Genomic DNA, 42,486 nt, shown 5'->3' with positions numbered 1-42,486 from the left:
CTCTTAAGTGAACGGCATTAACCCAATGGGTGCCTTTTTCTTTAGCATTCGTTAACTCGAAAAGCGGATGCTTACCAGAAGGTAATGAACAAGCCCGCTGTCACTGCCATTCCAACATAGTTGTTGTTTAGAAAGGCTTGGAAACAAAGGTCTCGATCACGGTGGCGCATCAGGTGTTGTTGATACACAAATAAGCTTCCCGCTACCAACAGTGCCCAATAGAAGGTATCTCCTAGTTGGTAATGCATGCCTAACGCAATCAGCATCGCTAGGGTGACGAGTTGCAAAGAGCCAACAATCAGTTTATCGAAGCGACCAAATAAAATAGCCGTCGATTTAATACCAATCTTCAAGTCATCATCTCGGTCAACCATCGCATATTGCGTGTCGTAAGCAATCGTCCACAACGCGTTAATCACGAAGACAAACCACACAATGCTTGGCAGTTCATTGGTTTGTGCCGCCCAAGCCATTGGTATCGCCCAACTAAACGCTAAGCCAAGAAACAACTGTGGAAGATGCGTAAAACGCTTCATGAAAGGGTAAATGAACGCCAGACCCACACCAATAAATGAGAGCTTAATGGTCAGTGGATTCATGGTGAGTACCAGCAAGAATGAAACTACGGCTAGCACTAAAAAGAGCAGAATCGCTTCCTTACTGGAAACCAAACCAGACGGCAGTGGACGCTGCTTGGTACGTTTAACATGACCATCTACTTTACGGTCCGCAAAGTCATTGATCACACAGCCAGCTGAACGCATCAACACCACGCCGAGTACAAAAACAACCAAGACATCAAAATCAGGCATACCTTGTGCGGCGATAATCAGTGACCACAAGGTCGGCCAAAGGAGTAATAGGGTACCAATCGGGCGATTCATTCGCGTTAATTGCCAATACGCCTTCGCTTTGGTGGCAAGCATTTACACACTCTCCTTAGAGTAAATGGGTGATGTTGGTAAAAACAGTTCTGCCACAAGCATCGGTTTATGGTTCATCCATAATCGAGAACGACGCGCGAGTAATCGCTCATCGCCTGCGATAACCCAACCAACTTGCAGCGCATCTCGCTCCACGTTCTCAGCACTAAAAACGGTCAATCCAAGCGGGACATTACCTTGTTGAGAAAGGTCTGAGTGCTGATGATCTTCTAATGTGACTCGGGGAATCAAGGTTCGACCTAACACCCACGGTTCGTCATCACCCTTTAAAATCACTTTACGCAGTAAGCAATCAAACGATGATAAAAGATGTTCCTCGTCTTGTTGCAGCATTGAGCGTTCTACAACTTGATTATGAAGCAACTCAACAGACAGGTGCTGACAGCACTTCCCCAACTTGCGGGAAAGAGAACCTTGCTCCATCAGCCACTCTTTGGTGGTTTCATTAGGAAAATCAAATGTTTCTGTACTTTGCCAATCTACATTCATTAACGAATTAAGATACAGCGATATTGGCTGATTCATACTAGTATTCAATAGGTGACTTTACACGTACAATAAAGCTTCAACTTTCGAACAAAATTAAAGCGTTCTTCGAATTGTAAACGTATTTAGATTTAGACCGCTCATTGTAACAAGACTAATGCGTTTCGAATATCGCGAATAAACTAAAGAAAAGTCACAAATATGCACAAACGTTATGTAGCCCAAATATTTCTTGCGATTACCCTACTCTTTTCAGCATCAAGTTTCGCGGAAGAGGAGTCGGCAGCTAAACTCGCCTACTTCACGCTAGAGCCAGACCTGACCACCAATTTTTACACTAAAGGTAAAAAACTGGGCTACATTCAGGTTCGCCTCGACATCATGGTGGCAAATAGTAGCGACTTGGCCGCTATTGAGCATCACCAACCACTGATTCGCGATGCGGTGATTGAATTGCTTGGCAAACAAAACGAAGAAACCATTAAATCTCTATCTGGCCGTGAAGACTTAAGAAAATCCTTAGTTGAACACCTCAACAAGATTTTGCTTCCAGAGACAGGTAAAACCCTGATTGCTGACTTACTGTTTACCAAATACCTTTATCAGTAATGATGTAAAACGAATCCCAATAAAAAAGCGGCTCATCTGGCCGCTTTTTTTGTCTCTATCGTTTGGCTACTCATTAGAAGATATGAATTAGCTTCTTGCCGAGCTTGGTGCTTTCATCGCATCGATAAAGCCAATAATCACACCAGCGGCTAGACCAGCTAAATGCGCCGTATTGGCGATAGCCATAAATGGCTGCATGTACCCAAGCACCAACCACACCAACATAAAGCCGACAATCTGTCTTGGGATACCTAAACCAAGTTGTGGCGCCTTCGCACCAACCACCCATAAGTAACCAACCAAGGCATACACAACACCAGACAAACCACCGAAGTTCGCCCCTTCAACCCAATACTGCCCAGCACCTGAAAGCGCAGAAGAGACAGCAAAGATCTGAAGTAGCTTGAGGCTGCCAAGTTTCTTCTCAATGTCTCCACCTAGCTGCCACCACCACAAAATATTAAATGCGATGTGCATAACAGAGAAATGTAGAACGGCATGACTCAACCAACGCCACAGCTGCCATTGCTGTCCATCCACCGCTGGGAAATGTAGGGCATTGAAAATAGCTTGGCCAAAACCGATCTGTTGCAGCGCAAAAATCACCACACACACCAACATCAGGCTTAGTGTCACTGGGCCTGCTTTGGCTTTGATCATGCCCATGAAGCTTGGCGTGTGGTAATGGAAGTTGCTCTTTCTGGTCTCTGCCATGTCCCAAGATGCAGCTTGATAGCACTTATGATTGGGCTCAGCCAGAAAACGATTCAGCTCAGCTTCGGTTTCAACCTGAAATTGGCCATCAAGAAGCCAAAGAGCAAAACGCCCTTCTCCCTCTGGAGACATCTGAATAGGGATCTGACGAGAGGCCATATAATCAATAAATGCTTGAGCAAGACGTGGATTGTCTAACACCATCAATCTAATCATTGTTACTTCCTATTCATTCTATGAGGGATGCTTGAGGCGGTTCAGGTGATGAAAGTCATTAACCTGCGATCACTGGAAGTTCAGCACGATGCCAAGCTTCGAAACCACCATCAACACTATATACCTCTTCAAAGCCTTGGTTCACTAAATATTGTGCCGCACCTTGGCTACTGATGCCGTGGTAGCACATCACTAAGATAGGTTGTTCGAACTCAACCTCATCCATGAATGACACCATCGTATCGTTAGTCAGGTGGTAGGCTGTTTTTGGGTGGGCAACCGCAAAAGACTGCGGGTCACGTATATCGACAAGTCGAGCTTCGCCTTGTTCGATGAGGGCTTGAGCGCCTTTAACATCGATATGTTTAAACTGGTCCATGACTTTCTCTTTTTATACTGATTTACTTTGCTGCCATTGTAACCTATCCCAAGGCTAACATTCACATCCACTTAATAAGGTTATCCACCAGCGATCACTTTTACACCATTTGTGGATAAATCTGTGAATTGCGTGAATAAAGTGTCTTTTCAAAAATAGATCCACAACATGTAGTAATGATCCTGATCTAACTGTGGGTTAACTGAAACATATCCCCACTCGAAAAACCCCGTCAAAGCCTTACTACACACTGCTTTTAGATAGCTGACGAATAAACTTCTCACAGAGTTATCCACAAAATCATTTTGCAAATTTCGATCGCAAAAGTTGAGAAATCGATCCAAAACAAAAAGGCCGAGATCTCTCGATCTCGGCCTTTTCAAAATTCAGCTATTTGTTAGCTCTACTAGAAAGTAGAAGCTAATAGAAACTAGATGCTATTAGAAATCACCAACGGCTTGTTTCAATTTCTTCATCGCATTCTTTTCTAACTGGCGAACACGCTCAGCTGAGATACTGTAGGTATCCGCTAAGTCTTGCAGGGTTGCCTTGTTGTCGTCTAACCAACGTGAGCGAACAATGTGTTGGCTACGCTCGTCTAAGCTTGCTAGTGCTAGCCCTAGGCGATTATTGGTGTGTGACTCCCAGTTAGCCGCTTCAACCGTCTCAGCAACGTCTGACGCCTTGTCTTCTAGGTAGTAAACTGGAGCAGTGTAAGCAGAACCGCCATCGTCATCGTCCATAGGCGCTTCAAACGTCGCATCTTGTGCTGCTAAGCGAGATTCCATCTCACGAACTTCTGAAGGCTCAACACCCAGTTCACGAGCAACCGTCTCAACTTCACCGTTATTGAACCAACCCAAACGCTTTTTAGACTTACGAAGGTTAAAGAACAGTTTACGCTGTGCCTTAGTGGTCGCAATTTTAACGATACGCCAGTTACGTAGAACGTATTCATGGATTTCAGCTTTGATCCAGTGAACAGCAAACGAGACGAGACGAACACCAACTTCTGGATTGAAGCGCTTAACAGCCTTCATCAAGCCGATGTTACCTTCTTGGACGAGATCAGCCATTGGTAGCCCGTAGCCAGAGTAGCCTCTTGCAACGTGCACCACGAATCTTAGGTGGGAAAGGATCAAGCCTTTCGCAGCGTCGATCTCACCTTTGTAATGTAATCGCTCTGCAAGTCCACGTTCCTCTTCAGGAGTCAGCATAGGGTAGCTGTTCGCTGAGCGGATATAGCTATCTAAACTATCTTGTGTGACTAAAGCCATTTGATACGCTTGGTTTGCCATTCGGTTCCTCATCAATCTCTGATCTGGAGTAATACATCTATTAAAACCCTACAATCTTGAACCTAAAATGAACAGGTTTCAAGGAGGGGGAAGTAATTATGCATAATCAATTCGTCTATACAAGGCAAAAACTGGTTAAGAAGTGCCTATTTTTCGTCTAAATATGACTCTATTCACCTAAACTGGTTCAATTTCTTTTAGGTGACGCTGTGCAGAAAGCTTTGCAGCCACACTACCAAGCAGAGTTCCGACGATCAAAAGCAGTAAAGATTCATCCCAACTCAGGCCAATTAAACGGAAGTGGCTGTCGTATAGCTGAGCCAAGTCATCCACCGCGCTGTTCAGCAATACGGTAATCAATGCCGTCATTACCCAAGCGCTAATCGAACCTAAAACGCCAAACCACATCCCAGCATAAAGGTATGGTCGAAGAATGTAGCTGTCGGTCGCACCAATCAGCTTCATGGTTTGAATCTCTTCTTTATGCGCCAACACATTAAATCGTAGTGTATTGCCGATAATCAGAAATACCGCGCCCAGCATCAATACCGTTAAGGTAATCACGATGACAGCCGCTAATGCTTTGATCGCATCTAATCGCGCTAACCAATCTTCGTCTAGGCGAACATCGGTCACTAATTCTTGTTGTTTAACTGTGCCTGCCAGCTCTTTAATTAAGGTATCGCTGTGCACGCTTGGCGTAATCACCAGCACACCTGGCAGTGAATAATCGTCGAGAATGGTTAGGGCGTCTTCAAAACCAGAATACTGGCTGAGGTCTGCAAGCCCTTGCTGCGGAGAAATGTACTCCACGAGCTCAACTTGATCCCAACTTTCGATTTCATCCTTAAGCACCATTACTCGTGGCTCAGGAATACCATCCTCTACATAAGCACTTATTTGTGACGGGCTAGTGACATCTTGCGCCACTTCCCCTACATTTTTACCTAATAGGTACAAACAAGCTGGCATCGCCAACGCCATAGAGATCACCGCAAGGGTCAGTAAGTTGCCTAACGGGCGCTGCCACATTTGCGAGAACGATGACTTGGCTTGTTTCCAGTGAACAACAAAGAAGCCGTCGCTTGAAGCGCGGTTTGCTGCTCGATTAGATTGAGGTTTCTTGATGCGCTTATTCGCGGCCATAGTCTTCAACCTCACTCAAAAATCCTTGGTTTAATTCAAGATGGCGGTACTGAGGGCGAGTGTTCACTAACCCGATATCGTGCGTCGCTAGGATGATCGTCACACCCGCACGGTTGAACTCTTCAAACAAGCGTAATACACGGTTAGATAATTCAGGGTCTAGGTTACCGGTAGGCTCATCCGCTAAAAGCAGAGTTGGACGGTTAACCACAGCGCGAGCGATACCCACGCGTTGCTGCTCACCACCAGAAAGCTGGCTTGGCAAACAACGGGCTTTGTCTAGTAAGCCGGTTTTATCCAACGCAGCACTGACTCGGCGTTTTATTTCGTTTTCAGAAATAGATTCAATACGCATAGGCAGAGCGACGTTATCGAAAATCGAACGGTCCATCAGCAGGCGATGGTCTTGAAAAACAATCCCAATATTACGGCGTAAGAAAGGAATGTCTTTGGCTGGGATACGAGTGATATCGTGATCGTTGAACCAGACACGTCCATCAGTTGGACGCTCTATCGCGCAGATCAACTTCAGCAAGGTACTTTTACCAGCCCCAGAGTGCCCACCCAAAAAAGCCATCTCTCCACGTTTCAGGTGAAAGTCCACTTTTTGGAGCGCTTGTCTTCCACCTCGGTAGGCTTTACTCACTTGCTGAAATTTGATCACCGAAAATTCCTCTTACGATCACTAATATCAAATTTAAAAACGGTAGCAGATTAAGGATAAACCACTTTGCTACTCGCGTTACTCTTCGCGGCTAAATAGTGCTTCAATGAAGTCTTTAGATTCAAATGGACGCAGGTCATCAATACCTTCACCCACACCAATGTAGCGGATTGGAATCTGGAACTGGTCAGCAATTGAGAAAATTACACCACCTTTCGCCGTACCATCTAGCTTAGTCAGTGTAATACCCGTAACTGGAGCCACTTCACTGAACAACTTCGCTTGGCTGATAGCGTTCTGACCTGTACCTGCATCGAGCGTTAGCATGATTTCGTGTGGCGCAGAGTCATCAATCTTCTTCATTACACGAACGATCTTGCGTAGCTCTTCCATCAGGTTGCTCTTGTTCTGCAAACGGCCGGCTGTATCAGCAATCACAACATCAACACCACGAGCCTTCGCTGCTTCAATCGCATCGTAGATAACAGACGCACTGTCCGCACCAGTGTGTTGAGCGATAACTGGCACATCGTTACGCTGACCCCAAACCTGAAGCTGTTCAACGGCTGCAGCACGGAAGGTATCACCCGCTGCTAGCATCACTTTCTTGCCTTCATTTTGGAATTGTTTCGCCAGCTTACCGATCGTAGTTGTCTTACCTACACCGTTCACACCCACCATTAAGATAACGTAAGGTGTTTTAGTGGTATCAACAACCAGTGGCTGTTCCACTTGGCTTAAGATGTCTGCCATCTCTTCTTTGAGCAGACCATAAAGCGCTTCACCGTCTTTTAGGTCATTGCGAGATGCTTTTTCTGTCAGGTTTTCAATGATCTTAACCGTGGTATTCATACCCACGTCAGCAATCAGAAGTTGCTCTTCTAGCTCTTCAAACAGGTCTTCATCGATTTGCTTGCCTTTGAACAGACCAAAGAAACCAGCACCGATGTTTGCTTTAGTGCGGCTTAGGCTGCGCTTAAGACGAGCAAAGAAGCTTTCTGTCGGCTTCTCTTGTACTTCTTCAACCTTAGCTTGAGGAACTGCCACTTCTTCCTGTTCTGCTTCTGCTTCTGCTTCTGCTTCTGCTTCTGCTGCGACAGGTTGCTGCTCTTGTTGAGCTTCTTCAAGCGCTTGCTCAGGTTCAGTTGGCTTAGATTGTTCAGCTTCAAGCGTGACCTGTTCAGCCTCAACTTGTGATTCAACTTCAGTTTGATCTTCAACGCTTTCTACGTTCGCTTCATTCTGAGTTTTTGGGCTTTGTTCTTCTTCACCAAAACCAAGCCACGATAATAATCCGCGCTTCTTTTTTTCCGTCATCAGAGGAGTTTCCTAGATCTACTAATTAGCTGTATTGACTTAATACACGTCGACTCTTTGCTATTGTTATACAATACAAGCTTGTACAAACGAATAGTAAAGAAAAATGACAAAGCAGTGATAAGTTTGCTTTTAGCTTGATACACTTTGTCATTGCAAATTTATTTAATACACGAACCCACTTAAATTGGGCTCGGTATAGTATCACTTTATTAGCGGTCAAAAAATCTATGGTAAGACGTCGCCAGCAAAACACATCACAAAAAAAGCCATCCGGAGGCTTTGTTCGAATTATTAGTGGCTCATGGAGAGGGAGAAAGCTGCCTGTTCATGATTTAGAAGGATTACGCCCAACCATTGACCGAGTAAAAGAAACACTCTTTAACTGGGTGGCTCAAGATATCCCACATTCAACTTGCTTGGATGTATTTGCCGGTTCTGGCGGTCTAGGTTTTGAAGCAGCTTCTCGCCAAGCCAAAATGGTGACACTGCTCGAAATGAATCAAAAGGCGGCTAAACAGCTTTCTGATAACGCGAAAGAGCTCAAGGCAGACAACATTAATGTCGTGAATACTGATGCTATCTCTTTCCTTAAGAAACCAGGCACGCCTTACGATATGGTTTTCCTTGATCCACCATTTCGCAAAGGCTTACTGGCAGAAACAGTACAACTGCTTGAGAGTAACGGTTGGCTTGCAGACAATGCCATCATTTACGTCGAGACAGAGAAAGAACTGAAACTCGAAGCTATGCCAGAGAACTGGGAATTGCATCGCGACAAGACCACCGGACAGTCAAGCTACCGACTGTTCAATCGAATCACTGAAGAATAGGAGTTATTGAATGAAGTTCTTGCTTCCACTAGCAAAAGCAGCCATCGCCTTTGTTTGGTTTATCTTAATCGTAAATATTTTCTACCCGTTTCCGGGTAATGCTGCGATTGCGCTTTATATCATGACAGCATTCTTGTTCTTCATGCACGGCCTGCAGATGCTGATTTTCATCGGTGCATTCGGCGATAAGATCGAGATGTCACGTTGGGAGAAGTGGTCAATATTGATTTTCGGTGTCTTCGCCTTACTCGATATCCGACGCAAACACATGATGTAATCGAGCTTAAGCCCAGATATAAAACGCTTAGCTACAGAAAACATCATGACAGAAACAGTAGAGACAAAAACGCCGCTCATTTAAGCGGCGTTTTTTTATTCAGCAATGATATTGATGTTAGCCCATGTAGCCTTTCACACCATCGAGGAACATTTGCGTCGACAGCATAACCAACAACAAGCCCATCAAGCGTTCGATGGCTTTAAGACCTCTCTCTCCCAGCACTCGCAGGAAGAAGCCATTAAACATCAGAATGAAGAAGGTAGCGCCCCAAGCCAGCATCACAGCCGCTGAAAGCTCTAACATGTTGTCTGGATGCTGGGTCGACAGCAGAATCAGTGCAGCAATCACTGACGGACCTGCAATCATAGGAATCGCCATCGGCACAATAAACGGCTCTTCACCAGCCGCAAGGCCAGTAATGCTGCCTGCGCTTGGGAAAATCATCTTAATCGCGATGATAAATAGAATGATACCGCCAGAAATACTCAAGGTTTCAGGCTGTACGTGCAGGAAGTTCATGATGCTTTGACCAGCAAACAAGAACAACAGCAGGATAACCAGCGCAAACATCAGTTCACGAACAAGAACAATACGGCGACGCTTCGGATCAATATGCTTAAGGATAGAGAGCACGATTGGCAAGTTGCCAAGCGGGTCCATGATAAGAAACAGCATGGTTGCTGCAGATAAGATTTCCATAAGTTTGTCTCGAAAAGCGTAAGTGCGCGGAGTATAGCAGCCTCAACATTGATTTTCGAACGCAGTGATAAGCGGGTTAACTGATGCTTTTAAAAGGGGATGTTATAAGAAGGCAAATTAGCGAAAGCAGATTGAAAGGTAATGAAAAGAGTGGAGCCGAAACATGCACCCACTCTTTATTCACGAATAAAACAAGCCACTAAGAATTAGTGATTACACACACGTTCGCGGTTAGTGCAAAGCTTATCATCGACAACGACAACCTTTTCCATCTTCAAGAAAAACTTCAACAGGCTATCTAAATCCAGACCATTGAGCTTACAAGTATGGAAGCGAGCTTCTTCGCCATAGGTTTGAGCAAGCGCTAATGTTAGCTCTTCGCGAGTCAGTGGCTTTTCACTAAGCAGGTTTAAAACGTTGTGTGCGTGAATTTCAGTCGTCATAACTCAATCTCATGTTTAATGAATTACACGTAGAGTACCGAGTTTTAGCAACGCCGTTTTGATGTAGCTCAGGCTTGAGAGAGCTCTACCCTAAATAGTAATCGATGCGACGATGAATGCGTGTGCGAGAAAGTAACTGCCCGTTACCCAAAAGTAAGCGCCCTTGATTGGGCTGCGGTAACTGTTTAGCGCATAAGCTAAGGCCGAAAGGAGCAGCACGCTACAGCCAGCAAAACCGACCGCGTGTGATAACTGAGGATCCAGCAGCCAAACCTCACCAGAAGCCCATGCTAACTGAATAAGCACAATGCCCATGATGACCACGGGAAAAACGAGTTTGTCTAAGCGTGGCAGCAGTAAAAAGAAAGCAACAACGCAAGCTGCCAATAACAGCGCGAACAACCACCAAACCATTTCACCTGATAGCTGTAACCAAAAAGCTTTGCTGTAACAGAGTTGAGCCAATAAGAAGCAGACAAAATGCAGAGGGCGTTTTTGAGTGAGAGTATGAAGCACATCTGCGATCGCAGAGATAGCCAACCCCGCAACTATCCAATAGGTAAAGTCAGCCACAACCGACTGAGTTAAAGCAATTGTCGCTAATAATACAAAGGTAAATACCTTATACGATAAGGCCTGACCGATATGTCCATGTTTCGTTCCTGCTATTGCTCCGATACCAGATAAGGAAACCGCTAACCAACTCCACATACCACTTGCCCTATTGCTTTAAATCGTCGCCAGTCTAGGCACACGAGTGTTGATGTAAAGCCTCAGCCCCTCAAAATTGGATCTTGATTACGCTTCCACTAAAAAGAGTCTCTTTAGATTGAAGTCGTAACAATTACCACCATGACAATGGCCATTCGTTTAAAACTAGAACGAATCATCATAAAACCCATTCAAACTGGCATTAGAGTCGCCATACTTGAATTTTGGCCAATTCTAACCTATCGACCCCACCAAAACCGGCCTAATTCCGTAAAATACCACACTTAAAAAATTAAAATAACCACACTTAAAGTAAATAATAACAATAACTTAAATAAACAAACTCAAGATTAATAGGAAAATAAAAACGCCAACCAAGCCTAGACTTGTAAAGTAGCCAGTTTTCTTTTTTAACGCCCAGTTTTGTCAGGTTATTTCAAGCCTCCGGTAAAAATCGCCACAAAAACCAAGCCGAAAACTTAAAAAACCAACCAAAACCAACCTAGCCACCACCAACCTCTATTAATACAGTTTAACAACCTTTAACAATATAAATTACACAAAACAACCATTACAAAACAACAAGTTAAATCAAATTAGAACAAACATAAATCACAACGAACAAATTAAGAACACACCATAAAACACAGTTAAACACTGCCAAACAAGCCAAAAACTCATAGTTTTCTACTACTTTTAAAGCTTTCGAAAGTAATTCTTGATCTAAGGCCATAAGTAGTGCTATTCTTTAAAACATAGCGAGAGACAACCAAATTTAGGAGTAGTGTTATGATTTCATCTTCGCAAAGACAAGGACTTGTAATGATCGCGGTAGTTGTAGGTCTAATGACACTACCGATGATGTACTAAGCAAGTTACAGATAAAAAAAGGGACGCCATGAGCGTCCCTTTTTTTGTTCAATTTTTTCACTTCGAAAACAGATGCAGTGTTAGCACATCCCAGTTCGCATAATAGAAACCTGCGGCAGCTAAAGTCATTGCCATCATCAGTAAGATCGCAACTCGCCAGATAAAACGACCACTACGTGGAGTCAGCTCCTTCTCACAGTCGTTACACATCATGATGAACTTATGTTGGTCTTCCAACTTAGCCTCATGTTCATTGACTACCTTATTACGACACGTTGCGATATAGCGCAGCTTGCTCACCATATCGTGCGGTAGCCTTTCTTCACAGCTTGTTACAAGCTCATGCAATCCTTCGCCTTCGGCATGATATTGAAGCCTCAATAATTTCTCTATATTGCGAGTTCTTGTCACCACTTTTTCAATATCGGTCATCTTAGCCCTCCCACTCCACACTATAATTCTAGTCGAGCATTTCCCTATTCTTATACAAAATCACTGTTATTTACGAGAGAAAGAGACAATAAATAACAATGCTTTATCCCAAACTGACCATTAAATGTGATGTCTGCCGAAAAATAATCAGTTTGGCTTACAACAGTTCACGAATAACGGCTTTAAACACATATCCCTATTGCCTGAAAGACTAGAATAACCATCACGACTACATGGAGGTTATATGCCTAATTCACTCTTTTTTGCCATCTTTGCTCTCGCTGCTCTAGCGGCTTGGGTATTTATTGGTTTCTATCGAAAACACTCGCAAGGTGAAAATGCGCCAGAGAAGAAAGTGAATGTCACGGTGTTAGACAAACAATCGATCGACCTTCCTGACGCAGAACCGGGCCAAGAAGATCAAGAGTACTGGATTTACGTTCAACGTGGTGTGGTTGGTCCGAAGCGAGAATTCCAAGTCGGCATCCACTATTTCCACGCCCTTAACCCTGGCGACAAAGGAACCTTAACCTACCAAGGCGATAAGTTCTTACACTTTGCGTTGAAGCGCTAAACGTCAGCCGCTTCAACTGTCGTCCCTAAGCAATCCATCAGAAAGCCTTAGCAATCACCGCTAAGGCAATAACCAACGCGTTTTCTCTGACTTAGACACCAACCAGCTCATCCATAATGCGCCAGCTCCGCTGATCACAATCCATAATGGAATAACCCATGCCGGATGTCCTTGGTACCAACCAAACTCTTTCATCGGCCACAAGAAAATCGGGTGCAGCAGGTAAATACCTAAGCTGTGCTTACTGATAAAGCCAACCACTTGGTTACTCTTCTCAGACAGGCCTTCACCATAGTAACGGCATACCATGAACACCATGCTCGCGGCTAATACGGTATTCAACGTTTTGTAAGATAGCCAGCGCCCTACCGTGTACTCTTCTGCTACCAAGCTTGCATCAACCACCATGTAAACCGTGGTTAGTAACGCTAGCCCACCCAGTAACACACTCACGCCAACGGTCATCTTGTTAAGTGGCACAATCTTATACAGCAAGTAACCCAATGGTAAGTAACCGGTGTACAACCACAATTCGTGACTCCAAGGGCCATCGATTTTCAGTAAGAACAGCAATGTTGTGAACAACCATACCGCCGTAAAGGCATAGACCGATCTATCACCGTACTTTCTAACCATGATCTGCAAGAACGGAATCACAAAATAGAGTGGGATGAAGTAATAGAAGAAACCAAGGTGGTAATAGGTGTAATGATGGTAGCTATTAAGCAACACGTCCCAACTGACGTCGGCATCAAAGCCCATTGCCGACCAGCCCGACAGATAGGTATAGAAAAGCGACCAGACAATGAAAGGTATCAGTACCTTGCCCAAACGACGCTTGAGGTAGTATTTGGCGTCAAACGGGCGCTGATCACTGAGCATCAGTGCGCCAGTAATCAAAATGAACACAGGTACTGCCCAGCGGCTGAAACCGTTTACCGTAATGGCAGTAAGCCATTCACCGAAAGGAATAGTGCCCAACTCATTGCGATAAGGCGCCAAAACATGAATCGCGATAACCGCTACGGCCGCGACACATCGTGCTAAATCAAAAAAGAGAATTCGCTGCTTCATGTAAATGCCTGATTAATATTCAATCATTCTACTATAGCAATAAAAAAGCTGACCGGAATAAATACCAAGTCAGCTTAGTGTTAAAGGAGATACTTATCGCGAATTTAGCTCATACGACTCTAGCTTCTGCGACTTGAGCTCTCACAAATGAGGCTCATGTGGCTGAAGCTTATGCCGCTGAAATTTGCGGCACTTTCGGTAAACGCAGAGAGATCACCGTCGTTATCGCCAAGAATGCGAAGGAAACCCACAGACACGCAGACAAACCGGCCATTTGGAATACCAAGCCCGACAATATCGTGCCAATCAAACGGCCCATCGCGTTTGCCATGTAGTAGAAACCGACATCAAGAGAAACGCCATCACCTTTCGCATAACTCACAATAAGGTATGAGTGCAGTGATGAGTTCACCGCAAAGATGACACCAAACACCATCAAGCCACCGATAATAACTAACTCGGGTTGCCAGCCAATCTGTACCGCATAAGCGATAGCAGCGGTCACTATAGCCAGCGCACCAGCCCATAACAGCGCGGCATGGCCATCTGGCACCTTACCTTGAGCTTTACCAGTAATCTTCGGCGCTATGCCCTGTACAAAGCCATAAGCGATAGTCCAAGCAGCTAAGAAACCGCCAACCCATGAGTGATCCCAACCAAACACACTGCCTAGGTAAATCGGCAAAGCAATCACAAACCACACATCACGAGCGCCAAACAGGAACATACGTGCTGCGGATAGGATGTTGATGGATTCAGACTTAGAGAAGATCTGTTTGAACTTAGGCTTGGTTTTCGCTTTGCCCATGTCCGCTTCTAAGCTCAACACACTGCCAACGAAGACCAATGCCAACACGGCTGCCATCGCGAGCACGGCGTATTGGAAGCCAATCGTTGAAAGCAGTAAACCACCAATAAAGAAGCCTGCCCCTTTAAGCGCATTCTTAGATCCGGTCAGAATCGCAATCCACTTATAAAGCGCGCCTTGTTGTTCATCAGGAACCAGAGTCTTAATTGAGCTCTTGGCACTCATCTTATTGAGGTCTTTAGCGATACCAGACAAGGCTTGCGCCGCCATGACCCAAGGAATGGTCAGCATTGCCGTTGGCACCGCGAGCATACCCAAGGCGACGACTTGCATGCCTAACCCAATGTTCATGGTCTTATTGAGGCCAAGACGCGCCCCTAACCAGCCACCGATTAGGTTAGTCACCACACCAAAGAATTCATAGAAAAGGAACAGTGAGGCGATTTCTAGTGAACTGTAACCAAGGTCGTAAAAATACAGAACCACCAACATGCGAAGTGCACCATCAGTAATGGTGAAGTTCCAGTAGTTAAAAGTCACCAACATGTATTGGCGAACGCTCTTACTTAGATTTGAAAACATAACGCTATCTCTGCAATCTAAACAAAAAGAGCTTTTGGATCATGATAAGTTCAACACTCCAGATACCAAAAGCTCCCTGTCTAACACTGATGACTATTAGCTATTCGCTACGCCATTAATGTATTCAACCTGGATAGGTTTAGTGAAGGCACCTGGACGCAGTGCCTGCACCTCTTGAACTACCTTGCTCAAATCCCAGCCTTTTTCTAACAGTAGGTGAGCTACGAACAAACCAGTGCGACCAGAGCCGCCCATACAATGCATTGCAACCTTGCCGCCGTTATCGACGATGTTATGTAGCTCAGGGCTAGCTGCTTGCCACTTCGCAGCAAAACCAGCACCCGGTGCACAGTCGTCTTCAATTTCGATCTGGAACCATTGCATACCTAACGCACGTGTTTTTTCACCAAGTGCCGCCACGTCTTTGCTTGCAAGCTCATGGTCATCAAGTGCTGTCACGATAGCTTCAACGCCTTGCTCTTTTAGCTGAGCCAGTGATGCATCAAGCGTTGCTTCTTTTGTGCCTGGGCACGGAGTAAGCACTAGCGCACCTTGCTCTAGGTCTAGTTGCCATGTTGGATGTATCATTATATCTTCTCCAGATTCTTATTAAGCAAGGCCAACGGTACGAACAAGCTCAGCGGTACGTGTTGCGTAACCCATCTCATTGTCGTACCAAGCGTAGATCTTAACCATGCGCTTACCGACCAACATCGTTGATAGTGCATCCACGATTGTTGAGCGTTGGTCGCCTTTGTAATCGATAGAAACCAGTGGACGCTCTTCAAAGCCAAGAATACCTTTTAGTTCATTCTGAGACGCTTCTTTCAGCATCGCGTTAACTTCTTCTGCCGTGGTGTCTTGCTTCACTTCGAAGATGATGTCTGTCAGAGAAGCGTTCGCTAGCGGTACACGAACTGCGTGGCCGTTGATGCGGTTTTCTAGCTCAGGGAAGATCTCAACAATCGCTTTGGCGCTGCCCGTCGTTGTTGGGATAAGACTCATGCCACATGCACGTGCGCGGCGTAAGTCTTTGTGCGGCGCATCAAGAATAGTTTGCGTGTTAGTTAAATCGTGAATAGTGGTGAAGGCTGCGTTCTCGATACCAAGCTTCTCGTTGATCACCTTAACCACTGGCGCGATACAGTTCGTTGTACAAGACGCTGCCGTTACGATTTTGTGTACCGCAGGGTCGAAGATATTGTCATTCACACCAACAACGATGTTTGCGATGCCTTCTTCTTTCACTGGCGCCGATACCACAACACGTTTCACGCCCTGCTCTAGGTATTTGTTTAGGAAAGAGGTCTTACGGTGAACACCGGTCGCTTCGATAACCACATCGCAACCAGACCAGTCGATCGCATCGATGTCGCGCTCTTGTGTGGTCTTGATGCGCTGGCCATTAATGATCATCTCATCGCCTTCTGCAGTTACTTCGTGGTGAAAGCGACCTTGAACTGAATCAAATTCTAGAAGGTGGGCCAGTGTTGTTGTGTCGCCAGCAACATCGTTAATTTGAACAAATTCTAGCTCATCCCAATCGAATGCTGCGCGAAGTGCTAGACGGCCGATACGACCAAAACCATTAATACCTACTTTGACTGTCATTTTCTGTTCTCTCAGTTAATTGCCTTCATATTTGAAGCCGCAGCGTTGTTGACTACGTTCACTTACCGGAGCGCCGGCCGCCCTAATTACATAGAGCCACTATGCTCATAGGGATAAGTTCACTTGTCGCCTAGCTGCAACTACAACTATTTCGGCATTAAGTTTTAATGTATTTAAACGCAACATGCTGGGCGTGAGTTCATCGACTCTAAGCGCTCAATATCTTGCTGGTATTCAGTTTTCAAACAGTTCGATGCAATAAGGTCGTCAATTAACTTTAGCATCCAACCTGGTAAATCTTGTGACAGGCGGTAAAACACCCACTGCCCCTGGCGAACATCAATCAAAACACCGTTTGAACGCAGCTGCGCAAGATGGCGTGAAACCTTTGGCTGACTTTCTTGCAATGCCTGAGTCAACTCACCAACCGATAAGCACTCATTGCGAACTATCAACATTAAGCAACGCACTCGCGTTTCATCGGACAGTAATTTAAAAAATTGGTGAGGAAGCATAAAAACATACTCATATATGGATATGCACATATCTTAGATATAAAAAAACGCACGTCAAGGCGTGCGTTTCAATTGTCATAAAAGTTTAACGAAGAAATATCAGAGCTTGTTGGTCACGGTATAGCTCCAACGGCGCGCTTCAGTAAGCTCCGTTTTAACCTGATCCACGCTTAATCCTAAATCGGCGCAGTGCTCATCAATCTGTTGCCAATCGGCATGCTCAAAGCTCTCTTCAAGTGCGAGCAAGGTACCATATGGCCCTTCTCTACGTAATAGAGCAACCTTGATACTTTTACACAGCGGCAACTGCTCGACTAAGTTATCTAACGACAAGTCCAACAGAGCATCCAACAAGGAGAATAAGCCAATCATAAAGGCCTGTTCTCTATACCCTTCAAATGCCTGATAGCGAGACATACGCTGACAAAACTGAGCACGCTGTAGAGACAATCCATACAGCTCTTTAGGCTTTTTATCGGACACATAAGAGGCGACGGCTAACGAGACAAACATTTTCAGTTTCTCTTGACCTAGATATACCAAAGCCTGACGAAAAGAAGAGATGGTAACTTCAAGGCGCGGCGACATAGTATTCACAAAACGCAGCAGCTTATATGAGAGCGCCACATCTTTCGCGACAATGCTCTCCACCCGTTGAAAGTCCACATCGGGCTTACACACTTCTTGAAACAGCTCCATAGCAATCACTTGCTCAGGGCTAATGTATTTACTCTTGATGATTTCCGGTTTATTGAAAAAGTAACCTTGGAAAAACTTAAAGCCAGCCTCTTTGGCTTGCTGGAATTCTTGTTCGGTCTCAACGCGCTCCGCCAAAAAGCTAAACTTTTTCCCTTGATGCGCCCTAACCAAATCACACGCTTCATCCAAACCCATCTGCATAATATCGAGCTTTACGATATGCGTGTATTTAAGGAAACGTTCCCATTCTGGGGTCGAAGTAAAATCATCTAGGGCAATCATGTAACCCGCTTGGTAAAGGTCTTTAACCGCTTCCAACAATTCATCTGTTGGTTTACAGGTTTCCAGAATCTCTACCACCACCTTATCTTTCGGCAAACTTAAGGGCAGTCGACGAATCAAACTTTGATAAGGGAAGTTGATAAAGCAGCGTGAAGATGGAATAGAAGGGTTAAGACCAACAGACAAGAAGTTCTCAACAATCAGACGATACGTTGCTCGATTAGACTCAATATGCGCTGGGTACGCATTCTTTTCTCCATCGCGAAATAACAACTCATAGCCGAGTGTATTCCTCTTGCGATTTAAGATAGGTTGTCGAGCAACGTATGTAGCGGTCATTTCTTGATAACTCTGATTGGTTTAACTATAACTCAGTCGCTTAATCTAAGCTTTCGCGGCAGCTAGCAAAGCACCGCAGCCCATGAACATACCACCAAATATTTTATTTATCTTACCCATTATGCGATCAGAGCGAATAAAACGTCCCATTTGTGACGCTAATGAGGTGTAACCCAACATAACAACGCTATCAATGAATACTGTCGTCACACCTAGCACTAATAACTGAGGTGCTTGAGGTTGTGTAGGGTCAATAAACTGAGGAAACAAAGCCACCAAAAACACGATTGATTTCGGGTTAGTTAGGTTGATAAGCACAGCGTTTCTCAGCAGTTTGCCACTCGACAGAGTAGAGCTTTCTTCAGATGCTACTAGGCTCGAGCTATCACGCCACTTTTGAATACCTAACCAAAGTAAGTACACCACGCCGACCCACTTAATGATGGTGAACGCCAACGCAGACTTAGCAACGAGTGCACCGATACCCGCGCCCACCAGCATAATGTGAAACGCAAGACCAAGCTGTAAGCCAACAATTGATGCGAGTGACTTTTTAGTGCCATAGCTAAGCCCATTACTGATTGAGTTAACGGTACCCGAGCCCGGAGCCAAGCTAAACAAAATCGCTGTGACAACATAAGCAAGCCAGACATGAGTATCCATTTGCATTTCCTTACTAGTTCTTTAATCTAACAACATTAGTAGCAATAAAGCTCTCACACGCATCAGTTCAGGTAATTTCCCATGGAAAACCACAGCGAAGCCACCTTCCCTTACACTCAAGAACCTCAGTTCGATCATGCGATTAAACACCCGATCAACGCTCTTTGGCAACAAAGAAAAGAGGGGTATTTAACATCGTCTGGTAAAAAGAAACTGTACTGGTGCAGCCTCACCTCAGAAAAGCACAGCAAAGCTATTGTGATTTCAAATGGCCGTATCGAATGCTGCCAAAAATACCAAGAAATCTTTTATGATTTTTATCAACAAGGCTATGACGTTTATTCATTTGACCACCGAGGTCAAGGCCAGTCTGAACGTATGGTAACAGACTCTGACATTGGTCACATTCATGAGTTTGATGATTATGCATCTGACATGTCTGACGTCATTGCCAGTTTTGATCTCAGTAAGTATTCCAATCGCTACCTGCTCGCACACTCAATGGGCAGCACCATAGCCACTCGCTACCTACAAACCCATCCAGACCACCCGTTTGATAAGGTGACTCTGTGCGCTCCGATGTTTGGTATCAATACCGAGTGGTACCTGAAACCTATCGCGATGATCGTTGGACAAATGCTTACCGCTTTTTATGCCAAGCCAACTTACGCGCCGGGCCAGCAAGCATATTATTCGAAGCCTTTTGAAAACAACTTACTGAGCCACAGTAAGGTTCGCTATCAGTGGTTCCGTCGCTTATATGACGAGTCTCCATCTTTGCAGGTGGGTGGACCAAGCACGCGTTGGGTGTGGCAAGGGTTAATGGCCGCCAAGCAAGCAATTCAACAAACTCGTCAAATCAAGATCCCTCTGCTATTGATTCAAGCTGGGGATGAAAAGATTGTCAGTAACAGTGCTCAAGTAAAGTTCATCTCTAAGCTGAAGAAAACCAACTCTGATTGTCAGTTTAAGTTGATTGAGGGTTCTAGGCATGAGGTGTTGTTTGAGCAGGATGAATATCGCAATCAAACACTGGATGCGATCAATCAGTTTTTCGCCTAGAGCTAATAGGCTAAGCAACCTACCAAGAAAATAAGCGCTAAAGAGGAAGAGAAGTAAGTGAGCTTTGCCCTCTTTTCTTGCATGAATTTGGCATACAATTTCTACCTAGAGATATTGTAGTTAAAACGATTCTAGCGCTGGCTAGCGTCAATATTGGTTAAGCATTTTGCAATGAGGGTTAAATGAGTATTCCTGCACTAAAAGATTCCGTGAAAATTGTTGCTTCTGATTTAGATGGTACGCTTTTGGCTCCCAACCATCAGCTAAGCGACTTTACCAAGCTAACGCTTAAGAAATTACACGACCAAGGTTATACCTTCATCTTCGCTACGGGTCGTCACCACGTCGATGTGGCGGGTATTCGTCAGATAGCAGGTATTCCGGCGTACATGATCACTTCAAACGGTGCACGCGTGCATGACCAAAACGATCAACTGATGTATAGCCAGAACGTACCTCAGGAACTCGTTCAGCCAGTTATTGATATTGTGCGCCAAGATCCAAACCTCTTTATTCACATGTACCAGAATGAAGATTGGTTACTAGACCGTGAAGATGAAATGTTGGCTAAATTCCACAGTGAGTCTGGCTTTAGCTACAAGCGCTTTGAAGCTGAAAACGCACCAAGCGAAGGCATCGCGAAAGTCTTCTTCACACATCCAGAACAAGACCACGAATATCTCGTCACGTTTGAACAAAAGCTAAGAGATGCTTTTGGCGACAAACTGAACATCGCCTTCTCTACACCTTGGTGTCTGGAAGTGATGGCAGCTGAAGTCTCTAAAGGCCACGCTCTAGACGCTGTTGCAAAATCACTAAACCTGACTCTGGATAACTGTGTTGCCTTTGGTGATGGCATGAACGACGCTGAAATGCTGGCTATGGCGGGTAAAGGTCTAATCATGGGTACATCACATGAGAAAGTGATGAAAGCACTACCTGACAATGAAGTGATTGGCAGTAACGCAGACGATGCCGTTGCTCACTACCTAGAAAAGCATCTGCTCTAATCTCGCTCGTTGAACAGATCTGAATAAATAAAAAGGCAGCCAACTGGCTGCCTTTTTTGAACCTTACGTAAAAAGCTCTCTCTAACGCTATCGAGAACCTAACACTTCTTTGCTTAAGATTGCCTGCCACTCTTGTTCGGTAACCGGCATGATCGATAAGCGATTACCGCGTTTCACCAAGGGCATTTCGGAGAGTTCAGGCATGGCTTTAAGCGTAACCAAAGGAATCAAGCGCTCAGTCACTCGCACAAACTCGACATCCACCATGATCCAGCGTGGGTTATCGGGTGAAGACTTAGGATCGTAGTAATCACTCTCAGGGTCGAACTGAAAGTGGTCTGGGTAGGCTTCTCTGGTTACTTTAGCGATCCCCGCTACGCCAACTTTTTTACATGATGAGTGGTATATCATCACCAGATCGCCAAGCTTGACGTCATCACGCATCATGTTTCGAGCCTGATAGTTGCGTACACCCTCCCAACAAGAGGTTTTTTGTACTCTAAGAGTCTGAATAGAGAAGGTGTCGGGTTCTGTTTTAAATAACCAATATGCCATAATAAATCCAATTAACGGTTGCTCCGAGGAAGATATAACATGAAGGTAATGAAAAACCCAGTGACATGGCTAGTCGCGTTCGCTCTACAAGGCTGTGTTACGGCACCTGATACGCCGCAACAACCTGAACAGCCCCCAGCAACCTTGGATGAGCCACAGAGCATTCAACCGCAAACCTTCATCATGCGTGGTCAGGTGGTGGTTGGTCACGAAAGTCGAACCTTCACTCCTTGCGGTAGCCAACAACAATACTGGTTAGACTTATCTCCAGAGTTAGCGTTAGAAGCACAAGGGCTCTCAACGAGACCTTACCAAGCCTTATATGGCGAGCTGATTGGTCACCTAACCGTGCCGAGCCAAACGGGTTATAACGCAGATTTCACAGCGCGTTTCGTGGTTGACCAAGTGAACATCCTAACCGCAGAGAACCCAGATCGCTGCGTCCAACCGCTGCGCTCAACACGAGTATTTGGTAATGAACCCTTCTGGTCAGCAACCTTCGATAAAGACCAGCTGAAATACACCAAGATGGGCGAACAGCCACAGACCCTCGATATTGAATCAAGCCGCACCACACCAAGCAGCCGTGACTACCAATTAGAAGGTAAAGCTGCACAAGGCAAACTCAACCTTACGAAAGAGAGCTGTAGCGACGGCATGAGCGATTCTATCTATGGATGGCATGCCAAGCTTAACCTCAATGACAGTAACTACAATGGCTGTGCGACGGTCTCTAACCAAGATCCAACGCTGGACTGGAGCGGACTCTACTTCGCTAGCTCAACGCAAAACTCAGGGTTCTCTATCAACCTTGAACTCAACAATGACCACAGTGCTATCACGACTTATTCATACAGCAATGGAGACCCTTCTATTGTTGAACAAGGCTTCTGGCAGCAACTGAACCAAAATCAGATACAAGTGGTTATGACTCGCCACCAGCAACAATATTTGATCTCCGAGCGCATCTTCACACTCGATAATGGCAAGCTAATCGCTGAAAAAGAGAAAGTGGGCAACGTGGTGTATCCGATTGCCAATGGCGGTCTGGTGCTATTCGAAGCTAAGAGTGCGCAAGCACAAGTAAACACCACCACTAACGTTGATCTAACCGCAAAGCAGGTGAACTCCAGCGATCAACTTGATCCAAAAGTCGACCAAGCGATCCGCGAATACTTTAAGATCAACAACAGCTCACCTGACGACACTAAATACCGCTGGTTAACCTACGACCTCAACGGCGACGGTAAAGAAGAGCTGTTCGCCCAACTCGATTGGTGTGGTTCTGGTGGCTGTACACTGCTAATTTTCGAAAACCATCAAGATAACTGGCGCTTCAATAGCCGAGTGACACTGGTTAAGGGCGACATACGCTTAGGTAAATCGCAAAACCACGGCTGGCAGGATCTGATCTTCAATGTCAGTGGCGGCGGTGCAACACCGGCGAAACACACACTTTCATACTCTGGTGTCAGCTACCCGCTAAACCCAAGTGTCGCTCCAGTTGCAGATGATGCTGATATCAGCGACGTGGTTTTGTTTGCTGATGGTATCTCACCCGCACAAAGTGGAGTTAAGTTGTAAACATGAATAACCAACAAGCTTGCCATGGTTGTAGCTTCACTCACCAATGTATTTGTCACCTGATACCTAGTGTCGCAAGCCAAATCGATCTTGTACTGCTCACTCATGAGAATGAACTGTCACGCGATACCAATACAGGGAAGCTGCTTCAGCAATCCCTTGATCAGTGTCAGTCCATTGTATGGCAAAGGAAAACACCACCAGCGGAGCTCATCGCACTGCTTGACGATGAAACACGACAACCGTTTCTTTTATTCCCAAGTGATCAAAGTGTCGAGTGCCAGCAAGCTGTAATGACCCAAGCCCAGAGCCGTAAGCCGCTATTCATCATCTTGGATGGCACATGGCAAGAAGCGAAGAAGATGCTTAACAAGAGCTCGTGGTTACAAGCCGTTCCGCGAGTTCACCTCGATATTACCAGCGAATCTTCATACACCTTGCGCCGCAACCAAGACAGTGGCCACTTGTGTACTTGTGAAGTGGGTATTGAGTTACTCAAATCTTTAGGTGAAAGTGAATCTGCCAAGCTCATTGATGACTACTACCAGCATTATCTAAAAGTGTTCCACGCCGACAAGTGTGGCCACGCCCTCAAATAGACCAAGCAGGCGCGCGGGAAGGTAAAAACACATTTCGGGACGAGACAGACACTAAAAACAAAAAGGGTGAACCATAAGCTCACCCTTTTTACATCGTATTTTCGTTATTGAGCCAACCAGTGTTTCACGTGAAACGCTCGCTCCATCAAAACAAACGCTGAGGTTGACCAAAGTAATACCCTTGCAAGTAATCGACCCCCATGTCTTCAGCAATACGGCACACCTGCTCATTATGAACGAACTCCGCCACCGTCTTAGCATTCAGAATCTGGCATAAGCTCACCAACTGCTGAGCGATCTTGCGCTGCTTTTTATCTTTATCAATATTGCGAATCAAACTGCCATCAAGCTTGATCACCTGTGGTTCTAGCTTCAATATCTCATCAATGTTCGAATAGCCCGAACCAAAGTCATCAACAATAATATTCACACCAAGATCGCGGAAGTGATTACACACCTCAATCAAGCGACCGTAATCCTGAATTTGTTCCGTTTCTAACACCTCCAAGCCAATACGCTGTGGGTGACTGATTTTCTTGATCGCTTGTTCAAGGTGAAGAATGGTTTTCTCATTGCTGAAATCTTGTGGCGCTAAATTAATTGAGAACGAATCGGTTCGCTGACTCATAAAATCGAAGGTGCGCGTTATCATCTGACGACTGAGGCGTGTATAGAGATGGGTTCCTTCAATGATTGGCAAGAACTTACCCGGTGCAATTAACTGACCGTCCTCTTCAATTCGAACCAAACACTCGTAGCTCTCTACCTGATGACTGTGTGCTGAAACTATGGGCTGAGAGCACGCCACAATATTCTGATTAAGCACCGCGCGACTCACGCACGACAGCCAACCAAGTTGCTCTTGGCGATGCTGCTCCAATTGAATGAGTGCCTTGGCGCTCACTAGGTGCTTGTTCTGGCTAACAGCGCTGCGCCTCGCATCAATCGCCTTCAACAATAAGTCATCAATAGAGGTAGTCGGGAAATCTCGACGGCTGGCGATACCCGCACAGATAGACACCGACAAGTAATCAATATCGGGTAAACCGGTAGGCTCAAAATTCACATGCTCGGTTTGATCGGCAAATTCCGAGAATCGCTGATGAATATGTTCTTGGCTCGCCCAACTATCAAACACCACCGCCCACTCACCAATACCGATACTGTAGAGCTGACAGCCCTCATCAAAGAACTGCCACAGCGCCTTTTGAAAGTACTCACTCAAATCATGCAGAAGCTTGTCACCTACTCGATAACCATACTTCTCATTGATCTGACCAAAGGTCGTGACCTTCAAAGCTAGTAAGTGGCTATCACTGCTCATCTTCGACAGTTTCTCACGCAGCACACTTCGATTGGGTAAACCTGTACGGTGATCAATTCGATAGCTTGCCGTCAATGCAGTGGCTTGCTGCTGAATCTTACTCGCCATGCTGTTGTTCATGTCATCGACATCAAGCAGTGCATTTCGGATCAATGAAAACAGAGGGGATATGTTGGTCGCGGGTTGCGTCTCTAATGGCAATACCGCCTTACCCTCGCCTTCTCTAAGCGCAAGATAAGTGAGGCTATGGTGCAAGATTCGCTGTTGGCCATTCTCTTGATAAAGTTCTCCCATGCAGTAAACGCCATAGCTGTCGGCCAATTTTTGGAAAACCTCAACCTCTTGGTTGCCATCAATAAAGTCGATGCGAGATGTACAGTTATAAATGAAGAACTGTTCTGGCCTATGAGAGGCGATCTGCTGCACGCCCAGTCGTATCTGCTCTAAGGTCAGTGATGGATGGTCATAACAAAACCGGACCTCATCGCCCACTTGGAACAGGCCGCTGAATTCTATCTCTCCACTTTCCGTTACCTTGAGCGGTAAGTGAATGTTTTGCTCTTTCGGGTCACCGACCATCAAGGGAAAGTTATGCAGTTGCTCAAAAGGCACTTCGAGGCCATCAGCGAGGTAACGATTGTAGAGTTCGCGAACAGGCATCCCATCCAGTTCCAACAACCGGTTCTCTTGAGCACCTGTCACTCGAAAAGTTCGACCAATCGGATTCCATTCAGTGTAGTAACCCTTAGCGATGGAGAGCTCAACACTGTGCAGCGCCAACATCACATAGGCATTTTCATAGCAAATGCCGTCTAACATCACCCATCGCCCATTATCTGTGATGGTCGATGCACCGCCACAGATCGGTAATGAATACATCGACTGCTCAAACGCTGAAAATAGATCTCGGTTATTTATCTGCAAGCGGTCTGCGAAACAGATGATGCTTTGAGTATTATCATTGCACTCAAGCTGTTGCCACATAGCGTGGCTATCGAGCAATGGTTGTTCGCTATATTCGACAACACCACAAGAGTAAGACGTCGCGTCAAAGCGGGTAACAATCAGATAAAGACCTTGGTGCAGGATGACACCTTGACTAATGTAGTGGTTAGCACTGCAACCAATCAATTTGGCATTGGGAAAAGTCGATTGAATCACTTGGCAGGCAGCCAAAACAGAACCTTTCTCGAAAGACGAAAACACCTGAATCAGTAGGCTTTCATGTTGATGAAAATCTATCTTTTCCAATTCACGTTGGGTTTGCTCAATGTCTTGTATCAGGAGAGAAGTCGACTGCATATTCACATTAATCGTTACGTTAATGATTTATTATTGTGCTTATTATAGATAAGGCTTGCACGGAATACTTGCGATCGCGTTATGAATAATGTGACCTTAGTTAGACATCATTCATTCCGCCAAAAAGCAGTCATTAATGGCGGCGCAGTACTTTTATAGCCAGTCGTTACACAATGCGGGAAGCTTTAACTGCTAAAACAGTCGCTTAGGCTCACCGAAGTAGTAACCCTGCAGATAATCGACACCCATTTGCTCTGCTATCTCACAAACCTGTTGGTTATGGACAAATTCAGCGACCGTTTTGGCATTGAACACTTGGCACAAACGAATCAACTGAGAGGCTATGTTTCTTTGTTTTTGATCTTTGTCGATATTACGAATCAAGCTACCGTCGAGCTTAATGATCTGTGGCTCAAGCTTAATGATTTCCTCGATGTTGGAGTAACCAGAGCCAAAGTCATCAACAATGATTCTCGCCCCGAGAGCACGGAAGTGATCACACACCTCAATCATGCGACCATAATCTTTAATCTGCTCAGACTCGAGAACCTCTAGGCCAAGTCGAGTGGGATCGTTCATAGCACTGATGGCGGTCTCGAGCACCTCAAGCGTCTTGTCGCTCAACAAATCTTGCGGGGATAGGTTGATAGAAAATGGGCTTTGCTTATCCGCCATATAACCTATGGTGTTCTTAATCATGTGTCGGCTGAGGCGAGTGTAAAGGTGCGTGTCGGCAATGATAGGTAAGAACTTACCTGGTGGCACAATGGTACCGTCTGACTCCATGATTCTGACCAAACACTCTTGGCCAATCATTTCGTGCGTAACCGACTCCACAATCGGCTGGGAATAGGTGATGATGTTCTGATCTAGAATCGCACGACTTACACAACTCAACCAACCGAGTTGCTCTTTGCGGTCCTCTTCGCTCACCTGAATATCTTTGGCATTGGTGATGTGGGTATTGTTACGTACTCCATAGCGTCGAGCTTCGATCGCTTTCAATAAGATCTGGTCACCACTGTCGGTTAAGAAGTCACAACGACTAGCAAAGCCGCCACACAGAGAAACTGACAGGTAATCAATATCAGCCAAACCATATGGCTCAAAATTTATGTGTTCGATGTCATCGGCGAACTCAACGAAACCTTCTTTTATTTTCGTACTACCAACACTAGCATTGAAGATAATCGCCCACTCTCCAACACCAATACTGAATAGCTCTACCTTCACGCGAGGCTCTTTAACCACACGAAGCTGTAATCGCTCGATAAAGTGATTAGACAGATCGAGTAGCAGCTGATCCCCCACTTGATAACCATACTTCTCGTTAACCTGATGGAAGTTGGTTAGCTTTAAGGTCAGCAGATGTTCACTGAACAGAATCGTATTGAGGCGCTCTTTCAGTACGATACGGTTCGGCAAACCAGTACGCGAGTCAATGCGATAGCTTTCGGTTAAGCGACGCGCTTGTTGATGGAGTTTCTTTTCCATCTGAGTATTCATACTGTCGAGATCAGCGACTGCATTTCTGACTAGGTTAAGCAATGGCGACACGGTTGAGCCACACTGAAAGTCTTCGCAATGAAACTCTTTAATCTCGTCAGACTCGCGCATAGCGATATAAGTCAAGCTGTGGTGCAGTATCTCTTGGCGGTCTTCATTACGGTATAGCTCCCCCATGCAGTAGGCACCACATGTATTCACTATCCCTTCAAATGGCTTGAGATCAAGTTTACTGTCGATAAATTCAAGTCGAGATACGCAGTTATAAATGATCACCGATTCAGGCTGATGCATGGCTAGCATCTCGGCACCGTGGTGCACCTTTTCTGCAGTGAGCGATGGGTGGTTATAACAAAACTGCGCCTCTTCACCGACATGCCAAGGGCTATCAAACTCAATACTGCCATCATCATTAATACGTAGCGGCGTCGAGATACCCTTCTTTCTGCCAAGTTCTCGATAAAGTGGAAAGCTCATCAGTTGACTAAAAGGAAGGTCTTTGCCATCCGCAAGGTAATGTTTGAATACTTCAATAGCCGGCTTGTCGTTCAATGCGTATAAGCGATTTCCGATTGCGTGTGTGACTCGTAGCTTCATCCCAATCGGGTTCCACTCAGAGTACGCGTCCGACCAAACCTTCAATCTTGGGTTAGTCAGAGCCACAGCAACACAGGCGTGCTGGTAGGTTTGCTCGTTATACATAACCCAACGGCCAAATTCATTCTCATGGCACAGTCCACCAGCTATCGGCAAGGCGTAAGGCAAATTTTCAAAAGCGCTATAAATAGGATAATCACGCCCTTCAACCTGATCGCACAAGCTGATGACCGTTTTGGTTTCTTCTGTAAGGCGCAGCTGAAAAGCTAAGTCTTGGCTGTCTTGATTTGGATTGCCGGAAAAAGGCTGGACCGCAGAGGTTAGATGGGTTTCGTTGAACTCACTGATGATGACTAAGGTGCATGCACTTTCAAGGCAATTATCACAGATAACATGACGAGCACTCTGGCCAATTAGCGTCGCATTATTTAAACGATTGAGGGCAACACCCGCGATTTGACGAGCTAGATCTGAAGATTGAGCTGAGAAAATTTGAATAAGGTACTGTTTGCTGTCACACCATTCTCGCTGATCAAATTGAGCTCTAAATAACGCCTCAGTATTTGCGAGAAATGTAAATGTTTGCATGCCAACCCTTGTTCAAAATCGAGTGAAGTAACAACCCGCAACCACTGCTATGACTGAAATGAATCGATAAAAAGTAGTCGCCAATTATCCTAGCCTAATCAGGCTTTTATAGGCGACTAATGTAACAATTCAATAGCATAAATGCGACACAATAAGCTTACCAAGCCATTAAATTAGTCGCATAAGATCGCTAAGTTGGTCTATTTCAACATCAGGGAGCACACTCGCCTTAGGGGAGCGGTATAAATTGGAACCAGTGTCATTAAACCAGCACGCCTGGAAGCCATTTTGCTTGGCTCCATAGACATCCGTTTTAAGGTGATCACCAACATGAAGAATATTCTCAGCGTCGCAATCTAGGTGTTGCTGAGCTTTTTCAAACATATCTGGATAGGGTTTTGCTCTGCCATCAGGGCCGGCTTTAAGGATTAATTGAAAGTACTGCCCTAAGGCAATTTTGTGAGGGTCGACATTGCCATTGGTAATCGCAACCAGAGGAATACGTTGGCTAAGTTCAGACATCACTCGATGCGTTTCTTGAGGGACATCGACTTGATTACGCAACCACAAGGCATGCTCAATGCCTTCTCGAGCCGCTTGCTTTGCTTGCGGCAGGGAGTAACCCAATTGCAGCAAACCACTCTTAATCTGAGTTTCACGCCACACGGTGACATCATGTTTCAAAGCTGGGTTTTCAGATGCGACTTGCTGCTTAATGCCCTGCCACTCTTCAAGCGATAAAGAAGCCGACACTGGGTGCTTTTGATAAAGCCACTGTGCCATCTCTTTCTCAACCTTCATGATCACAGGCCAGTTGTCATACAGGGTGTCATCCAAGTCAAAGGTCATGGCTTTAATGGGCTTTAACCCTCGATAAATTCGCATAGTAAACCCTTAAATCTAATCTTTATTCTTCTTACGAGCTCTCGGGTGAGCCTGATCATAAGCCTGTGCTAAGTGTTGGAAATCTAAGTGGGTATACACTTGAGTCGTCGAGATGTTTTCATGGCCAAGCAACTCTTGAACAGCACGAAGATTCTGGCTCGATTCAAGCACATGCGTTGCAAAGGAGTGACGCAGTTTATGCGGGCTAATATGACTCGCGACAGATTGCTTCTTGCCCCACTCTTCCATGCGCTTTTGCACACTGCGGTGAGAGATACGAGTCCCAAGCTTAGAGACAAACAGCGCAGTTTCACCCGGTGAAGCCAATTCACCACGAACTTTGAGCCATTTATCGACCCACTCTTTAGCTAAACCAGAAAAAGGCGCTTTGCGTTCTTTGTCGCCTTTACCAATCACTCGAATTTCGCCTTGTCGACCTAACACATCTTTAAGATTGATGCCGACCAGTTCTGCCAGTCGTAATCCAGCACCATACATCACCTCCATCATCGCTCGATCACGAATCGACAATGGATCGTCCTCATTCACATCAAGCAGTTGACCCACTTCATCAACATCGAGGTTTTTAGGCAAAGGGCGTTGTTTGCGAGGTGCAGAGACACCTTTAGCTGGATTGGCGGTCATTTCGCCACGCAACACAAGGAAATCAAAGAAGCTGCGCAATGACGATAAGCGAGTCGCGATGCTGCTCGCTTTCATTCCCTCACGCATGCCTTTGCTGGCTAGTTGTCTGACCCACGCCGCATCGACTTGCCCCCAGTCTTTAAGTCCGAGCGTGACTAAATGACCGGCCATGGTTTCAAGTTGTTGTTTGTAATTACGTTGGGTGTGTAGGCTGAGCCCCTTCTCGCTTCTGAGATATTCATAGAAGCGAGAAAGTGGCTTTTGAAGGCTGTTAGGAAGAGGTATTTTGGGCTCTAGGCTCATTATTTATCTGCCAAGGTAAGGTGTCCGCCAAATGAGCGACAACAAGTGCTAAATGGCGTAAAAAGAGCGTATCCATATGGGGTTGGAAATGTCCGCCATCTTCACTAGAAAAGGCGAGCAAACCCAATGGAGACTGCTTAGCAATCGGTAGTACTACATAAGAGCCTAGCTCTGGAACTGGATAATCACCAAACAAATCGTGTCTGTCGGCTTTTCTCAAGCGCCCAAGATAAGCATCTTTGCCATTGAAATGGTTAAGCGAAAACTTAGAGTAACCCTCAGCACTCAACTGATAAAAGCCAGATTGCGAAAGAATTCGAACATGAGCCTTAAGCCCAAGATCTAACGCTTTTTGTTCAACGGCTTTTATCACCTGCATAAAGTCACTGCATTTCAGCACTTGCGCTTGCAGATCCATAAACTCATAGAAGGTTTTATCGTTATTTGCTGCCAACGACATCAAGCCAGTGATCTCTTCTTCAAGCTCTTCGATTCGATGACGCTGGCGTTTAAGCTGAACCTCAACCAGAGAAACAGCGCCCTGCTCAACGTTATTGATAGCAAGGCGATCAACCAAATCTTTTCGGTCTTGGAAAAAATCTGGGTTATCACGTAAATATTCCGCGACCACTTCTGCGGTGAGTGCGTCGGCTTCAACGTAAGACAAAACCTATCCTTTATTTTTATGAATCTATTTGTTTTGGGTCGTTATTAGCAAGAAAGTTGACCATCAAACACATGCGTTGCAGGGCCGGTCATAAACAGAGGTTTACCCGGGCCTTGCCAGCTAATGTGTAAGTCACCGCCTGGTAGACGAACCTTCACATTCTCAGCCAGTAAGCCTTGAGTGATACCCACTGCAACTGCGCCACACGCTCCGCTGCCACATGCCTGAGTTTCACCCGCACCGCGCTCGTAAACACGTAGACGAACTTCTTCACGGTTAACGACCTGCATAAAGCCAGCATTAACACGCTCAGGGAAACGTTCATGTGATTCAAGTAGTGGGCCTAAGGTGTCCACATCAGCCGTGTCGACGTCATCAACCACGGTAACCACATGTGGGTTACCCATGCTTACCGCACCACAGAATAAGGTGTGTACATCCGTTCTTAGGATATACGTCTTCTCTGGCTGCTTGGCCTTGAATGGAATCTTGCCGGGTTCGAACTCAGGAATGCCCATGTTCACCGTGATCAGGTCATTCTCTTCAATCTTGAGAACCATTTTACCTTTCTTGGTACTCACGTTGATGCTGTACTTATTCGTTAAGCCTTTCATGCGAACGAATCGTGCAAAACAACGTGCACCATTGCCACACTGCTCCACTTCACTGCCATCCGCATTGAATATGCGGTAATGGAAATCAGTTTCTGGATCATAGGGAGCCTCAACCACAAGTAGCTGATCAAAGCCCACACCAGTGTGACGATCCGCCAAACGACGGATCAAATCTGGAGAAAAGAAAATATTTTGAGTAATGCAGTCCACGACCATGAAATCATTGCCCAAACCATGCATTTTAGAAAAGTGGAAGTGCATAACGCTTAAAATTACTCCGGAAGAATGTTTTCAAGTTCCCACAGACTCGTAAGCTCTTCACGCTGACGAACCAAGTGAGTTTTATCGCCATCCACCAGCACTTCAGCCGCACGCGAACGAGTGTTGTAGTTAGATGACATCGCGAAGCCATAAGCACCCGCTGAACGAACTGCTAGCAGATCACCTTCTTCAAGAACAAGGTCACGATCTTTACCTAGGAAATCGCCTGTCTCACAGATTGGGCCAACCAAATCGTAAGTCACAGCTTCACCCTGACGAGGGCTAACAGGAACAATATCCTGCCAAGCTTGATAAAGTGCTGGGCGCATTAGATCGTTCATTGCTGCATCGATGATGGCAAAGTTCTTGTGCTCTGTTGGCTTGAGGAACTCGACTTTCGTTAATAATACACCAGCGTTAGCAGCAATCGCTCTTCCAGGCTCGAAAATCAGCTCTAGATCAGAATGATTGTCTAGGCGAGCCAATAAGGCTTTCGCGTAGTCAGAAGGCTGTGGTGGTAATTCATCACGATAAACCACACCCAAACCGCCACCGACATCAAGGTGTTTGATGTTGATACCGTTAGCACGTAGCTGGTCGATCAGCGCAAGCAGGCGATCGGTTGCATCGATGAAAGGTTCGATATCCGTTAACTGAGAACCAATGTGGCAATCAATACCATGGATAGACAAGTTATCGAGTGTTTTTGCAAACTCATAGACAGCAGGAGCACGGTCGAAAGCGATACCAAACTTGTTATCACGCAGACCAGTAGAGATATAAGGGTGAGTGTTCGCATCAACGTCTGGGTTGATACGCAGTGAAATCGGCGCTTTAACACCAAGCTCACCAGCTACTTTATTCAGTCGCTCTAGTTCTGGTTCAGACTCTACGTTGAAACACTTAATGTTCAACTCAAGCGCACGCTTCATTTCAGCGGCTGTTTTACCGACACCAGAGAATACAACTTTTGCTGGATCGCCACCGGCAGCAACCACACGCTCTAGCTCACCGCCAGAAACGATATCGAAGCCAGAGCCCAAACGAGCCAAAGTATTCAACACGCCAAGGTTTGAGTTAGCTTTAACGGCATAACACACCAAGTGCGGATGCTCACCAACCGATGAATCAAACGCATTCCAGTGGCGTTCTAATGTTGCACGAGAATATACATACAGCGGTGTACCATATTGCTCTGCTAGTTGTGAAAGTGCGACGTCCTCAGCCCAAAGCTGGCCATCTTCCTGATAGTTGAAGTAATCCAAAGTTCTTATCCCTTATAAATAACGATTTCTGCGTGTTTTCACTTATTGTGATTGTTCGGTTTGCTGAACTTCATCAGGATCGTACAAAGGACCCGTTTGACCACAACCAGAAAGTCCAATAACGGACATCATAAATAGAGCAGCAATTAATTTTTTCATTTTGCATATCGTGATTATTAACTCAATGCCCCCTATAATCGCACCACACTCAGGAAAAGCAATAGGATAGAAAGGATGAACGAGACTGAATTTCATCAGCTGGTCGATATACAGATGCAAAACATCGAAGAAGCTATCGATGAATCAGAGGCAGATATTGATTACGAAGTGACTGGTAACGTGATGACGCTGGAGTTTGAGAACCGCAGCCAAATCATCATTAACCGCCAAGAACCAATGAAAGAAATCTGGTTAGCGTCTAAATCTGGTGGCTTTCACTTCAAGCTAGTTGACGACAAGTGGACATGTTCAAAGACGGGCATGGAGCTGTTTGAGATGGTTAAAGAAGAATGCGTGAAGCACGCAGGTGAAGCGATCGATTGGGTCTAATCATTTGTAAGCAAAACTAAAAAGGAGTGAATCAATCACTCCTTTTTCAATATCAATCGGGCTTAGTAAGACTAGATGTTGACTATCTTTGAGCTCCGAGAAGCTAAAGTTGCATCGTTACGATAAGGCACAACGTAAGAATTGCCTTCTTCAGGATGAACGATTTGGTAGTACTGAGGTAGGTTAAAGTTAATCAACTTAGACGACATCTTCGACTCATCTTTTACCGATGTGTAGAAAGAATTCACGCTCGCGATCATCTCATCTTTTTCACCGCTGTACTGGTGGTAGACCTCAACTTGGTTCGACTCGTCCAATACATAAATATTGAAGCCTTTGTCGGTATCTTCGAAAAAGAACTGAATCAAGCCCTCACTCGCAAAACCATCCACCACTTCTGGTAGCTGATACTCTTGCTCTTTATCGAGCATCAGTAAAGGTGAGCCTTTGAGCTTATTGGTTGAGATGCTACGGTAGAAATCGACCGAGTTTTCCAACATCTGTACCGACACACCACGACGTTCGAAGAACAGACCAAACATCTTATTAGCTAAACGAATAGCCTTAAAGCGGCGGCGCTTCTCGGGTTCAATCGGTTTCAATCGTAAATCGATACACTCAGCAAGCAGTTGATACACCATGTTACGCATCACACCACGCAGGTTTTTGCTGTAACAGAACACATCAACCGATTCTGGCGGTAAAGCATCTTGGTGCATTTTGCCAAGCACCGTCTTAAGCGCATCCAGCATTGCCGTATCACCTTGGAAATGCAGCGTACGTACTTCATGCCAAGAGTTACGATAAACTAAGTCGACACTGCCGACTAAGCTCTTACCTTCCTCACCAAAGCTGAAGATATCGGCGTTCTTGAGGTCCACTTTTAATGCACGACCACTTAATTCAGACGTCGGGTCATTTTCAAAGTTGATGAACATCGCTAGCTGGCTTATCTCACACGGGCTCGCCAGTGCTTGCATACTTGGGCGACGCTTACGCAAAGAAAACGTATTACGCAGGTCGCTCACCATTTGATAGAACTTATCGATATCGATGTGAGCGTCACGTACCACAGAGTGCAAACGTGTCGACTCGGTAATCAAGCCATTAAAAAACGACCATGCTACCAACTTACTCAAGTACTCATGGTGCTCTAGAGAAGGCTGACCAAGAATGCGGTGTGCAACCAGTGGCTGCTTATACAAGTACCAACCTGCTTTATTCGACTGACCCTGACGAACTTCGATGAAGCTCAAGTCGGGTTCATGCAGATCCGGAGAGATTTGTGGGTTCAGCAGTGTCACTTTACCTGGCAATACCTCAAACGCAGCGTAAAGCTTACGTGCCAAGATGCTGATATCTTGTGGACTGATTGCCGAAGTGATGTCGTTACGACGCGCAAATTGAATCAGATTACGATAGCTCAGCATCAAGGCATCAAGCAGTGCATGGTGCACCACTTTAACCTGCTCAACCTTCCAGTTACGGCGGTTATCGAGCTCAGCAATGGTTTCATGTCCCCAATTCCAAGATTTAGTCATCTCGGTTAAGGCTTCACGACGCCACGCAACGGAGCCAATGCCCGCATCTCGTGACAACTTCTCGTGGGTCTTAAGATAAAAACAGCGCCTCACCAAGTCCAATCGAGTATGGTCGTTAATACGCTCTAGGTAGCGCGTTACCTTCTCAAGCATCAGATAGTAACTATCCATGCCATACAGATCCGGTTCATCCGCGAAGAAGCGACGCTTGGTATCAATACTCAGCAGTTGGGTGTTTGGGTATTCCCATGAATAGGCTTCTAACAGGATCGCCTTCAAAACCGATTTATACGGTGAGTCGATACTCTTATAGAGCTGCCACAGGTTTGAACCAAAGTACTCTTCAGCGGGAATGCGATTCAGCTTGCCGAAATCGATCCACTGCGAGCAATCAAGATAGCCATCCTGACACAAACCTTGAACATACTCGTCGTAACACTCTTCCATTTCTGGCGGAATGATTTGCCACAACAAACGCTGACCAGCCAAACGAACCGCAGAGCGATAAAACTCATCAAGCAATAATAAGTGCTGTGAAGAACCACAGTTATCGCCGGTCATCTCTTCTGAATGGTTCGAACGGAAACGCTCTTCATCCATCAAGAAGAAGTTCGCTTCTACTCCCAAGGTTTCAGCCCAATCGGTAATCAAGAGACACTTGTTGGTTAGGCTATCGCGAGAGGCGCCATCCATATCCGGGGAAACACACACCCAGATATCAAGATCACTTGAAGTGCTTTGACCAATAGAAGAAGTACTACCCATGGTGTACAAGCCAAGGATTGCTGGTTCATCCGTCTCGGTGAGTTTGCCACCCAGCGTTAATTCGGTATCAGAGACAAATTGCTTTTGGAATTCATTAAGCGTGAAGCTACGAATTCCAAAAGGAACTTGTTGGTCATAATAACCAGGCATCATCGGGTGATTGAAGTGAAGCAGTGCGGGAATAAGGTTGAATACTCGCTGGCCTTGCACATTCATCAACGCCAACGCACGATCAATGCGCTGCTGATTTAGATTGTCTAATCGTTGAATCAAAGTTTGAGTGTAAGCCTGCAAGGTAAGTCCTTGGTTTGAGGTTAAGTGCAGTTCTGTTTAGTTACTGAACGAAAGGAGCAACAAAACGTGATCAATTTAACACTTTTACCCTTAATGGTAAAGCAAAGGAACCCGTCATACTGGTCAATTCCTTGATGACAGAAAGTTAAACTCACGGCGCCGTAGTGTCCTCTTTATTGACTATTTCTAATAATAGCCCATGTTTCAAATGAGATACTAATCACACTATTTTGGTGAACTCATGAAAATCTCTCAGCTATCAAAGTATGGAATGATCAAACAGTAAGAATTCTCGCCTCATAATGGTAGGATTAGGCTATTACAGAACCTATATCGGAAACACCATGACAAATTCAGCACCAATCCGTATCGCGACCAGAAAAAGCCCTCTTGCCCTTTGGCAGGCATACTTTGTAAGGGATGCACTGCAAGCTGCTCACCCTGGTTTAGAGGTTGAGTTAGTAACTATGGTGACCAAAGGTGACATCATCCTAGACACTCCGCTTGCTAAAGTGGGTGGTAAAGGACTGTTCGTTAAAGAACTTGAAGTAGCCATGCTAGAAGGTCGTGCTGACCTAGCGGTTCACTCAATGAAAGATGTACCTGTCGACTTCCCTGAAGGTCTAGGTCTGGTAACAATTTGTGAGCGCGAAGATCCGCGTGACGCTTTCGTATCAAACACTTACAACAACATCGACGAACTCCCACAAGGTGCTGTCGTGGGTACGTGCAGTCTGCGTCGCCAATGCCAACTGTTAGAATACCGCCCAGATCTGATCATCAAAGAGCTGCGCGGCAACGTTGGTACTCGTCTAGGTAAACTCGATGATGGTCAATACGATGCGATCGTACTGGCTGCTGCAGGTCTTAAACGTCTAGAGCTAGAAGAGCGTATTCGTAGCTTCATCGAACCAGAGCAGTCTCTCCCTGCTGTTGGCCAAGGCGCTGTTGGTATTGAGTGTCGCCTTGATGACGAGCGTCTGATTAAACTCCTTGAACCACTGAATCATAAAGACACGGCTGATCGTGTACTGTGCGAACGTGCAATGAACCTTACCCTAGAAGGTGGCTGTCAGGTTCCTATCGGCAGCTACTCATTATTAGATGGCGAAAACATCTGGCTACGTGCATTAGTTGGTGAACCGGACGGTTCTAAGATGGTTCGTGGTGAGATCTCTGGCCCTCGCAAAGATGCAGAAGCACTTGGCGTGACTCTGGCAAATCAATTGCTGGATGATGGCGCGAGAGAAATCTTAACCAAGCTCTACGTTGACCAAGAATAATCATGACAGTGTTGGTGACTCGTCCCGGTTCAGAGGGACAATCGCTTTGCCAACAACTAGCGGATGAAGGGGTTCAAGCAATCCATCATCCGCTGATTCGTATCGTGGATAATCCCAACTCTGCGGATTTAAGCACCCAGCTTAATAACAGCGATATCATTATTGCAGTCAGTCACCACGCCGTGGCGGCTGCCCAAAGCATCCTTTCAAAAACCTCATCCATTTGGCCTACTTCGCCGCTTTATCTTGGCGTTGGTCAAAAAACTGCGCACGTTTTAAGCAAAGTCTGTAAACAAAAAGTAAACTATCCTCAAGTTAGTGATAGTGAACATCTTCTTAAACTTACTGAACTTAATGGCGTAGAAAATAAGTCCATTTTGATACTACGTGGCAATGGTGGGCGTGAGCTCATTAGGGATTCTCTACTCAATCGAGGTGCACAAGTCTCTTATTGTGAGACCTACCGTAGAGAATATATTCCTATTAGCGACCACAATACCTATCAAACATGGATAAACAAAAAAACGTCCAAAGTTGTCATCACTAGTCAGGAACAATTGGAGTATCTCTGCTCAATTACCCCTGATGAGTATTTGGCTTGGCTTTCAACAAGACATCTATTTGTCCCAAGCCAGCGCATTGTAGAACGAGCACAACAACTCGGCTTCTCGAATGTGACCAATACTCACAGTGCTACGAACCAAATATTACTGGCTGCTCTCCGGCCCTAGCTAGAAACAGGAAATAAGCATGACAAGCAAAAAAAATAATGAGCATATTGAACCTGAAAAGAAACAAGATACTCAGCCAGTAGTTGTTGAAAACGAAAAAGCTGACTCTACAGAGACAAAACAACCTGAACAGAAGCTTGATGCCTCTGCTTCAAATACCGCTAAAAATGAGCAGCCTCAAGCTGAGCATAAAGAGCAAATAGAGAAAGCAGAAAAGCAAGGTAAGCGCGGTGTCAAACTAGGCGCTATTGCGATCGCTATTTCAATTATCTTCAGTGGCGGTATCGCATTTCAAATGCAGCAAAAGAGCGCTGAATACTCGGCTCAAATAGCCGCTCTTCAAGCACAACTTCAAAATACCCAATCTGCGGTAAATAAAGACCTACAAACAATCAAGCAAGAGACTATCCAAGAAGCCTCACACGCGGTGGAGAAAACTCAGGTCGTGCAATCTCAACAGCAGAAGAGCATTCAAAGCCTGCAGTTAGCAGTGGCTGACGTGAAAGGTCGCCGCCCGAATGACTGGTTACTTGCCGAAGCCGATTACCTTGTGAAACTAGCAGGACGTAAACTGTTCCTCGAGCATGATGCCGTTAGCGCAACCAAGTTAATGGAAAGCGCCGATCAACGTATCGCAGCACTGAATGACCCGAGCTTAGTGTCACTGCGTCAATCAATGACCAATGACATTACCAAGCTTCGCACTATTCCTCTGATCGACCGTGACGGCTTAGTTCTGCGTATCACAAGCTTGCAACAGCAAGTCGATACACTGCCGCTTGCCAATGCGATTCTTCCGGAAGCTGCGGTTGTTGAGAAAAAAGCCGTATCGCAAGATATTAATGATTGGCAGAACAACCTGATGACGTCGATGAAAGACTTCTCAGAAAACTTCATTACCTTCCGTAGTCGTGATGGCGAAGTTATCCCTCTACTCTCTCCTGAACAACACTTCTACCTGCGTGAAAACATCAAAGGTAAATTAGAAACCGCGATTCGCGCCGTCTACAAAGAACAAGGTGAACTCTATAGCGCAGCTCTTAATACCGCTAGCGAGTGGTCGAAAGCGTATCTAAACCAAGATAACAACTCAGTGATTGAATTTGAGAAAGCGATTAAACAGCTAAGTGAACAGAACATCTCTGTGAAATACCCTGTAAAGCTTGAATCTCAAAATGAGTTGTCAGATGTGATACGTGAGCGCCTACGTCGTGAAGTCACCGTTATGACCACGGAGGAAAAATAATGATTCGTTGGATTTTTCTTTTTCTCGTTCTAGGTGCTGGGTTAATTGTTGGTACTCAGTTCTCTGGTCAACAAGGCTACGTTCTGATCTCAATTGCGAATAAGACTATTGAGATGAGCGTGACAACACTGGTTATCTTTGTCATTGCTCTTCTAGCGGCTCTATTCGGCTTAGAGTACCTATTTAAAAAGCTTATGTACGCAAGCTCGACAACTTGGAACTGGTTCAGTGTTCGTAAGCTGAAACGTTCTCGTCGTTATACCAATGAAGGCATTATCAAGCTACTTGAAGGTGACTGGAAAGGCGCTGAGAAGAAAGTAACTCGTTGGGCTAACCATCACGACATGCCTCTACTTTGTTATTTAGTCGCTTCTCAAGCGGCACACGAACAAGGTAATACAAGTGAGCGAGATAAGTACATCGAGCTTGCTAGCCAACAGGACGACTCTCTACTAGCGGTTGAGCTAACTAAAGCTAAACAGCAAATCAGCGAGTCAAACTACGAAGCTGCATTCGATACACTTTCGACCCTAAAAGGCACATACCCTAATAACACTGCTGTACTTGGCCTGTTAAAAGCCACTTACTTGCAACTGAAGTTATGGCAGCCATTGCTAGAGTTAACGCCTAAGTTAGTTAAGAACAAACTTCTAACAGCTGATGAGCAACGTGAATTAGAACAGAAAGCACAATGTGGGCTACTTCATGATGTGGCACAACAGCAAGGTAGCGAAGGTTTAATCAGCCATTGGAACAAGCTTTCAAGAAAACAGAAACAAAGTTCGCACCTTGTATCCTGCTTTGTGAAGCAACTTATCGCTCGCAAAGCTGACTCAGAAGCCTTCACTGTGATCAAAGAGAACATTGCAAAGAGTGGGTCAAATGAACTCTACATGTTGCTTCCAGAGCTGAACTTATCCGATCACCACCCAGTAGTGGTCATGCTAGAACGTGCAATTAGTAAAGACAGTGGTAATGCCGAAGCACACAGCGCGCTGGCTCAGTTCTACTTAAGAGAGCAGAAGTGGGCGGAAGCACAAAGCCACTTCGAAAAAGCCCTAGCACTTCGTTCAAATGTTTCAGATTACGGATACCTATCTGACGCACTAGAGAAGCAAAACTTAACGAAAGCAGCTCACGAGGTTTCTCGTAAAGCGCTCGCTCTAGTTCAACCAGCTTAATTTAAAGTGTCTCAAACTAAGCCGATGCCTAGCATCGGCTTTTTTGTATCTAGTGTTTACCTTAGATAACTTCCTCAGTACTAATAAGCAAACACTAAAGATGGTAGTAAAAGTCTTCCATCCAAACCCCTTCTCCACACCCAGCTTATTGCTGACCGAAGCACCGTCCATTTTTAATATGGTCCACCTAGCTCGGAACAATCCATAAGTCACACATCTTGATCATGGGTTTTCAAATACTATTAATGCTTTATAAGTACTGATTTTAAGTCATGAGGTTAAATCTTCATGAAATCCCCCGCAAGGTTTCTTAAAAAACACTGAGGGATACTTTAGATCTATCCGTATGCAGTTTTAGCCAATTATAAAGCAAGCTGTTTAGAATCCATTTGAGCTGACTGACAACCTTTATATAAATTCTTAAAGGAATAACGATCAGATAACTTGATTGGATTTGTACCGAAAGAAAGAAAAGGCATTTCGCAGTAGTTGTCATTTGATAGAGATTAGCTCTAGATTACAGTGGGCTTAGCAACTGGAATCATTAGATGAAAATTACATTTCAGTAATGTACCTCAAAGCGTTGGAGATCGTAAATCCGACCTACCTCCGCAACCAACTTATTGGTTTAAGATTGAAGAAGTGAATGTATAGCAGCGGAGTTTCAGACTCTAGACGAAATCAATTCTGAGACACAGCAAAACTCCGAAGTTTAAAGCGCGGCTTAATCATCACTCAACAGAAGTAATTAAGAAGCCACAGTTATTTAGAAAACCCCTGCTAACTTATTGATTAAAAATAATTTGTCATGTTAGAGCCCATAAGCGTGAAGCCCTGCTATTGCTAACACAACTTTCTAATCAATCGTCGATTCAACGATTACTAGCCAAAACAACCTTTTACGGAAGTCAAAACCAAGAGTTATACCAATTAAAGTAAAA

General features: G+C 45.2%; 42 protein-coding genes. 13 read left to right on the top strand and 29 right to left on the bottom strand.

Translation table 11 applies throughout. The features are described from left to right. Nucleotides 1–71: 71 nt before the first annotated feature. Nucleotides 72–926 carry a 4-hydroxybenzoate octaprenyltransferase gene (gene ubiA, locus AB4384_RS17090; RefSeq protein WP_017061043.1) on the bottom strand — a complete coding sequence of 285 codons (855 nt, stop codon included), beginning with the start codon at nucleotides 924–926 and terminating at the stop codon, nucleotides 72–74. Beyond that, a complete protein-coding gene (locus tag AB4384_RS17085) occupies nucleotides 927–1,469 on the bottom strand; it encodes a chorismate lyase (RefSeq protein ID WP_164091128.1) in 543 nt (180 codons plus the stop codon). 162 nt (nucleotides 1,470–1,631) lie between these two features. Between AB4384_RS17085 and AB4384_RS17080 the strand changes: the two genes are divergently transcribed. Beyond that, complete coding sequence (locus tag AB4384_RS17080; RefSeq protein WP_017063771.1) at nucleotides 1,632–2,039, top strand: flagellar basal body-associated protein FliL; 408 nt, start codon at nucleotides 1,632–1,634, stop codon at nucleotides 2,037–2,039. An 87-nt stretch (nucleotides 2,040–2,126) separates the two neighbouring features. Here the strand turns inward: AB4384_RS17080 and glpG are convergent, their stop codons facing one another. The 6 genes from glpG to ftsY form a co-directional block, all read right to left on the bottom strand. Then, the gene (gene glpG / locus AB4384_RS17075) at nucleotides 2,127–2,969 is read right to left on the bottom strand and encodes a rhomboid family intramembrane serine protease GlpG (protein WP_102319740.1); all 843 of its coding nucleotides are present in this window, start codon (nucleotides 2,967–2,969) and stop codon (nucleotides 2,127–2,129) included. A gap of 58 nt (nucleotides 2,970–3,027) precedes the next feature. Continuing rightward, complete coding sequence (gene glpE, locus AB4384_RS17070) at nucleotides 3,028–3,348, bottom strand: thiosulfate sulfurtransferase GlpE (protein ID WP_017061039.1); 321 nt, start codon at nucleotides 3,346–3,348, stop codon at nucleotides 3,028–3,030. A 440-nt stretch (nucleotides 3,349–3,788) separates the two neighbouring features. Beyond that, nucleotides 3,789–4,646: an RNA polymerase sigma factor RpoH gene (rpoH, locus tag AB4384_RS17065; protein ID WP_017055518.1), complete on the bottom strand. Its 858-nt coding sequence runs from the start codon at nucleotides 4,644–4,646 to the stop codon at nucleotides 3,789–3,791. A gap of 177 nt (nucleotides 4,647–4,823) precedes the next feature. After that, nucleotides 4,824–5,792 (bottom strand): permease-like cell division protein FtsX, encoded by a 969-nt coding sequence (gene ftsX, locus AB4384_RS17060; RefSeq protein ID WP_017061038.1) that lies wholly within the window; start codon nucleotides 5,790–5,792, stop codon nucleotides 4,824–4,826. Continuing rightward, a complete protein-coding gene (ftsE, locus tag AB4384_RS17055) occupies nucleotides 5,779–6,456 on the bottom strand; it encodes a cell division ATP-binding protein FtsE (RefSeq protein ID WP_004736585.1) in 678 nt (225 codons plus the stop codon). The genes ftsX and ftsE overlap by 14 nt, the downstream gene beginning before the upstream one ends. A 78-nt stretch (nucleotides 6,457–6,534) precedes the next feature. Next, entirely contained in the window at nucleotides 6,535–7,773 is a 1,239-nt protein-coding gene (ftsY, locus tag AB4384_RS17050) for a signal recognition particle-docking protein FtsY (RefSeq protein WP_372129866.1), read from the bottom strand. A 230-nt stretch (nucleotides 7,774–8,003) separates the two neighbouring features. Here ftsY and rsmD point away from each other — a divergent pair, with 230 nt between their 5' ends. Beyond that, on the top strand, nucleotides 8,004–8,606 hold the full coding sequence (rsmD, locus tag AB4384_RS17045) for a 16S rRNA (guanine(966)-N(2))-methyltransferase RsmD (RefSeq protein WP_017061036.1): 603 nt from the start codon (nucleotides 8,004–8,006) through the stop codon (nucleotides 8,604–8,606). Nucleotides 8,607–8,616: 10 nt separating this feature from the next. Continuing rightward, nucleotides 8,617–8,883 carry a DUF1145 domain-containing protein gene (locus AB4384_RS17040; RefSeq protein WP_016784000.1) on the top strand — a complete coding sequence of 89 codons (267 nt, stop codon included), beginning with the start codon at nucleotides 8,617–8,619 and terminating at the stop codon, nucleotides 8,881–8,883. Nucleotides 8,884–9,000: 117 nt separating this feature from the next. Here the strand turns inward: AB4384_RS17040 and AB4384_RS17035 are convergent, their stop codons facing one another. From AB4384_RS17035 to AB4384_RS17020, 4 genes are all read right to left on the bottom strand, one after another. Beyond that, complete coding sequence (locus AB4384_RS17035) at nucleotides 9,001–9,585, bottom strand: YhgN family NAAT transporter (protein WP_372129865.1); 585 nt, start codon at nucleotides 9,583–9,585, stop codon at nucleotides 9,001–9,003. Between the two features lie 206 nt (nucleotides 9,586–9,791). Beyond that, nucleotides 9,792–10,028 (bottom strand): YecH family metal-binding protein, encoded by a 237-nt coding sequence (locus AB4384_RS17030; RefSeq protein ID WP_017066763.1) that lies wholly within the window; start codon nucleotides 10,026–10,028, stop codon nucleotides 9,792–9,794. Between the two features lie 90 nt (nucleotides 10,029–10,118). After that, entirely contained in the window at nucleotides 10,119–10,739 is a 621-nt protein-coding gene (locus AB4384_RS17025) for a lysoplasmalogenase (RefSeq protein ID WP_017061033.1), read from the bottom strand. Between the two features lie 927 nt (nucleotides 10,740–11,666). After that, nucleotides 11,667–12,041 carry a hypothetical protein gene (locus AB4384_RS17020; protein WP_004736595.1) on the bottom strand — a complete coding sequence of 125 codons (375 nt, stop codon included), beginning with the start codon at nucleotides 12,039–12,041 and terminating at the stop codon, nucleotides 11,667–11,669. A gap of 244 nt (nucleotides 12,042–12,285) precedes the next feature. Between AB4384_RS17020 and AB4384_RS17015 the strand changes: the two genes are divergently transcribed. Beyond that, nucleotides 12,286–12,615: a DUF2500 domain-containing protein gene (locus AB4384_RS17015; protein WP_017061032.1), complete on the top strand. Its 330-nt coding sequence runs from the start codon at nucleotides 12,286–12,288 to the stop codon at nucleotides 12,613–12,615. Nucleotides 12,616–12,675: 60 nt separating this feature from the next. Here AB4384_RS17015 and AB4384_RS17010 read toward each other — a convergent pair whose 3' ends face one another. The 7 genes from AB4384_RS17010 to rhtB all read right to left on the bottom strand — a co-directional run bounded on the left by AB4384_RS17010 (nucleotide 12,676) and on the right by rhtB (nucleotide 19,188). Beyond that, on the bottom strand, nucleotides 12,676–13,689 hold the full coding sequence (locus AB4384_RS17010; protein ID WP_017061031.1) for an acyltransferase: 1,014 nt from the start codon (nucleotides 13,687–13,689) through the stop codon (nucleotides 12,676–12,678). A 169-nt stretch (nucleotides 13,690–13,858) separates the two neighbouring features. Continuing rightward, nucleotides 13,859–15,079: an organoarsenical effux MFS transporter ArsJ gene (gene arsJ / locus AB4384_RS17005; RefSeq protein ID WP_029235838.1), complete on the bottom strand. Its 1,221-nt coding sequence runs from the start codon at nucleotides 15,077–15,079 to the stop codon at nucleotides 13,859–13,861. A gap of 96 nt (nucleotides 15,080–15,175) precedes the next feature. Next, on the bottom strand, nucleotides 15,176–15,667 hold the full coding sequence (locus AB4384_RS17000) for a cyclin-dependent kinase inhibitor 3 family protein (protein WP_372129864.1): 492 nt from the start codon (nucleotides 15,665–15,667) through the stop codon (nucleotides 15,176–15,178). 21 nt (nucleotides 15,668–15,688) lie between these two features. After that, the gene (locus AB4384_RS16995) at nucleotides 15,689–16,690 is read right to left on the bottom strand and encodes an ArsJ-associated glyceraldehyde-3-phosphate dehydrogenase (protein WP_017061027.1); all 1,002 of its coding nucleotides are present in this window, start codon (nucleotides 16,688–16,690) and stop codon (nucleotides 15,689–15,691) included. 173 nt (nucleotides 16,691–16,863) lie between these two features. Beyond that, complete coding sequence (locus AB4384_RS16990) at nucleotides 16,864–17,205, bottom strand: metalloregulator ArsR/SmtB family transcription factor (protein ID WP_372129863.1); 342 nt, start codon at nucleotides 17,203–17,205, stop codon at nucleotides 16,864–16,866. A gap of 99 nt (nucleotides 17,206–17,304) precedes the next feature. After that, the gene (locus AB4384_RS16985; RefSeq protein ID WP_372128524.1) at nucleotides 17,305–18,525 is read right to left on the bottom strand and encodes an EAL and HDOD domain-containing protein; all 1,221 of its coding nucleotides are present in this window, start codon (nucleotides 18,523–18,525) and stop codon (nucleotides 17,305–17,307) included. Nucleotides 18,526–18,570: 45 nt separating this feature from the next. Beyond that, nucleotides 18,571–19,188: a homoserine/homoserine lactone efflux protein gene (rhtB, locus tag AB4384_RS16980; RefSeq protein ID WP_017061024.1), complete on the bottom strand. Its 618-nt coding sequence runs from the start codon at nucleotides 19,186–19,188 to the stop codon at nucleotides 18,571–18,573. A gap of 81 nt (nucleotides 19,189–19,269) precedes the next feature. Between rhtB and AB4384_RS16975 the strand changes: the two genes are divergently transcribed. After that, nucleotides 19,270–20,250, top strand: a complete 981-nt coding sequence (locus AB4384_RS16975; protein WP_372129862.1) for an alpha/beta fold hydrolase — start codon at nucleotides 19,270–19,272, stop codon at nucleotides 20,248–20,250. 182 nt (nucleotides 20,251–20,432) lie between these two features. Beyond that, nucleotides 20,433–21,260: a Cof-type HAD-IIB family hydrolase gene (locus AB4384_RS16970; protein ID WP_017061022.1), complete on the top strand. Its 828-nt coding sequence runs from the start codon at nucleotides 20,433–20,435 to the stop codon at nucleotides 21,258–21,260. An 87-nt stretch (nucleotides 21,261–21,347) separates the two neighbouring features. Here AB4384_RS16970 and AB4384_RS16965 read toward each other — a convergent pair whose 3' ends face one another. Beyond that, the gene (locus AB4384_RS16965) at nucleotides 21,348–21,815 is read right to left on the bottom strand and encodes an EVE domain-containing protein (protein WP_017061021.1); all 468 of its coding nucleotides are present in this window, start codon (nucleotides 21,813–21,815) and stop codon (nucleotides 21,348–21,350) included. A 39-nt stretch (nucleotides 21,816–21,854) separates the two neighbouring features. Between AB4384_RS16965 and AB4384_RS16960 the strand changes: the two genes are divergently transcribed. Then, nucleotides 21,855–23,399, top strand: coding sequence for a COG3650 family protein (locus AB4384_RS16960; protein ID WP_372129861.1), 1,545 nt, complete (start codon nucleotides 21,855–21,857; stop codon nucleotides 23,397–23,399). Between the two features lie 2 nt (nucleotides 23,400–23,401). Next, on the top strand, nucleotides 23,402–23,998 hold the full coding sequence (locus tag AB4384_RS16955) for a tRNA-uridine aminocarboxypropyltransferase (RefSeq protein ID WP_372129860.1): 597 nt from the start codon (nucleotides 23,402–23,404) through the stop codon (nucleotides 23,996–23,998). Between the two features lie 145 nt (nucleotides 23,999–24,143). On the opposite strand, the gene AB4384_RS16950 is transcribed toward AB4384_RS16955, so the two are convergent. The 8 genes from AB4384_RS16950 to lptM all read right to left on the bottom strand — a co-directional run bounded on the left by AB4384_RS16950 (nucleotide 24,144) and on the right by lptM (nucleotide 34,114). Continuing rightward, nucleotides 24,144–26,624 carry an EAL domain-containing protein gene (locus AB4384_RS16950; protein ID WP_372129859.1) on the bottom strand — a complete coding sequence of 827 codons (2,481 nt, stop codon included), beginning with the start codon at nucleotides 26,622–26,624 and terminating at the stop codon, nucleotides 24,144–24,146. 192 nt (nucleotides 26,625–26,816) lie between these two features. After that, complete coding sequence (locus tag AB4384_RS16945) at nucleotides 26,817–29,315, bottom strand: EAL domain-containing protein (RefSeq protein WP_372106808.1); 2,499 nt, start codon at nucleotides 29,313–29,315, stop codon at nucleotides 26,817–26,819. Between the two features lie 168 nt (nucleotides 29,316–29,483). Next, nucleotides 29,484–30,200 carry a 5-amino-6-(5-phospho-D-ribitylamino)uracil phosphatase YigB gene (gene yigB / locus AB4384_RS16940; protein ID WP_102394388.1) on the bottom strand — a complete coding sequence of 239 codons (717 nt, stop codon included), beginning with the start codon at nucleotides 30,198–30,200 and terminating at the stop codon, nucleotides 29,484–29,486. A gap of 15 nt (nucleotides 30,201–30,215) precedes the next feature. Further along, complete coding sequence (gene xerC, locus AB4384_RS16935) at nucleotides 30,216–31,148, bottom strand: tyrosine recombinase XerC (protein ID WP_017061015.1); 933 nt, start codon at nucleotides 31,146–31,148, stop codon at nucleotides 30,216–30,218. After that, complete coding sequence (locus tag AB4384_RS16930) at nucleotides 31,117–31,815, bottom strand: DUF484 family protein (RefSeq protein ID WP_372129858.1); 699 nt, start codon at nucleotides 31,813–31,815, stop codon at nucleotides 31,117–31,119. The genes xerC and AB4384_RS16930 overlap by 32 nt, the downstream gene beginning before the upstream one ends. Nucleotides 31,816–31,859: 44 nt before the next feature. Continuing rightward, complete coding sequence (gene dapF, locus AB4384_RS16925) at nucleotides 31,860–32,690, bottom strand: diaminopimelate epimerase (protein WP_017061013.1); 831 nt, start codon at nucleotides 32,688–32,690, stop codon at nucleotides 31,860–31,862. 11 nt (nucleotides 32,691–32,701) lie between these two features. Then, nucleotides 32,702–33,955 (bottom strand): diaminopimelate decarboxylase, encoded by a 1,254-nt coding sequence (gene lysA / locus AB4384_RS16920; RefSeq protein ID WP_372129857.1) that lies wholly within the window; start codon nucleotides 33,953–33,955, stop codon nucleotides 32,702–32,704. A gap of 42 nt (nucleotides 33,956–33,997) precedes the next feature. Then, entirely contained in the window at nucleotides 33,998–34,114 is a 117-nt protein-coding gene (gene lptM / locus AB4384_RS23715; RefSeq protein WP_017063757.1) for an LPS translocon maturation chaperone LptM, read from the bottom strand. Nucleotides 34,115–34,189: 75 nt separating this feature from the next. On the opposite strand from lptM, the gene cyaY reads away from it, so the two are divergent. Continuing rightward, entirely contained in the window at nucleotides 34,190–34,504 is a 315-nt protein-coding gene (cyaY, locus tag AB4384_RS16910; protein WP_017061010.1) for an iron donor protein CyaY, read from the top strand. 71 nt (nucleotides 34,505–34,575) lie between these two features. Here cyaY and AB4384_RS16905 read toward each other — a convergent pair whose 3' ends face one another. Then, a complete protein-coding gene (locus tag AB4384_RS16905; protein ID WP_017066755.1) occupies nucleotides 34,576–37,104 on the bottom strand; it encodes a class I adenylate cyclase in 2,529 nt (842 codons plus the stop codon). Nucleotides 37,105–37,448: 344 nt separating this feature from the next. Here AB4384_RS16905 and hemC point away from each other — a divergent pair, with 344 nt between their 5' ends. From hemC to AB4384_RS16885, 4 genes are read left to right on the top strand one after another with little or no spacing between them, the layout of a single operon-like run. Next, a complete protein-coding gene (gene hemC / locus AB4384_RS16900) occupies nucleotides 37,449–38,387 on the top strand; it encodes a hydroxymethylbilane synthase (protein WP_017061008.1) in 939 nt (312 codons plus the stop codon). Between the two features lie 2 nt (nucleotides 38,388–38,389). Further along, nucleotides 38,390–39,118, top strand: a complete 729-nt coding sequence (locus AB4384_RS16895; RefSeq protein WP_017061007.1) for a uroporphyrinogen-III synthase — start codon at nucleotides 38,390–38,392, stop codon at nucleotides 39,116–39,118. Nucleotides 39,119–39,137: 19 nt separating this feature from the next. Next, complete coding sequence (locus tag AB4384_RS16890; RefSeq protein WP_017061006.1) at nucleotides 39,138–40,364, top strand: uroporphyrinogen-III C-methyltransferase; 1,227 nt, start codon at nucleotides 39,138–39,140, stop codon at nucleotides 40,362–40,364. Beyond that, on the top strand, nucleotides 40,364–41,545 hold the full coding sequence (locus AB4384_RS16885) for a heme biosynthesis protein HemY (protein ID WP_017061005.1): 1,182 nt from the start codon (nucleotides 40,364–40,366) through the stop codon (nucleotides 41,543–41,545). Before AB4384_RS16890 ends, AB4384_RS16885 begins: the two co-directional genes overlap by 1 nt. The last annotated feature ends 941 nt before the right edge of the window (nucleotides 41,546–42,486 follow it).

It is taken from the genome of Vibrio sp. 10N.261.51.A4 (genome assembly GCF_041471945.1).
GTDB classification, from domain to species: Bacteria; Pseudomonadota; Gammaproteobacteria; order Enterobacterales; family Vibrionaceae; genus Vibrio; species Vibrio crassostreae_C.
Note: the sequence above shows the minus strand (reverse complement) of the source record. Positions and strands in the feature narration are given on the sequence as shown.

What these genes read in the sequence shown, in the direction of transcription:
- ubiA (WP_017061043.1), bottom strand. Translation starts at nt 926, where the DNA reads ATGCTTGCCACCAAAGCGAAGGCGTATTGGCAATTAACGCGAATGAAT.
- AB4384_RS17085 (WP_164091128.1), bottom strand. Translation starts at nt 1,469, where the DNA reads ATGAATCAGCCAATATCGCTGTATCTTAATTCGTTAATGAATGTAGAT.
- AB4384_RS17080 (WP_017063771.1), top strand. Translation starts at nt 1,632, where the DNA reads ATGCACAAACGTTATGTAGCCCAAATATTTCTTGCGATTACCCTACTC.
- glpG (WP_102319740.1), bottom strand. Translation starts at nt 2,969, where the DNA reads ATGATTAGATTGATGGTGTTAGACAATCCACGTCTTGCTCAAGCATTT.
- glpE (WP_017061039.1), bottom strand. Translation starts at nt 3,348, where the DNA reads ATGGACCAGTTTAAACATATCGATGTTAAAGGCGCTCAAGCCCTCATC.
- rpoH (WP_017055518.1), bottom strand. Translation starts at nt 4,646, where the DNA reads ATGGCAAACCAAGCGTATCAAATGGCTTTAGTCACACAAGATAGTTTA.
- ftsX (WP_017061038.1), bottom strand. Translation starts at nt 5,792, where the DNA reads ATGGCCGCGAATAAGCGCATCAAGAAACCTCAATCTAATCGAGCAGCA.
- ftsY (WP_372129866.1), bottom strand. Translation starts at nt 7,773, where the DNA reads ATGACGGAAAAAAAGAAGCGCGGATTATTATCGTGGCTTGGTTTTGGT.
- rsmD (WP_017061036.1), top strand. Translation starts at nt 8,004, where the DNA reads ATGGTAAGACGTCGCCAGCAAAACACATCACAAAAAAAGCCATCCGGA.
- AB4384_RS17040 (WP_016784000.1), top strand. Translation starts at nt 8,617, where the DNA reads ATGAAGTTCTTGCTTCCACTAGCAAAAGCAGCCATCGCCTTTGTTTGG.
- AB4384_RS17035 (WP_372129865.1), bottom strand. Translation starts at nt 9,585, where the DNA reads ATGGAAATCTTATCTGCAGCAACCATGCTGTTTCTTATCATGGACCCG.
- AB4384_RS17030 (WP_017066763.1), bottom strand. Translation starts at nt 10,028, where the DNA reads ATGACGACTGAAATTCACGCACACAACGTTTTAAACCTGCTTAGTGAA.
- AB4384_RS17025 (WP_017061033.1), bottom strand. Translation starts at nt 10,739, where the DNA reads ATGTGGAGTTGGTTAGCGGTTTCCTTATCTGGTATCGGAGCAATAGCA.
- AB4384_RS17020 (WP_004736595.1), bottom strand. Translation starts at nt 12,041, where the DNA reads ATGACCGATATTGAAAAAGTGGTGACAAGAACTCGCAATATAGAGAAA.
- AB4384_RS17015 (WP_017061032.1), top strand. Translation starts at nt 12,286, where the DNA reads ATGCCTAATTCACTCTTTTTTGCCATCTTTGCTCTCGCTGCTCTAGCG.
- AB4384_RS17010 (WP_017061031.1), bottom strand. Translation starts at nt 13,689, where the DNA reads ATGAAGCAGCGAATTCTCTTTTTTGATTTAGCACGATGTGTCGCGGCC.
- arsJ (WP_029235838.1), bottom strand. Translation starts at nt 15,079, where the DNA reads ATGTTTTCAAATCTAAGTAAGAGCGTTCGCCAATACATGTTGGTGACT.
- AB4384_RS17000 (WP_372129864.1), bottom strand. Translation starts at nt 15,667, where the DNA reads ATGATACATCCAACATGGCAACTAGACCTAGAGCAAGGTGCGCTAGTG.
- AB4384_RS16995 (WP_017061027.1), bottom strand. Translation starts at nt 16,690, where the DNA reads ATGACAGTCAAAGTAGGTATTAATGGTTTTGGTCGTATCGGCCGTCTA.
- AB4384_RS16990 (WP_372129863.1), bottom strand. Translation starts at nt 17,205, where the DNA reads ATGCTTCCTCACCAATTTTTTAAATTACTGTCCGATGAAACGCGAGTG.
- AB4384_RS16985 (WP_372128524.1), bottom strand. Translation starts at nt 18,525, where the DNA reads ATGACCGCTACATACGTTGCTCGACAACCTATCTTAAATCGCAAGAGG.
- rhtB (WP_017061024.1), bottom strand. Translation starts at nt 19,188, where the DNA reads ATGGATACTCATGTCTGGCTTGCTTATGTTGTCACAGCGATTTTGTTT.
- AB4384_RS16975 (WP_372129862.1), top strand. Translation starts at nt 19,270, where the DNA reads ATGGAAAACCACAGCGAAGCCACCTTCCCTTACACTCAAGAACCTCAG.
- AB4384_RS16970 (WP_017061022.1), top strand. Translation starts at nt 20,433, where the DNA reads ATGAGTATTCCTGCACTAAAAGATTCCGTGAAAATTGTTGCTTCTGAT.
- AB4384_RS16965 (WP_017061021.1), bottom strand. Translation starts at nt 21,815, where the DNA reads ATGGCATATTGGTTATTTAAAACAGAACCCGACACCTTCTCTATTCAG.
- AB4384_RS16960 (WP_372129861.1), top strand. Translation starts at nt 21,855, where the DNA reads ATGAAGGTAATGAAAAACCCAGTGACATGGCTAGTCGCGTTCGCTCTA.
- AB4384_RS16955 (WP_372129860.1), top strand. Translation starts at nt 23,402, where the DNA reads ATGAATAACCAACAAGCTTGCCATGGTTGTAGCTTCACTCACCAATGT.
- AB4384_RS16950 (WP_372129859.1), bottom strand. Translation starts at nt 26,624, where the DNA reads ATGCAGTCGACTTCTCTCCTGATACAAGACATTGAGCAAACCCAACGT.
- AB4384_RS16945 (WP_372106808.1), bottom strand. Translation starts at nt 29,315, where the DNA reads ATGCAAACATTTACATTTCTCGCAAATACTGAGGCGTTATTTAGAGCT.
- yigB (WP_102394388.1), bottom strand. Translation starts at nt 30,200, where the DNA reads ATGCGAATTTATCGAGGGTTAAAGCCCATTAAAGCCATGACCTTTGAC.
- xerC (WP_017061015.1), bottom strand. Translation starts at nt 31,148, where the DNA reads ATGAGCCTAGAGCCCAAAATACCTCTTCCTAACAGCCTTCAAAAGCCA.
- dapF (WP_017061013.1), bottom strand. Translation starts at nt 32,690, where the DNA reads ATGCACTTCCACTTTTCTAAAATGCATGGTTTGGGCAATGATTTCATG.
- lptM (WP_017063757.1), bottom strand. Translation starts at nt 34,114, where the DNA reads ATGAAAAAATTAATTGCTGCTCTATTTATGATGTCCGTTATTGGACTT.
- cyaY (WP_017061010.1), top strand. Translation starts at nt 34,190, where the DNA reads ATGAACGAGACTGAATTTCATCAGCTGGTCGATATACAGATGCAAAAC.
- hemC (WP_017061008.1), top strand. Translation starts at nt 37,449, where the DNA reads ATGACAAATTCAGCACCAATCCGTATCGCGACCAGAAAAAGCCCTCTT.
- AB4384_RS16895 (WP_017061007.1), top strand. Translation starts at nt 38,390, where the DNA reads ATGACAGTGTTGGTGACTCGTCCCGGTTCAGAGGGACAATCGCTTTGC.
- AB4384_RS16890 (WP_017061006.1), top strand. Translation starts at nt 39,138, where the DNA reads ATGACAAGCAAAAAAAATAATGAGCATATTGAACCTGAAAAGAAACAA.
- AB4384_RS16885 (WP_017061005.1), top strand. Translation starts at nt 40,364, where the DNA reads ATGATTCGTTGGATTTTTCTTTTTCTCGTTCTAGGTGCTGGGTTAATT.